The organism is Acinetobacter sp. P8-3-8 (assembly GCF_000214135.1).
In the GTDB taxonomy this organism is placed as follows: Bacteria; Pseudomonadota; Gammaproteobacteria; order Pseudomonadales; family Moraxellaceae; genus Acinetobacter.
Genome location: NZ_AFIE01000007.1, coordinates 1 through 57,671, shown reverse-complemented (window position 1 = coordinate 57,671; position 57,671 = coordinate 1). Strand labels below are relative to the sequence as shown.

The following is a 57,671-nucleotide window of genomic DNA, read 5'->3' as shown; positions in this document are numbered from 1 at the left end:
ATGTTGGTCAAGCAGGTCGCAACAATCCGGGAGCAGGGACAGTTAAGAGCCAGTGAATTAAACCGCGATATTCTGATTGAAGCATCCAAAATGGAGATTGAGCAGCTACGCTTCCTTGTACAACAAGGCATGGCACTGGAACAGCTTACAGTTAATATTTTTAATAACGTCACTAATCGTCTGTTTGAAATTGCGCGGTTTAACGCTGAAAGCCAAATCAATGTATTCAATGCACAGATTACTTTCTTTAATGCACAGAATGAAGCATTCAGCGTCTTGTCTGGCGTGTATAAGACCAAGCTCGATAGCGCATTGGCCAAACTGAGCGCGTATAAAACTGCAGTCGATGCACAGGTGGCGATTGGTCAGGTTAATGAGCAGTACGTCCAGGTCTACAAGGCCAAGATGGATGCGGTATTGTCCAACGTAGAAGTGTATAAGGCATTGGTACAAGGCGCATCGGTACGTGCTGACGTGATCAAAAATCAGTTTGATTCCTATCGTGCCGATGTTCAAGCCTATAGTGAACAGATCAATGCTGAAAAGGTCAAGGTCGAAGCCTATGAAGCACAGATTCGGGGAGAATCAACCAAGGCTACTTTATTTGATACCCAAGCACGTGCTTATGCGTCCACGATTCAGGGTGTACAGGCAAAAGCTGATGTGAAAGGCAAACAGATCCAGTTAAAAATGGAAGCGGCTCGGGTCTGGATTGGTAAGTATCAAGCTGATCTGGAAGCATATAAGGCCGAACTGCAAACCAACCTTTCCGAAGTACAGCAAAATACCGCAGCCTTTTCTGCAGAAGTCGAAGCATGGCGAGCATCAGCTGGCATGGAAGTCAGTCAGGCTGAAATGCAATCACGTTATGCTGACATGAATACTCGGACCAATATTGCTTATGCTGAAATGCAGCTTAAGGAATATGAAGCCAAAATGCAGAAGGCGATCCAGGAAGCCAATATTGCACTGGAATCTGCTAAAGCTATGGGGCAATACACGGCACAACTGGCAGCCGGTGCCATGAGTGCAGCGCATGTATCAGCCAGTATTAGTGGTAGTGGTTCAGCGAGTACATCCAGCTCACGTAGTAAAAGCGAGAGTTTCAGCGAAAGCCACAACTATAATTATTAACCCTGTAAGGCTAACGCCTATAGCTTAGATTGATTAACCATACATGATATTTATATTGGAATAAGTGTCATGTACGGCTTAAAAAAACGTTCAAAGCAAGATGAAAATGGACTAATTCAAGGTGCAGGTACTGGCACTTCTGATGATATTAAAAAAAATGTTCCAGCAGGTAGCTATATTATGCCTGCTGATTCTACTCAGCAGATTGGTACCAATAATTTAAAAAATATGGGGAGTCCCACGCCAGTTAATCTCAGTAACGGTGAGTTCCAACTCTCGCCTGACCAAGTTCATTCGGTTGGTGTGCAAACACTTGATGCCATGAAGGATCAGACGCATATGCCTGTTAATCAACCTCAATTGGGTTTTAAGCCTGATCAAAATAAACCTGAGTTATTTTTTGCAAATGGTGGACTGGTACCAAGTGCCTACCCAAGTGCAGATGATATTCGTCGCGCACAACAAAATAGAATTGGTGGGCCACAAATGCGTGATGTCACACCTGTGAACCGTCAACTTCCAGCAACATCAAATACACCTCCAACAACCAGTACGACATCAGCAAGTCCAGTTAATCCAGCACCAACACAAGGAGGTGGTTTTGGAGCAGGCGTAAGAAATTTCGTTAATAACAGTAAACTTGTAAAAGGCACTGGATATTTAGGAGCGGCATCGGCCTTATTTGCAAACGCTGCCACACCAAGTGAAGATTATCGAGAGCGTTTTGGTTTGGGTGATCAGTCACTAGAAGATTTAGGTACGGCAAAAGGTTTTGCTAAAGATTTTGGTGTTCGTGCATTGGGTTATGCTTCAGACTTAGGTAATGCTTTAACTTTTGGACAAGCTGGACGCTTTTATGCTGATAAACAACGTATTGCAAGTGAAGCAAAAGCAGCTCAACCTGAATTTAATGCTAAACAGAATAATCCAAATGCTGTTGTAAACAGTCCATTTGGTAATAATAAAACACCACCTACTGCACAAACACAGCCTGAAGCCCAGACTTCATCAAATCCTGTACAGAACTCTGATCCTTATGCTATTCAACAAAAAGGAAACAGCTTTAGCTATGCTAATCCTGGTGCAGCAGCCCAAGCACGAGCAGATGGAGTTCGAGAAGGTGAAGGGCTAGGATTCAAAGTAAGACCAGTGAATGACCCTCGTGGGGTAGCAAATTTATTCGCCAATACTCAAGAAATGGGACCTACTGAACAACAGATTCAAAATGCAATCGCTCAACGTGAAATGAATTTAGGCTTGGGTATGCGAGGTTATGGTAATAATCCTGTACAAGCACCTCAACGTAATGAAGCACAGGAAGCAGAACGTCAAGCTGTAATTCGTGCAGCAAGCACACCGATTGCAGGGGCAAGAGGATTAACTGCTAATCAAGTCCGTACTTTGTCTGATTTACAGCAAGGTGAGGATAATCGTGCCAATCAACGTTATACCACCGATGCGAACAACGTTGCTGCTTTACAGCGTGAAGTCATGGGACAAGCTGGACAGAACTATCGTACGGAACTAGGTGAGCAAGGTACCAATAACCGCTTTAATGCAAATTTAGGTTTTGATGCACAAAAATTCCAAGCGACCAATGATTTAGCGAATCGAGAATTTAATCTTAATGCCACTGAAAAAGGTTTTGGCATTCGTAACTCAGCACGATTAGAGAAATTGTATGAACAATATGATTCTGCGAAATCGGATGAAGATCGTAAATCCATTCAAGAAAAAATTAATCGTTATGCAGGTAATAAAGCAGATACTGGTAAAGACCGTTATATGACTGTGGGTGGTGGTCAGGAGTGGAATGACAAATCAGGTACTATGGTAAACAGACCTCAACAATTATTTGATACTCAGACACAGCAGTTCGTTAATACACCAGCTGCATCATCGACTAATCTACCAAATGGTATGACACGTCAAGTAGGTACAAGCAATGGTAAGCCTGTTTATGAGGATGCTCAAGGTAATCGATTTATAGGCGATTGATTGGGATGGCCACTTTAGGGTGGCTATTTTTATGCCGACGCATATTACCGATGCAAGATATTCTTTGGTGAAAAGTCTATCCCCCTCTAAGGTTAGACCTTTTTTAACCCTTTATACATGCTATGCACATACCAATAGGAGTGCATCATGTCAGAATCTACCCTAAAACCATTTACAGGTAAACTTGACGAAAATATTGATACAAATCAACAGCCAGCATTAAAACCATTTACTGGTGCACTTGATGGTGAAAAAAAAGGTGTAATGGGGCACTTAAAAGATACTGGCTTATCTGCTTTAAAAGGTGCGATTGCTGTGCCTGAATTGGCCGTTGGTATCATGGATATCATGTCTGATGGTGCTACTGGTAAAACACTTGAGAATAAAGATGGTACTGTTGGCTTTCGACCTAAAGAAGCTAAACAAGCTCTAGGTGATTTACATACAGATCAATATAAAGCCCAACAACAAGAATTTGCTGATGCTGGTAAAGATGGAAATTGGGTAGATAAAGTCGTTGATAAAACAAAAGTTGCCTTAACAAATCCCTCATTAATTGCGAATACTGTAGTTGAATCTGTTCCTTCAATGTTAGCTGGTGGCGTTTTAGGTCGTGCTTCAGGTATAGCCAACCCTGTTGTTGCTGGTGCTGTTGGTGAAGGTGCAGTTATGGCGGGTAGCCAAGCTGAACAAATTCGCCAAGAAACTGTAGATGGACGCTTAACAGCAGATCAATCTTTAGCAGGAGTAACAACAGGTGTACTTGGTGGTTTAATTGGTTTTGCTGGTGGTCGTCTTGCCCAGAAAATGGGTATTGGTGATGTTGATACCATGCTAGTTAATGGTCGGTTTGGTCCAGCAGATATTGCTGGCGAAATCGCTTCAATGCCTGCGAAGTCTTTACCTCGTCGTATAATTGAAGGTGCAATTTCAGAAGGCTTTTTAGAAGAATTACCTCAATCAGTTTCAGAACAAGTCATACAAAATTTAGCCCTAGATAAGCCTTGGCATGATGGCATTGAAGATGCAGCAGTCATGGGGACTTTGGCTGGTATGGCAATGGGTGGTGCTGCCAATATCTTATCTGGCCATAACACAGGTACAGAATCCCAAGATAACCAACAACAATCAGGCTCACCTAATCTACCATCGGCACCTCCACAATTAGGCTCAAGTCCAGATAATGCTTTAACTGGCGAATATATCCCACGTGAAGATGTGTCACATGGGGGTAACCAAGGTCGCACAGCTTTTGTTTATGATCAGCCATCAATGGATGCTGATAATTTATTAAACAATAATGGCTTTGATTATGGCAGTGCAGCAACTGGTAATCCAGTCAGCCCAGATACACCACCAGCACCGAATGGTAATTATTTTGATGGTGATTATGGCAGTGAAGCAGCCTTTGATGATTTGTTGAATTCTGTACCACCAGCCAGCCAAACACCTTCACAGCAAATGGGGATTAATCCCAATGATGGGCCTATGTCATCTGCAGCAGCTTTGGCAGTGGATAGTGGGGCATCACCTGTTACTCCACAATTAGGATATACGCCTGATCAAAGTAATACACAGGCTGACAATGCAGGCGAATCAATTTCTCAACAGTATGACCTCAATGCAGTGGATGCATTGGGTGGAGAAATTGAAACAGATACAGCGCAAACTGTTCAACCAATCTTAGGTCAAGACGGTAAAAACAAATGGTTTGGCACACAGGATAAAGCACAAGCATTCATTGATAAGAAAAAATTAGGCAATGATTATCAGGTGGTTCAGGATGGCAAGCGTTTTGAGATTCAGCCAAAATCTCAAGATAACCAAACTCAAAATGTAGATACTTTACCAAAAACAGAAAGTTCAAATCAGGATGATGTTCCAAATCCGTACAATGAAAATAAGTTGCGTGCTCAAGTGCGTGATTTGAGTTTACAGGCAAGTAAAGAAGCTCAAGCCAACAATGCAGAGGACAGCAAATACATTGCAAATTTAGGAAACACAGCATCGGCACGTTCAAATGAAAAGGTAAAGCAGCAATTACCTGATTTATATAAGCGAGCAAAAGAACTTGCAAAAACCGCTGAAATTACATCGGCAGGTCGTCGTGGTAATACGCATTTTTCAAGCCTAAGTTTCAAAGGTGATTCAAGTTTTGTTTCAGGCGATGCATGGCCAAAACGCCCAACTAAGGATGAAGTCCTACAGCAAGCAATTTGGCACTTGTCACAAGATGACAAGAACGGCACACCGAAGAATGTACAAAGTGCGTTGCAGCTTACTGAACTTGAAAAACAGTTTAAAAATGAAAAAAGTGTAGCGAAAAAGGCACAGATCCGTAAACAGATTACAGAGTTGCAAAACGGTTTGACAGAACAGGCGCAAAGCAGTGTAAGTTTGAATCAACCACAAAAGACTACTGTAGAAAACCTGAGTGGCGAATTTAAAAAAATAGAAGAATCTACTACCCGAATTAATGCAGTACGTCAACGTATACGTGAAGCAAATCCTGAAATTTTCACCGCTGAAAATGATCGTGTTCGTGAAACACATGGTTTAACCAATGCGCGTGTGACGATGATGGCTGACCAAATTGAAACATCAGGTAGTTATGAATTATCTGATCGTGAATACGAGAAGATCAAGAACAATCCGAATTACAAGATTGACTATGATGCGCGTAACTTCATGGGCAAGGTGACTGCGGTTAAGGACCCACATAGCGGTGAATGGGTAGGGAATAACGAACAGTCTGATTTAGATAATGCAGCACATGAAGCCGCAACAAGTGTTCATAATGATTTACCTGAACCGACTCAAGCCCAGATTGAAGCTGGTAATTATAAAAAAGGTCACATCAAGGTACATGGCCTTGATATTGCTGTTGAAAATCCACGCGGTTCAGAACGTCGCGGTACTGATCCAGATGGTAACGAATGGTCGCATAATATGAGCGACCATTACGGATACATCAAGCGTACTACTGGTGCTGATCAAGAGCATATTGATACCTATGTAGGTAAAAATCCTGAATCTGAAAATGTCTTCATTGTAGATCAGATTGATCAGGGCAGCGGTGGATTTGATGAGCATAAGGTGATGCTTGGTTTTGACAGCCAGGAGGAAGCCATTACTGCATATAAATCCAATTTTGACAAAGGTTGGAAGGTTGGTCCTGTTACTCAAATGTCTAAAGATCAATTTAAAGATTGGTTAAAAAATTCAGATACCTCTAAACCAGTGGCTGAAAGTGGACAAAAAACAGAACCACAACACCCTGTCAATAAATGGCAAGAGGAAATGAACAAGGCTTTGGCCAAGGCAGATCCAGAGCATCCAAGTTTTAAAAAATTACAGGCCAATGCTAAACATGGTCTGAAATCTGTTTCTGATCGTGCTAGTGCTTTACGCCAGGCGCGTGAGATTGAGAAAAAGTTAGAAGCACCTAAAGCTGAGCCTAAAAATCCTAAAGCATCTACAAACACTATTTTCACCGAAGATGCAGCAGAAAAAGCACGTGCATTATTGCGTAAAAAATTAGGTCAATTGAATGCTGGTATTGACCCTGAAATTTTACAAGCTGGTATCACTCTTGCCGGTTATCACATTGAAAAAGGTGCTCGTAGTTTTGCAGCATATGCCAAAGCAATGACCGAAGATATGGGTGATTTGGTTAAGCCGTATTTGAAGTCTTGGTATATGGGTGTAAAGTTTGACCCACGTGCAGCTGACTTTGATGGCATGAGCACATCGGCAGAGGTCGAAAATTTTGATCTGGATGCTACCTTCACAAATAAAGGTACCGTACAGGGAAAAATCGAAACTGTTGTTACACCTGCAGGTCGTGAATTTGAGGTGCAACACAAAGTTGTTGAAGCAGACGACTTGATTACATCGAACTTGGACAGCGGTGCAATTAATGCTAAATACCCACAAGCATTACAGCCACGTGATCGAACCACTCTGAAATCAGTTACCCAGATCAATGATATTGCCAACAAACTTAACCCTAAATTATTGGGTGATAGCGCAAGCTCTACTAATGGTGCGCCTATTGTTTCGCCTGGCAATGAAGTTGAAAGCGGTAATGGTCGTACCTTGGCCATTCGTAAAGCCTACCAAACAGGCAAAGCAGACGCATACAAAGCATGGTTAGCTGAACAGGGCTATGATGTGGACAACATGCAGCAGCCAGTATTGGTCCGTGAACGTATCACGCCAATGAACATGGCCGAGCGTGTAGCCTACACAACAGAATCCAATGAGCGTGACACACTGGATATGAGTCCAAGTGAACAAGCTATGTCGGATGCGCCAAAGGTGATGGATATTTTGCACCTGGTACAAGGGGGCAGCTTTAACAACACAGCCAATCGTGATTTTGTGAACGCCTTTTTAACCGGTGTAGCATCTAAGAATGAACGCGGCACCATGCTTGATAAAGATGGCGTATCACTGACCCAGGACGGTTATCGCCGTATTGAATCAGCCTTGCTTGCAGCTGCTTTTAATGATGCTCAAATCATTAGCCAGGTGATTGAATCCAAAGACAGCGATATTAAAGCAATTGGTAATGCTTTGATTGAAGCGGCACCACAATGGGCGCAAGTCCGTAAAGGTGTACAGGAAGGTATCCTGGTTGAAGGCGTAAACGTCGAAGCCAATTTGGTTGAAGCGGTCCATCTGGTACGCAAAGCACGTCAGCAAAATTTATCCTTATCTGAAATGCTAAACCAGGACGATATTTTCGATGGAAGTATTGACCAGGTAACAAAAGACTTCGTTAGTATCTTCTATCGTGGTGATAAACTGGAAAAAGCGCGTAGCAGCCAGAAAGTTGCAGAAGCATTAAAGTCGTATGCGCAATTGGCTATGACTGCAAAAGCGACACCTAATCTGTTTGGTGATGCACCTTTAAGCAATGAGCAAATTTTAGGACAAGTACATGACAGACTTAAACAAGGCGAAGCCGAAAAGCAACAAGACATCTTCTCTAGCCAAGGAAATGATGACACAGGTAATGGAAAACCTAGCGAAACAGGACAAGGACCTGCATCTAGCCAATCAAATGCAGCAACGTCGAAATCCAACACAGCAGTAACACGACCAACGGTTGAGCGGCCTAAGAATGACACAACACTTGTTCAAGATTGGGGTGTTCAATATGTAGATGGTTGGGCAACCAATTCAGAACATACGGGTAAAATCTATACTGATAATGGCGTAAAAGATGGTGTTAAAGCTGCATTCCTGAAAGATTCTAAAAAGTACCTTGAAGCGGTGCAAAAGAATTTGGAAGGCATTGGTTATGAGCTACATCTGAATAAAAAGGGTAAGCCTGAAAAAGTCAGCGTGAATGAATCAGGCGTAGCTGGTAGTGGTGAAGTATCGCTTTATATCCGTGAGCCGGTGACTGGTGTTAATGTTTGGATGAAAATTGGCGATGGATTCCCAGGTTCTCACCCACAACGTATCGGCATTTTGTATCGTGCCACCATGAAGGAAAGCGATAAGCAAGCCAGCGGCTTTGGTATCGAGAACTCTGGAAACCAGTATGCTGGTGCTAATACATCAGCGTTTGAACTGGCTCAAATGATTGATGATATGGTCACTGCGCTTGTGAAGCGTAACCAGAACAAGGAAAACAGCAATGAACAACCTGCAAGCAATACAAGCAATCCGCAAGGAACGTCAGCAGTACGAGGAGGACGAGGACGTACTTCACAATCGAATGCTCCACAAGCAAATAATCCAAATGTGGAAACAAGAGTATCCACAGGAAGTGGAACGTCTAACCAAAATCAATCTACTGGACGATCTCGCATACGTGACACAGGAACGGATGTGGAGAACGATGGACGAGTATCTGGACGCGGGATGGAATCCAGCAGACGCAAGGATGCAAGCGGAACTGGACAACTATCAGTTGATCAACCCACAAGATTAGAATCGCCAGCAGCAGTAGCCAATACTGCGACTGATTTCTACATGGCTGACCCAGATATTATTTTCGGTGGTAGCCAGAAACAGCGTTTTAATAAAAATAAAGCAGCTCTTGAACTCTTGGAAGATCTCACCAATGAAGGCCGTCAGGCGACACCAGAAGAACAGTTTATTCTTGCCAGTTATACCGGTTGGGGTTCGTTTGGCCAGGATCTATTCCAAGGCACCTGGAACACACCGATCTTTAAAGATGATTGGAAAGATCAAAACCTTTGGCTACGTGAAAAGCTAGGTAAGGAATCCTGGGAATCGGCAAAAGATTCTATTCTGAATGCCTTCTTTACCGATCCATACACCGTCCAAGCAATGTGGTCTATGGCTGAAAAGATGGGCTTTACTGGTGGGCGTGTTCTTGAACCGGCGGTAGGTACTGGTAACTTTATCAGTTTAATGCCGATGCACATTAAACAGCGTAGCCAGGTGACAGCGATTGACCTGGACATTACCACCGCTGCGATTGCAAAACAGTTATTCCCTGAAAGCAATGTGCAGAACATGCCATACCAGAAGTCTAAAACACCAGACAACTTTTATGACTTGGTGATTTCTAACGTGCCTTTCTCGAATGATGTGAAGATTGCAGACCGTCGTTATAACCAATTCAATCCAAACTTACACGATTACTACTTCCTAAAAATGCTAGACCAGGTGCGTCCAGGTGGTATCGTGATGGCGATTACTTCATCCGGTACGATGGACAAACAATCCGAAGTGATTCGTCGTGAGATGGGCAAGCAATCTGAACTAATTACATCGATCCGTTTACCTGCAGGTGCGTTTAAAGATTTTGCCGGCACTAATGTTGTAACCGATATTATTGTGCTGCGTAAACGTACTGAACCATTGACCATGACACCGGATGCAGATTGGATCGGATTATCCGAAGTTAAAACGTCAACTAAGCCAGTGAAGGTCAATAGCTTTTACGCCAATAACCTACGTAATGTTTTAGGGACCATTGATTATAAAGGCGGTGATCCACGTTTTGCCGGCATGACGGTACTTAGTAATGGTGAAGCCTGGCTGAAAAAGGAACTTAGCCAATTGTCTGATCTGGTTAGTGAAAACACATTATTGCCACGTCATAACGATGATTACCTGACTTACTATGCAAACAAGGCCGGTGAGCGCACCAACACATTAACCATGAGTAATGGTGAATTGATGTTTGTCTATGGCGACCAAATGGTTAAAGCTACCGATCTTTTTGAATACAAAATTAAGGATGCCAAGAAAACCGCACAACGTCAGAAATCAATTGAGGATCTGGTAGCGATTCGTAAAGCCTACACAGATTTGACCGATGCAGAACGTATCGAACAGGACAATGTAGAGCAGCTGCGCAAGACCTTAAATAAACTTTACCAGGCATATACCAAAGAACATGGTCCATTGGCTGATTCATTTGGTTTGCAATACTTCAAGAAAATGGAAGATGCGTATTACTACAGTCTTGCAGCACTTGAAAACAACGGTAAACCGGCTGAGATTTTAAAGCGAAGTGTGGTTCGTGGAGCTGCTGCACTTAAAAATCCAACAGTATCGGATGCCTTTGTGGTGGAACGGAATAAATCCGCTGCGCCTAGCCTGGCCAACATTGCAAAAATGGCCAATGTATCAGAGGACCAGGCACGTGCTGAACTACTGGCAAAGGGTGCGGTTTATGTGTTGCCGAATGGCGATATTATGCCAAGCGATATGTACCTATCTGGAAATGTTCGCCAAAAATTAGAAGAAGCACAAAACGCAGTTGCAGAAGGCAATACTGACCTGCAGCGTAATGTCGATGCACTCAAAGAGATCATTCCAGAGGACATTCCATACTTCAACATTGAAGCCAAAATGGGTGCAACCTGGGTGCCATTGTCGGATTATGAAAAATATATTGCACACATGCTTGGTATGACCGATAGCAACGGCATTACTGTGACATTCCCATCAGGTAAGTGGAAGGTCAAACTTGATCCTATTGCAGCACGTCGTACCGAAGCCACGACCAACTATGGCTCTAAATATAAGTCATTCCAAACGGTGGTATCTGCTGCACTGTCTAACCAGAACATTACTGTGAAGTATAAAAATGCTGATGGTTCTGAAAGTGTAGATGTGCAAGCCACGGAAGAAGTGAACGAGAAAATTTCCAAGATTAAGGAGGATTTTGCAACCTGGTTATGGTCCGATCCTGAACGCCGTGTGCAATTAGAGAAGGAATATAACCATGCATTCAATGCTTGGGCGACACCTAAATATGATGGTTCGTTCATGTCGATGCAGGGTATGGCGTTAAGCCTGGGTAATGGTCCGTTTAACTTGCGTCAGCACCAACAGAATGCAATCTGGCGAGCGATTGTCAATCGTCGTTCCATTAATGCGCATGAAGTGGGTACCGGTAAAACCTTTACCATGGGTGGTATTGCACTTGAATCACGCCGCTATGGTATTGCTAAAAAGCCATTGATCTTAGCCCACAATGCCAACAGCGCAGCCGTAGCCAAAGAAATTCAGATGATGTATCCATCGGCGCGTGTACTGTTTATCAGTGAATTAGGTAAAGCAGTCCGTCAGATCCGTATGCGTCAAATTGCCAATGATGATTGGGATGTGGTGGTGATGCCACACTCGATGATTGATAAGCTCACTTTGTCTGAAGAAACCTTGATGGCTATGGCTGCTGATGATATTGCAGCACTAGAAGCAGAGCTTGAAGAAGCACTGGCCGAAGAAGGTGGCGCAACTTTAGATGAAGTCTTGGCGATGGATAGCGAAACCGTCAATAAAAAAATGGGCTTTAAAAACCCGACTGCCAAGCAGCTTGCAAAACAACGTCTGAAACTTTTGGAGGACATTCAAAAGCAAGCCATGGATTCAAGTAAAGCCGATGCGGTGAACTTTGAAGAACTTGGTGTAGACATGATCATGGTGGATGAGGTGCATGAGTTTAAAAAACCAAGCATTGCCACACGTATGAACATGAAAGGCTTAAACACCAGTAGCAATAAACGCTCAGTGAATTTGCAGTTGCTCACTCGTTATGTGCGCCGTATGAATAATGGCGGTAACGTGCATACCTTTACCGGTACACCGATCACCAACACCCTGACTGAAATCTATCATCAGATGCGTTATGTGATGGAAGAAGAAATGCAGAAACTTAATGTCGCTGCCTGGGATGGCTGGTTTGGTAGTTTTGCGACCGACATTACTGATATTGAATTGTCTGCAACCGGTGAATATCAATTGGTCACTCGTTTGGCCGGATTTGTAAACGTGCCAGAATTGCGCAAGATGATTGGTCAGTTTATGGATATTGTTTTTGCCAACGACATGCCAGAAATGCAGCCACGTAAAACCAAAACCGGCAAAGTATTGTCAGATGAAGGTTTAACTGAAGCAGAAAAAGCCGAGTTGCTAAATGGCCGTACCGAGGGTGCCAAAGATCGTCCGTATAAAAAAGTGATTAACGTCACCACGGAAATGTCACCAAAACAGGAACAAACACTGGCTGAGATTCAGTCCCTGGCGAAAGAGTGGGAACGGGCAAGCGGCAAAGAAAAACGTAAGTGGATGCGTGATGGCGACCCACGTGCACCGCTATCGATTAGCACCGCCGCGAAAAAGGCCAGTTATGATGCGCGTATTGGCGATCCTGAGTATGTCGGCAAAGAAGGACAGACTGAAGATTTTGAAATGTCAAAAGCATCTCAAGTGGTTAAAAACGTGATGGAGGTATATCACTCACACCCACTTGCAAGCCAGGTCATTTTTGCAGATACCGGTTATAACACTACAACCGAACGTAGCACCGGCCAGAAAGATGACAAAGGTAAAATGATTCGTGAGCGAGTTAAAGTCTTTTCACCGATCAAGGATATTGTAGAACGCCTGGTTCAATCGGGTATCCCACGTGAACAAATTGCCATTGTCGATGGTTCAGTCAAAGCCGAAGCACGTAAAGCGATTGCCGACAAGGTGAATACTGGTGAGATCCGTGTGGTGATTGGCTTAACTCAAACGCTCGGAGTAGGTGTGAATATGCAGCGTAACTTACGCGCCATGCACCACCTGGACGCGCCATGGATGCCGGGTGAACTTGAACAGCGTAATGGTCGCGGTTTGCGCCAGGGCAACCAGTGGAACACGGTACTTGAGTATCGTTACATCACGGATAAGTTAGACGGTAAATCCTGGCAAGTGCTTGCGATTAAAGACCGCTTCATTAATGCCTTTATGAAAGCCGATGGTAACGTTCGTTCGATTGAAGGTGATGCTGCTGCGGATAACGGTGAAGATAATGCAGGGGATATTATGTCCTCATTCTCAGAAGCTTCTGGCGACCCACGTGTACTGCAACGGATCAAGATGAAAGAAAAACTTGAGAAGCTGCAACGAAAAGAGCGTTTGCATACACAGGGTATAGCGGATATGAAGCGTACCATTGGCAACACGCAACGTCGTATTGCTCGTTTTAATGAGCAAATTGCCGAGTATGAAAAAAATGCTGTTTTGGATCGTATTCAAAAACTAATGCAGTCACAGTCTGAAAACTTCTCCGCAGAGGTGGACGGCAAGAAATACGACAAGCACAAGGAAGCATCGGACGCGACTCAACAATTCATTGCCGACCATGTGCGTACTGGCTCATCACGAATCACATTAGGCAAGTACGGCAATGTCACTATGTCGGTTGAATGGGATAGCCTGCAACCACAAGCAACATTATCGATGAAGATTGGGCCGATTGAATTTAAGGGTAATACCTTACGTGGCATCGAGGGTAAGTTACGTGGAGCAGCTCAGGATGTTAAAGCCCTAGAAGATGCAAAAGTCAGCGCACAAGATACGATTAACAGTCTGTCTAAAGCAGTCGAGCAGCCGTTTGGACAATCTGATCAATTAGCGCGTACTCAAAAGCAGCTTGAAAATATTGAGCAAGACTTGGAAAGCAACCCGGTAGCACCGCCGATCTGGTTACGCCGTGGTACGCCAATTGATTCAGAAGTGTATTACAAAGGCAAACTGTTTGTCGTTTCTGGTCATCGTTATACGAATGACGGCTGGTTTGTGTCGGCAGAAGATGCCAAAGGCAGTCTTGATATTCCATACATGGAAGCAACAGACAGTGTAGGTATGCCGATTTACGAGGAACGTGAATTTGAAGCGCCAAATATTAATGACAAAACAAAGGCAGACAATGATGTAAAAAATGAAATTAATGACTATAGCCGTGACAAATTAAAACCTGATAACGAGCGTAGAGGTACTTCACCTTTATCAACTTCATTTTTGCCGCTTTCTAAAAATCGGGCGGATCGTCTTGTAGTGGATATACTCTCTAGGATTTCTAAAGGGGACACGCCAAATAAATCTAAAAGTGGAATCAGCGGGATAGTACAACCCAAATTTCCGTTTGTTGTAGTTGAATCGTTTGAGGCTTTGCCAAAAACGATACAGCAAGAAAATTACTATCAAGGTGAGCAAGGAGAAACCAAGCGGTATGATGTAATGGCTGTTTGGCATAAAGGCACACTTTATATTAATGCTGGAGATATCCGAGGAAATCATAATACACAACAAACTACTTATGAAGCATATGAGGAGGTTTTAATACATGAAGTAGTTGGACACTTTGGAGTTCAGCAATTATTTGGTCAAGAGTATAAGACAAAATTTCAGCAGCTTTTTAATGCACTTGGTGGAATAGAGGGTATTCGTAAAATAGCCAAAGATAATGGCGTTGATATGAATCAATTTGATAATGCCTATATTAAGCCATTTAAAAAAGGTGTTGAGGAAGGTTACTACGATCCACTGGATGCTCAGCAAGCAACCGTAAGTGAACTATTTGCTTTTGTTGCACAAAATGCTAAGTCACGTCCTTTTGTACGTCAAAAGATAAAAGAAGTTATTGGATATATTCGTCAGTGGTTCCGTGATCGTGGCTTTGATAAATTCCTTTCACGTTACAATGATGCCGATTTGATGATGTTTTTGTCAGAAGCTCGTAAGGCTGTAGTTGATCGAAGCTATTTTGGTAAATATAAAAATCAAGAATTTTCATCTAAGAACAATTCTGATACTCCACTTTATAGCCGTCTCACTAAAAGTAATTCAGGTTCTACAACTCAACAAGTACGAGACGTGTTGATTGATCGTTTTGGTAAAGAGACCATTGATGAGCTTGAACGACAAGGTAAGCTTGAGATTATTCAGGATTATCAGGTTGAAGGTGTTGAGGGCTTCTATTACAACGGTAAAGCGGTACTCGTTGCATCGAATCTGACTGCTGAAAGCACAGTGCCAACATTCTTACATGAGTTGGGTGGTCATGCTGGTTTTCAAAATATGATGAACCAGAAACAATATAATGAATTGATGAATCAATTTAATAAATTAGTTGAGCAGGGTAATCCTGTTGCTTTAGCTGCAAAGATGCTTGCAGAACGTGAACAAGGCTCTGAACGTCAGCAGCTTGAATATTTACCATATTTATTAACCCTTTCATCTACTATGCAACAACGTAATGTGATTCAACGGAATGCACTGCAAAAGTTGATTAACAATATTGTTTCGTATGTAAAAGCATGGGTATTTGATAATTTTGGTATCAATCTTAATTTGAATCCTGATGATATGCTTGCATTATCAGAGCGTATGATTGGGCAAATTAAACATCAATCATCATTGGATTTAATTCGTCAAAAATATCATGGTACAAATCAATGGATGACAGCACCAAACGGTGCAAAGACACATCTTTCAGAACAACAATGGTTACAAGTCCGCACACCAGAATTTAAGAAATGGTTTGGTGATTGGGAAAATGATGCAGCAAATGCTTCACAGGTATTAGATGAAAATGGGGAGCCTAAGGTTGTTTATCATGGTACTGCCACCGAGTTTAATGAATTTAAGCAGGGTCATGGCTTATTAGGGGATGGCATTTACTTAACTGATAGTTTTGATACAGCAGATGTATACGCCAATATCCGTGGGGAAAATGGCTTTGTACTTCCATTATTTGTAAACATTCGGAATGTGTTCAAAACTACAGGTAATGTTTCACGTGATGAATTTGTAGAAGCGACAACTTCTGGGAAATATCAGGGAATTGTTCATCAGTTTGAAAATCACGAATATATTGTTGCCTTAGAGCCTAATCAAGTAAAAATGGCTGAGGGGAATAAAGGCACATTTAATAGTGAAAGTTCAGATATTAGATTTAGCCGATCTTCAAATGATGTTGCTGATCGCCTAAGTGAAAATATTAAAAATTTGTACAGTGCCAACTTTAAACTACCAAGTATGGCTGATGCAATGAAATATGGTTTGATGTTTCTGAGTCGTATGCAGATCACAGATATTTATAAAAAAATTCTACCTCAGTTATCTGTATATAATGACTTGGTGCATCAGATGGATGCTGATAAAAATGATATAGCTGCTCATGCAGATAATATTGTGCGTGAGTGGGCTAAGTTAAATAAAAGAATCGATAAGAATGACCCTAACTCTAAAACAGAAGAAGAAGCATTGGCTGACTTAATGCATGAAGCTACTTTGGCTCAGATCGACCCAGCCAAGCCATACCAGTCAGGTGATGATAAAGTTAAGTATCAGCAATTATATAAAGCTTACAACGCTTTATCTCCTGAAGCTCGAACAATGTATAAAAAAGCACGTGATGCTTATAGTGGGCATTATGCCAAAGTACGTGAGGCGGTCAGGGAGCGTATTTTAAGGTCTGCTTTGAGTAGTGAGAGAAAAGCTGATTTATTGAAAAAAATCGAAGGTTCTTTTGGTCAAATTAAAGGTGTTTATTTTCCATTGGCTCGTTTTGGTCAATATGTCGTTGTGGCACGTAATCAGAATGGTGATGTGGAGAGCATTAGTCGTGCTGAAACTGAAAATGAGGCGAAGGCTTTACGTGAGCAATTGATAGAAAAATATCCTCAATTAAAAGTGGATTCTGTTATCCGTGATCAAGAGTATAACGCCTTACGTGATAAGGTTGGGCGTGGCTTCATGTCAGACCTGTTTGATGAGGTGGGTAATCTTGGCTTAGATGCAAAAAAACAAGCTGAATTTGAAGATACATTGGGGCAGCTATATTTATCTTCCATGCCTGATTTAAGTTGGGCAAAACATGGTATTCACCGTAAAGGAACTGCGGGATTTAGTAATAATGCTAGACGTGCTTTTGCGCAAAATATGTCAAGTGGGGCAAGTTATTTGGCTAAGTTGCGCTATGGTGATCAACTTACAGCACAGCTAGATGAAATGGAAGAATATGCTAAGGCTCAAATCAAAAAGGATCCTAGTTATAGGCAGCCTTTAGCATCCGCAGTCATTGATGAAATGAATAAGCGCCATAAAAATCTAATGAATGCAAAAGGGAATGCTGTATCTTCACTTTTAACCAGTATGGGATTTATCTATTTTCTTGGGTTGTCACCAGCAGCTGCAATGGTGAATATTCTGCAAACCCCACTTGTTGCATATCCTATTCTTGGAGCAAAATTTGGATTTGATAAAGCAGGTATAGCACTTTTAGGAGCGTCTAGCGATTATGCCAAAGGTGTTGGGTTTGAGATGCCTGATTTTACGGACTTGGAGAGTTTCAGAAATAGTCTTAGTGATTCAATTGATCCAGATATAGCAAAAGTATTAAAAGAACATGAAAAGCAGGCTTATGAAAAAGCTGTTTCTGCTGGTGTGATTGATGTAACACAGGCACATGATTTAGCAGGGATTGCTCAGGGTGAAGATAGTGGCGTGATGTGGAAGATGAGACCTATCATGCGCGCGGCATCTCTTATGTTTCATCATGCTGAACGTTTTAACCGTGAAGTGACTTTTATCGCTGCGTATCGATTATCTAAAGAAAGCGGTATGGCAGATCATGATGCATATAAACAAGCAGTAAAGATGACTTACGATGGGCATTTTGATTATTCAGCTTCTAACCGTGCCAGATTTATGCAGGGTAACGTAGCCAAAGTCATTTTTTTGTTCAAGCAATTTGGACAGAATATGATCTATACCATTGCACGTCAGTCTTACATCGCTCTAATTGGTAAAAACCACACTAAAGAGGAAAGAATAGAAGCTGCAAGGGCGATCAGTGCAATACTTGTAACTCACGCTTTGGCAGCAGGTGTTCTTGGTTTGCCAATGGTAACTACGTTATTGGCTGTAGCATCCATGTTTGGTGGTGGAGATGATGATCCATGGGATGCAGAGGTTGCTTTACGCAATGGTTTAGCTGATATGACGAGTCCGAATTTCTCAAATTTGGTGATGAAAGGATTATCACGTGGTACATCAGCAGATCTGTCTGGTCGAGTTGGTTTAGATAGTATGTTTTTAGCTAGAGCACCCGATGGTTTAGAGGGGCAAAAGCTTTATGAACAGTTAATATTAGGCAATATGGGTGCAACAGTCGGAATGGGGGCGAATATTGCAAAAGGTATACAAGAGCTTGGTCAAGGGAATTATGCACGCGCACTAGAAGAAATGTTACCTACTTTTGCTAAAAATCCTTTTAAGGCATATCGCTATGCGACTGAAGGTGTACAGGACAAAACAGGTGTGGATATTTTGGATGGTCATCCAGTATCAGGTGCAGGAATATTCAGCCAGACAATTGGTTTCTCACCAAGTCAGGTGCGTACAGCATATGAAGGTAAATCAGCGATCTATCAACAACAACAAGCTCTGCAAAAACGTAAATCCAAATTAACAGCAAATTGGGTCCGAGCTAAACGCAATGATGATCAAGAGGGCATGGACTCTGCATGGAAAGATATTCAGGAATTTAATGAGGTTAATCCTAAGTTACGGATTAACCGTATAAATTTAATGCAAAGTTATCATCAAAATGCCAAACGTATTCGTGATGCTGAAAATGGCGTTTATCTTTCTAAGAAGTATCGTGATATTGGTGATTATGGACGATTTGCTGAAACGGATTAGTAAAAACTACAAAGCGACTGACTAGGTCGCTTTGTTCATTTTCTATATTGAATAAAAATTTAAACTAGTGAAAAATTAAACTCACTTTATAAACAGATGAAATAATTATGATTAATTATGATTTAATTTTTGAAGAACTTCAGGCTATGCATCCAAAAGGTGTAAAATTTTTCAAAGATCATACATCCCAAGAGTTTGAAGAGTTGAATGACTTTTTAGAAGATAATAAATTTGAACTAGGTATTGAGATAAAGCCTCATCGGGAAAGTCAAACAGGGCATAGATCAATAGATGCAATTATGGTTAAAAAACTATAATGTTTTTGTCGACAAGTTTGTGAAAGAAGCCACCTTATGGTGGCTTCTTTATTGGATTTTATTTGAGTTTTTCCTTATTTACTAAACCTGTAATCCTAGTCAAGCCAAATGCTGTCACTCGCATGTGTAAAAATACACGCTCTTGACCATCATTTTGATTTTTGATTACTGGTGATGCTTTATTGGTAAAAACACCATTCAACACATACTGTGCATGTGGTTGTAATTTCTTTTCAGCATCTCGATAACACCATTTTTTTTGAAGTAAAAGATTAATGAGATCCTTTTCTTTTATTCCAATTGTTTTGGCACATTCACGGATACAGTAGGTATGTACTGTTTCAGCAATGGTATCGAGTGCTTGAGCTTTAGGTTCAAGTTTTTCAACTTTTTGGGTGAGTTCGATATTTTGTTTTGCCTGAGTTTCAATTGCTTGCAGTAGGTGATAAGGATTTGAAATATCAAATACTGGTTGAGCAACTTGAGCTTCAAGTTCTTGCCAACGATCTACCAAGCGAGCTGTAAATTCTGGGCATAATTGAGCAACTACAATAATAGAATCACGCTTACCTTGTTCACCTGTGAATACATAAACTTGAGTAGTACGAGTACGACCCATTTTATCAGTAGATTGTTCATCCTCAATTTGAGGTTGAACAATAACGCTAGTGTTTACAAGCGTTTCAATAGTACGCTTAACATTGTCATGGCGTTTTTCAACAAGTTCAGCAATTTCCAAACTTGTCATCATTTGAATTTGTACAGGAACAATTGCATTCATGCTGCCAACTCCTCTGCAAAAAACTTTACCAAGTCAGGTGAGCGTTCTTTGAAATTATCAAATTCTTCAACACAAATATCTTTAAAGTTATTTGCTATTGATGAAGCTAAATGTGCCAAAGTTTTGATTGTTGGAGATAGTTCTGACTTTTCGGCAATTACAGTTGTTAACGCTGAAATTTCATCAAAACGATTATTTGCGATACGTACAAATTCAAGCAAGCTTCGTAATTGCTGTTCACTGACCTGAACTTGCTTGTCTTGGGTGAATTGGGTTATATTGTTCATAGGTATTCATCCTTAGTGATGGCAACTGAACCTTGCGTTTGATTGGTAGTCGGGCAAGGTTTTTTTGTACCTGTTGATTTCATGCTTTCGCACTCTTTCTATTTTCAATTAATAATTTAACTGCCTCATTCAATAGAAATACCATTGAGCGTTTTTCTGAATTAGCAATAACCTTAAGTTCTTTGTGAAGTTCTTCTTCTAAGCGAACTTTCACATAAACAAATTCATTCTCCACTATCTTCTCCTAGTCCCCATTATGGGGTGTTGATTTATAGTACCCATTTTGGGGTTATTGGTCAAGACCCATTTTGGGGGTAATATTCGTTTTATTTGGGTTAATTTTTCATGAGTGAAGATCAAAACAGTGTTGTGACGCTCAAAGTTCGAGTATCACCTGAATTTAGAGAGAAAATTGTAAATACAGCAAAAGCAAATAATCGTTCTATGAATCAAGAAATTGTTGCACGTCTTGAAAAGAGCTTTGAGAACAATATTCCTTCAGCATTAGTTTCTGAATATATGCAGGCTGTTGAAGAAAAAAATGATATGATTAAAAAACAATTAGAAATCTCTAATCTTCTTGTGCTCAAACTAGCTGAAAAGCTACCTGATGACGATCCATCGAAAAGCAGAATGTTAGAATTAATTAATCAATTGAATTAAAAAAAGCCGACTTGATGTCGGCTTTAATTGTTTAATTACACTGCATTTGTCCGCCGACATTTTGGCATGAGCCACCAGTAGAAGGGAAATAAGTGTCACCTGCACCACGATTATAGCGTGTGCCATCTGAACCCCAACATCCTGCGCCATCACAGTTGGTTATTGTGGATGGTTGGCGTTGTGGCATTGTTGCAGAGTAGGAGTTGCTGGAAGTTGAGTAATCATCATAGTGTGTTCTTGGGCTAGAGTAGGTATCACTATTTTGATAATAATCGTTTGAAATTCGAGAACCAGTATCCTCGACAGGGCGTGTGCGATAAACATACTTGTTGCTATTGCTGTCATCATATGAAGGATTTTTTGTATAGGAATAGGTTGATGCAGTTGCTAAATTACTATTCGGTACTTCTTGTTGATATGGTGTGGGTATTCCATTATCCGAACCAGTTTGCTCTTGAGATTGATTTGCTGACTTAGCAGTACTCCAATCCATTTCCCAAGGTTTTTGCTGTGAACTATCTACTGATGTATTTGATTTATTTTCTGTAGTCTTTTCATCAAATTGATCAAAGTAATTGAGTTGAGTGGTTTGAGTAGTAGACTCTTGATAAGAATTATTTGTATTTTCTGGTATCAGCATAATTAAAAAAGTAACAATAAATAAAATAATAGTTGCGCTAACTAAAGGAATTAACCAAGATTTTTTCTGATAATTATCATTTAATTTTTGTTTCACATATTTTGGTTGTTTTCTTGCATAAGCGAAATACCAAATAATGATGTACCAGAACCCTAGACCTCTTGATAAGGTTGAAGACTGCTCAGGATCAGCATTTGCTATATATGGAAGAAAATTAATGAATAAAATAAATACAAGAGTAAAAATTAACCAGTTCTTTGCTGTATTTGCTTCTTTTATTTCACCAAGAGCCTGCCAATTTTTCATCTGTAAGTATGAGCCAAATATTGGCGTAAACAATAAACTCCAGTTTGCAGTAGCATTCGGATTCCAAAGCTCAAACTGTTTTCTTCTTAAAAGTGGTGTTTCTTTTTGAATTTGTGATGATGGGGGAGATTGAATATTTGTACTTTCTAATTTTTTCCCACAATTACTACAAAATTTCGCATCATTACTATTTACTTGCCCACACTGATTGCAAAACATATCCCCACCAAAAATTAATAATTATATGAAATCACGATAGATTAATTTTAGAGCAGTATCAACCCCCTGTAAGGTTCGCTAAATAACCGCCTTTAAATAAAACTCTACGAAATAAAGTAGAGTTTTATTTCGGGGCAAGTTATGCAAGAAAACACAATTCCATGGATCATCAAAGTTGTGCCTGCCGTAGTGGGGGCTATTCTTGCGCTGGTGTTGAGTGGGGACATTGATAAAAGCGGAAAGATTCAAGTTTCTTTGGGTGTTATAGGCAAGTTTTTATTCAGCGTTTCAGTCAGCCTTTATGGCGGTTCAGCATTTATTGAATATTACGAATTATCAAAATATTCTCACATGGCTCAAGGCTTTGTGATGCTTATGTTTGCAGTTTTTGGATTATTAGGGATTGGCATTCTTTATCAGTCCATTGCACTGATGCAGGGTAAGCCCTTATCTGAAGTTATTAGTGAGGTCAAAGCTGCCTTTATTTCAATACTTAGTAATGGTAAAGGTGATAAACAATGAGTGCAGATCAATCACAACAAGTTGCTCAGGTATATTCATGGCTTCGTGCTATGTCTGGTGGCAAATTAAGTCAATCTCAGGTTGTAGCTGGTGATCAGATTATTGAGAAAAATGGCTTAAATGTTTTTGCAAAACTTATTGGCTTTGAAATACCTACACCTTTAGTAAATGGACAGCGAGATATTTCTGAGAATGGTTATGCAATTATTAGAGATGCTGAGGGTTTTCGTTCAACAGCTTATTTAGATACAGGAGGTGTTTGGACTATTGGCTTTGGTACCATTAAATATCCAAATGGTACATCAGTTAAAAAAGGTGATACTTGCACGAGAAATGAAGCTGAACAATGGCTTAAAAACGATTGTGTATGGGTTGATGCTTGTCTTGATAAAAATGTCAAAGTCAATCTTAATCAAAACCAATTTGATGCATTGGCTTCTTTTGTCTACAACATAGGCGAAACAGCATTTGTAAAAAGCACAATGCTTACTCTTATTAATCAAAACAGTTTGACCTCAGCTGCAAGTCAATTTGATCGTTGGGTGTTTGATAATGGAAAGCGTATTCAAGGCTTAGTCAATCGTCGAGCAAAAGAAAAATTATTATTCCTAAAGGTGGCTTAAATGATTGATGCTGTGTTAGGTAAATTTTACAAATACATTATTTTAGGCTTGATGATATTTATCTTTGGATATGTTTTTTATGCCAATTCTCTTGCTGGAAAATTGGCAAATGCTGAAAAAGTTAAAACTAAAGCAGTAGCTGATGCTATTAAGCCTTATCAAGATGCAATTGATCAGGCTCAAGAGGAAAAAGCCGCCATTATGCAAACATGGTCAGCTAAAATTATAGAGGTAGAACAAAATGCGATTAAAAAAATACAAGATGCGAATGCTGCCGCTCGTAGTGCTGACTTGGCTGCTAGTGGGTTGTCAAAGCAACTCAGTGAAGCCAACAAACGTTTGTCCAGTGCTCCCAAGCAAACCATCATTAACTACACCATTGCCAACTCAGAATTACTCGAAAGTTGCACAGCAGAATATCGAAGCTTGGCAGAAAAAGCTGATGGACATTCACTGGACGCAATGAGGTTATACGATAGTTGGCCAGAACTAAATAAAACCCTCAATTGAGGGTTTATTTCTTGATAAGGTTTGAAATATCGGCATCAAAATATTTAGTAATATCGAACCATTTTTCTATTTCTTTTTCCCATTTATACACACGTTCATTTTCAATTTTTAATACGTCTAACCCTTTGATGCTAAAGTGAGTTGTATCATCTGGAAGCTGTTTCCAATCAATAGCCCCATTATCATTAAACCAATTTTCCCAAGCATTTTGTATGTATGGGACCACAAAAGATTGTTGCACATCATTCCATGCAAATATGTTCTGTATCTTTGATTTTTCTTTATACATATCTTTAACACTTTTAGTCGGGCGAAATGATTTCATAAATCTTTCCAACTGTTCTTTAATAAAAGAAAATTCAGTATTTATAACGTCAGGTGTTTGAACTTGAGAATAAGCTTCCTCTGCATCCGCAATATCAGCAGCTGATACATACCTTTGTTTTAAAGCAAATTTAGAATAATTATCGTCATATTGTTGTCGGGCAAATTGAATAGCTGTCTGATATTCTAAACGTTCACCACGTTTTCTTAGGTTTACATACCGTTTAAGACTATTCCATGATGAATGTAATGTAATTGTTTGAAGTTGCGGTATCGTAAAGCCATCCTCTGCATAGCGTGTTGCAGCTTCATGGCGTAAATCATGGAACCTTAAATCTTCAATTCCATTTAAACGACATGCTCTACGAAAATAATCACTGACCGTCTGTACATTGACAGGCAATAAAAGCTCATCACTATAACCCAGCTCCAGCATTCTTTTTCGAGTAGAAGGTTCGAGTAATTCTTCAATAATGAGGAGGGCATTAGGCTCTAAATGGGCAAACTTATGATTTCCTTTAGAACCATCTGGATTTTTAACGTCTCTGATCTTCCACTGACTATTTTTTTTATCAAAATCATCTAAACGCATTTCACATAGTTCACCTTCACGACGACCTGTATAGATCGCAAGCCACATGACCAGGTGCATGGGAATGGCATTGCGAACTCGTTTCCAGCCTTTATAAAAGTGATTGGTCAGAATATGAAGTTCTTCTGATGTGATTAAACGATCACGTTCCTTTGATTTAGTAACAATACGAGCTTTTTTTAGACCGATCAGCGAATGTGACAATTCATTTTTTGCATGTGCAACATCTTCACCCCATACAAGTTCAGCATGGTTTAGGACCGATGAAATATGGGATAAATCTTTTAATGCAGTTGCTGGGGCAACTCCATCTATCATTTCAATTGGATTGCCTTTTCGTCGCTCAATGGCAAATGATGAGAAATCTTGACGTGAAAGGGTATATGCATCTTTATGGGCAATATCATAATTACAGATATTTTTTAGTGCTGCAGTCTTGGTATCAGCAAATTCGTCACTAATTTCATCTAAATATTGAGTGATGAATTGTTCTAAAGTTTTTGACACAACCTTAGCTTCTGGATTTAGAATAGCAGGATTAACCAGAATCTCTGCTTCAAGTCGCTTAATCCATTCTTTGGCTAATGACTCTTTTGCAAAAGTTCTTGTTTTAATAAATGGTGGTAAGCCTTTACGAGTTATTCGTATTTGAGCTCTGTATCGAGTTTTACCATCTGCTGTAGTTCGTTCTGCAATTGTTCCCATATTTACGCCATAAAGTTGGATTTACGCCACAAGGGTGATTATGGCGCAAATAAGGCGTAAAGAATAGTTAAGAATGATTGAAAATGATGTAAAACCTTTGAGAATATGGGAAAGTGAAAATTGAGTAAAAACAACGTAATTGAAGAATTGTTTGATAAATCAAAGCATTCCCCTATTTTTGTCGCGCCGATGGCCGGTGTCACTGACCGTCCATTTAGGACACTTTGCAAGTACTTTGGTGCAGGGCATGCGGTGAGTGAAATGATGACGTCGGATCAAACTTTACGTATGACTAAAAAAAGTCTGTATCGTGCTAATTTTGATGGAGAATTAGCACCGATCTCTGCACAAATTGCAGGCTCTGAACCTGAGCAATTAGCGGAAGCAGCACGTTATCAAGTTGCCAATGGTGCGCAAATTGTTGATATTAATATGGGATGTCCTGCCAAAAAAGTCTGCAATAAACTTGCTGGTTCAGCATTACTTAAAGATGAAGATCTCGTTGCTAGAATTTTAGATACAGTGGTTGCGGCTGTTGATGTTCCGGTGACATTAAAAACCCGTTTAGGCTTTTTAAATGGTGATGAAAACATTCTACGTGTTGCTAAACGGGCAGAAGAAGCAGGGATTGCAGCGCTCGCATTGCATGGTCGAACACGTGAAGATATGTATTTAAATACAGCACGTTATCGTTTGATTAAAGAAGTCAAACAAATGCTGTCTATTCCTGTGATTGCTAATGGCGATATTGATAGCCCTGAAAAAGCTAAATATGTTTTGGACTATACAGGTGCAGATGCAGTGATGATAGGCCGAGCTGCGCAAGGTCGTCCGTGGATCTTTCGAGAAATCTCTCATTATTTAAAAACAGGTGAACATCTTGCTGCACCTTCCATTCAAGAAGTAAAAGAAGTTTTACTTGGACATTTGTCTGAGTTGTATCAGTTTTATGGTGAATATTCAGGTTGTCGAATAGCACGTAAACATATTGCTTGGTATACCAAAGGTTTACACTCAAGTAATGAGTTTCGTCAAAATATGTATAAGGTTGAAAGCACGCTTGAACAAGCAAAAGTAGTAGAGTCTTATTTCAATCATTTACTTGAACAAGGCAATATTATGAGTGATGTGCAAATTGAATCTGTGAATTTGTTGGAAACCAAATAATAGATTCAATTTGATTATTGATGATCATTCGATAACACAGTAGAAGTGTAATGAGTCCTTTTTAGAGGGATAAAAAGTTCATCTAAAAAAGGAGTGGTTAAAACTCGCCACTCTATGCGCTAAAGATTATTTAATGTTATAACAATCCAAAATGAAGCAGATGGCTTATGAATAAAAATAATCTTTTGATCTTGGCTGAATATAATATTTGGGCAACGAAACGACTAATACAAAGCCTTGAAAAAATTGATAATGATGATTTCAATAAAAATGTAGGATTGTATTTTAAAAGTATTGCTGGGACACTGAATCATTTACTGCTTGGTGAGCATTGTCTTTGGTATTCACGGTTTAACGAAGGTGTTTCACCCCAAATCACATTAGATATCATTATTCATACTGAAAAAGCTGTACTTCTGAGTGAGTTACAACAAAAGTCTGTAAATTGGATTTCATTTATAGATCAAATAGATGAAACAACGCTTGATGGTCATTTGACTTATAAAAGAGTCTCTGGTCAAGAATTAACTTTACCATTTGCTGCAACATTGATACACGTTTTCAACCATGGCACACATCATCGTGGTCAAATTACAGCAGCAATAACGGCTTTGGGCTATTCTTGTCCAGAATTAGATTTAGTCTACATGTTGGCAGAGCAAACTGTAACTGAATGATATTCAATTTTTTAATTTGATTTCCGTTGATAAATGCCAATCATGATGTGTAATGGTAACCATAAAATGCAGATTAGCCCGATCCAAATATGTGCCCATTTTACATTTTCATGCCATTCTTCAGGACTGTAATATAGGCCTGTTCCAGAAATAGCAAGAATACTCATTAAACTCAGCATGATTAAGCCTGTGATGAGATTACGTTTGATACGCAAAGCCAGCCGAATATGCACTGCAATTAAAGAACCCAAAATAACTAAAAAGATTGCTGCTGTAATACCATGTGTTTTTAAGATATTTACCGTTAAATCACTTGGATCTTGCATCTGCCAATCTTGAGAATAAGCAAAATAGACACCTGTTACTGCCAGTGTTAACCAGACCAGATAAAGAAAATATCGTTGTAAATGTGGAATTTTAATAGAAAATGACATGATGAATCCTGAAGTAACTAAAAAATACATGGCTTGAGCTGCAAATAATTTTAAACATGGATGCTGTGGATTTTGACTGATCGCTACCACTTTGGTTAATGCATCTGCAACATGGGCTGTAGGTGCAATCACACTAAAACTATGTTCTGAGTCTAAAGCTTGCCGATTGATAGGATTGACCAATGCATTCCCATGCTCTGTTTTGGAAAAATAGCTGGCCGATGTTGCAAGTGCACCATTTGCCAAAGCGCCCAATGCATGAAACTCTTGCAGATTTTGAGGGTCTCGGATGACAATTTCTTCTGCAATATGTCCCAAAATTCTCAGATCTCCTCCTGCATTTACAACTGCATTTTTAATACCAGACTTTTTTAAAGAGTAAATGGCTAAATCCACTGCAAATCCTTTCGCAATTCCGCCTAAATCTAAAAGTATGGGTTGGGTAAATCGGACAGAATTATCACCCAATAACTGTAGATGTGCCTGAGAGTGAATTGTCTGATCAGTATGATTTTGCTGTAAATGATCGGGTAATAATTCCCAATTCACCAAAGTATTGGCAATACTGCAATCAAATAATCCATAAGATGCATAAAAGATGCGCTGTGCGCGTTTAAGTACAGCATAAGTTAAAGGATGTACTTGAACGGTATGGTAAAAAGCATTTTGATTTAAATGCGACAATTCACTTTGAGAGTCATGAAAACTCATTAATTGCTGAACTGTTTCGATAGCAGTAAAAGCTTTATCCATACATGCATAAGCAAGTTCAGGAGATAAAGCATCATGTAGCTTTATCTCCACAAAAGTACCCAATAATGGTTTGGCTCTTAAGATGCTAATGACTTCAGTACCAGATCATGAAACTGCAAAATACGCTTTACACCATCAGTCACATGCCGTGAGGATAATGTCGCACCACTGATATTTTTAATATCTTTATTTAATGCAAGCGGAGAAGAGGAAGTCTTACCTACAAATTGCTGACGCCAAGATTCATCACGAACTTGTCCGCCATAAGATTCGTTATATTCCAAAATCTCAACTTGTTTAACGACACCTTTTGCAGTTAAAGCAACTGCATAGGTAATCATTTCATGTTTACCTAAAACTTGATCGATAACCAACCATCCGCCATCGCTACTTTTATAAACTTGATTCGCTTTAAAAGCATAAAAAATACCTGAGGATTTTTTTAAACTTTTCACTTGTTCATCGGTGAGGTGAACTGCAATTTTTTTCATGGTCGCACTTGGGAACATGAGCTTTTGCGCTTGTTCAGCAGTCAAATAAACTGCTGAATGGCCAATGATAGGGGTTACGCTCAGCAAAGCTGTTGCATAAGGCATCCATTTCATATTTAAAATCCTGATGCGATGAATTAAAAGTTATAACCAAATTTTAAACGGAACTCATTCTTGGTTTTTTCAATCAAATGCAGGTTTTTATCATCCTGTTCTTCAAAGGTTTCACGACCGCCACGCAGTTGCGGGAACCATGTTGCTGTAACCCAATAATCTTTAGCGCCATAATGTACTGAAGGTCCTAAGAACCATGACCAACGTTCCTGACCAACTTCTGTTTCAAACTCAGTCTCATATTGTGTTTCTATGCTGCCATACCAATTCGGTGCAAAACGGTAACTTAAACCTGTACCAATTTGTACTTCCAATTCCATCTCTGGTTTAGTTGGCCATTCAAAACCTTCAGGTAAGTTATTAATGTGGCTACGTTTTGCATAAGTGCCTTCAAACATTAAATTACCTACCCAGATTAAACTAGCATCCATAAAATATTTTTGAGCAATCAACATATTTTCAAAACTAAGTGTGTCTTTGTCTTGTCCTGAGTGTGGATCAATTGCGGAATAGCTCAGTTCAAATTGGTTAGACAAACCAATGGGTTCACTTGCAGGGCTTAAAAAGTTATATTTTCCACCAACTTCTAATCCTGAAATTTTAAAACCAAATTTACGATCTGCTGGCATATAACCATCAATAATGATGCCTGAGGTATCCAAAGACATCGATTTCAGCGCAACAGAAGCATTAAATTTATCGGTAATACCACGTTCATATTCAGTTTTATAATCAAAAGCAGAGTAGTGTCCTGCACCTTTATCACTACGATTGGTTACCCATTGATAAAGTTCTTGACCACCTTTAGGTAGTGTTTCTGCACCTTTTACATAGCCAAACAGGTTCTCATCAGCCCATGTCGTTTGGAAAAGTCCAAGTATTACAATCCCCAACCCGATTCGTTTCATATTCAATCCCTACTTTACGGCTCATTATTTTGATAGACGTAAAATTGTTAATAATCATTATCATTAGTAGTACGCGCGAATTCTATTTTTGTACTTATAAATGGTCAATGAGTGTGCATAGAGAAATTGATGAGACAAAGGGGATAATTCAACTTATTTATTATAAGTATTTGATATTAAGTATTTATATTTAGTATTGGAAATTATTGTTGTTAAGTTCATATTAAGATAAAAATTTTATGGTTAATTTTAAGTTAATTTTAAGAAATTAAGGGTTGATTGATAACCAACCCTAAAATTACTTAAAGCACTCAGGAAAATTATATTAAAACGATATGGAGGATTAGCTTATTTGATTCATTTCTACAATCAATTGATTAATCAAATCACGTGCTTCTAATTCACGAATTTGTGACACATTACTTCCTGCCCAAAAAGCACCATAGCCAACATCTCCATTTTTCACTGCCAAAGCATTTAACTGTTTTGCGAGGTCATAGGCATACGGGTAAGGCGCTACATTTGGACGATCTGCTTGATCGATACGTGCTTGCCAATGATTAATGATGCCACGAGCTGGGCGACCAGAAATACTTGCTGTAATTTGTGTTAATGGTTGGTTAAATAATGCTTCACGATAGGCAGCATTAGCATTTGAGGATTTACATTGTACAAATGCAGTGCCTAATTGCATAGCATCTGCACCCAATTTCAGCATGCGATTGGCTTGTTGACCATTCATAATTCCACCGGCGGCAATAACAGGGCATGAACAATGCTTTTTAATCAATTGCACTAAGTCCGCAGTTTTAATTGCACCGTCAATTTGTGCATTGAATATCCCACGATGTCCGCCTGCTTCGATGCCTTGCGCAATAATGATATCGATACCTGCTTGTTCGATTGCCAATGCTTCTGTCAAATTGGTGGCAGAAACCATGGTTAAAATGCCTGCTTGTTTAAGCTGTTCTATTTGATATTGATGTGGAATACCAAAATGAAAACTTACAGCTTGGGGAGCTGTCTCCAAAACCAGATTTAAAAAATCATCATTGTCTTTAAAACTTGGATAAATACATTTCAATTCAGTTGGCGCTGTTGCTCCAAATTTTTCAAACTCAGTATGTAAATGATCAATCCAGTGTTGATTAGCTTCGCTGTCCAAAGGTGTGGAATCATGGCAAAAGAAGTTCACCTGAAAAGCATGTTCGGTGAGTGCTTGCGTTGCCAAAATTTGTTGACGGGCTGTTTCAACACTATTTGCACCTAAACCCAATGCACCTAAGCCCCCTTGATTGGATACTTCAGCAGCAAGTTCGGGTGTAGATACACCTGCCATGGGTGCAATTAAAATCGGATGCTTAATGTTTAAACGTTCTAATAATGACATGATTGAGCCCCTATAGATTTATTTTTACTTTGCCGAAGTTAGGTGTGATTAGCAAATAATGTTCAATATTTTGTTTATAAATGTTTATGAAATACATCTTTAATTGAAGCGATAACAATTTAAGACTAAGACAAATAAGTTGAGACTAAGACAAATAAGGCAAAGAAGATATGCTTAAAATGAATCAATGCAGTAAAACTTTAATCAGCCCATCATTCAGTCTTTAAATGGGCGTGACATGAAATAATGACCCGATCCAGCTTGAGAATGCCATTGCGAGGATTCCCCAAATAGCAACTCGAAAACTGCCTTTGAGAATGGATGTTCCTGCGAAATAACTCGATAAAGCACCTAAAATAGATAACGAAAGAATACCTACAACTAAAACAACAGTTTCTAAATGCGCTTCTGGACTAATTAAAATCGAAAGCGTAGGGAATAATGCACCGATTGAAAATGATAAAGCTGAAGAACCTGCAGCTTGTAAAGGTTTTGCAGCTGTCATTTCGTTGATACCAATTTCATCACGGGCATGTGCTTCTAAAGCATCTTTTTCAGTGAGTTGAATGGCAACTTGATGAGCCAAGTCTGGATCTAAACCACGATGAATGTAAATTTGTGTCAGTTCTTTCAATTCCAAATGCGGGTTCGTTTCTAATTCTCGGGCTTCTATTCTTAGATCAGCTTCTTCAATATCTGATTGTGATTTGACGGAAATATATTCACCTGCGGCCATAGATGTTGCGCCTGAAATTAAGCCCGCAATACATGTAATTAATAGGGTATGGCTGGAAGCACCACTGGCTGCCATGCCCATCACTAAACTGGTGACTGAAATGATGCCATCATTTGCACCTAAAACCGATGCACGTAACCAACCTGTACGTTGAATAAAATGTTTTTCTAAATGATGAGAATGAGACATAAATCAGGCTCTAGGTGATTATCTATGTAAAAATATAAAGATTAAATTTGTTGGAAATTACAATGAAATGTTAGCATGATCACATCATGCCATAGCTTAAAATAGGTTGATAGTATTTCATATGGAACAGAGTTAAGAATTAACTCTATTATTACTTTTTCGGATATTTGATTTGGTATCAGCATATCCAAACTTAAATACACTTTATACGTCAATTTAGACCACCAATACCTTTCTTAGAATATCGTTTCCACTATTTTCGTAAGATTTGTCTAGAAATACCACATCTGTAACAAACTAAGTCAGCATCATTAGTCTCTTCAAATAGCTTACTTTATACGAGTCTTTGTTGACTCTACCTTTTATAGTAAGCTTACTTTGATATTCCAACTGACTGACATAAGTGATTAATATTTAAACGTTATTTGTTTTTAATCTCTGAAACATGTTTAATATATTATTTTGAAAAACAGTCCCATACTCTTCATTTAAATGATAAATAACATTTTTAACAAATTCAGTTTTGGGCTTCTCTTCAGTAAGTTTTTTTCTAACTGACAAATTTTTTGTTGTGGTATGAGTTAGCATCTAGATAATTTTGGGATAGTTTTAGAGGTCTAGTATTGTTGTCCCAACTTATTTCGGGGCTGGGCAACAAAATAAATAAAAAGCCCACTTCATCATGAGTGGGCTTTTTAGTATTTGGCTCTCCAACCTGGGCTCGAACCAGGGACCTGCGGATTAACAGTCCGTCGCTCTACCGACTGAGCTATTGGAGAATCTGAATGCGATTATAAAGATATATGCTTAGCGGTCAAGCCTTTCATGTCATGTTTTGTTCATTTTTAAGTTATCTGCTTTTTATTTGAACGAAAATACAAAAAATCAAAAAAATCCCGTGGAAAAGGTTGCAATACAGATTTTGCCTTGCTAGATTAAATTCATAAAGTGAGTTTAAGCAATGCTTAAACCGTGTGGATTTAACCAACTTGCCAGCACTAAAATGGCTAAATAGGAGACAGCGAATGAATACGCTTACGATTCCCGAAATTTTTTCAAATTTTTCTTATTATCAAGAAAATTATCTTTCTATCATTCAAAATCCTGAACAATATCATACTGAAGTAGCGCATGCAGAATTGCAGATTTGGCCTATTGGACATAAACAAGTTTGGCTAGGTGATTTGTTACAACTTTGGTTTAGTGGGAAATGGCAGATTGATTCTAAGTGTCAATTACATTTAGAAAATGCATCAAGAAATACAAAACAATCTATTCAACGTCAAGGTGATTTTTATTTATTCCAACTGACTGGTAATGTCTTTACTGGGGGAAATCAAGCAAAAGTGTGGTCTTTGTCTGAGCAAAAAGTCATCACATTATCAGTCGACAGTGTGTTTAAAAATCTTTGTTATTATGAATCGATTCGTCGAAATCAAAACCAATCTAGTTTTATTCATTCGACTGTTTAAGTTAAGCGCATTAAAATCTACAGAGCAACACAGTATTAACATCGACAATAATACTGTGTTGAAATCTGATGAGTCATAATTGCATCAATCATTTAACTTTATTTTTTGTGAAATTTAGCTTTAAAATCATTCCATTTTTCTTGGCGATTTGCTTTGTTTTCAGCTTTCTTTTGCTCTTTTAAAGCAGCATTGGCTTGGCGGTTTGCCTGTTCCCATGATTCAACCGAAGCTTCAATTTCTGCTTCAACTTCATCATAATCCCAACGTAAAAGCGTAGCTCCTGATTGTGCAAAGTAATCATTTGCAAGTTGTTCGTTGTCTTCCTGAATATTTAAAATAAGCCCAGTAGAACCAATCGGAAGGGCTTGGCTAATTTTTGATAATACAGCTTGGTCATCTGTTCCTTGATCCAGATCAGCCAATGATCCAATCAAAGCACCTGTGCTAAAACCAAGTAATAAGCCTAAAGGACCACCTAAAATACCAATGAGTGAGCCGATTAATCCACCGTCTAAAGTATTTTCTCCGGTCGTATTGTCCGATCCATCTTGAATTTTAAAAGAACCATCTACAGTTCGTTCAACAATCATTGCTTGATTTATATTGCCAATATCAGCTTTTTTGAGTTGAGAAAAACTCTCATATGCTTTAGCTGAATCGTTCCAAGTTGCAAGAAGTATATTATGTTTCATTGTATTTTTTTCCTATATTAATATTTAAAGCAAACTAATTATTATCCCTATTTTTTGAGCTGGATGTAACGAATAGTTGTTTAAATGTTCTTTTATATGTTTAATGAATTTATTCAAATAAAACAATATTATATGGTTTTAAAAGCTTCGATTGCTCGAATACGGCTTTGTTTTAAATCAACAATAGCTTTTGGATATTTCAAATCAAGATTTGGGTCTTTTGCGTAAGGCTCATGGATCATTTTGTCATCTAAATGAGCAAGTTCAGGCAACCATCGACGAATATAATCGCCTTGAGCATCGAATTTTTGTGATTGGCTGATTGGGTTAAAAATGCGGAAATAGGGGACAGAATCAGTGCCTGTTGAAGCACACCATTGCCAACCACCATTGTTGGCTGCTAAATCACCATCAATCAAATGTTGCATAAACCATTGTTCGCCTAAGCGCCAATCTATTAACAAATTTTTTGTTAGAAACATGGCAACAATCATTCTGACACGATTATGCATCCAGCCAGTTTGTAAGAGTTGTCGCATTCCTGCATCTACGATAGGAATCCCAGTTTGACCCATTTGCCATGCGGTTAAATCATCTGGTGCATCACGCCATTGAATTTTTTGTGTTGCGGCTTTAAAGGGTAGATGTTTTGAAACACGTGGAAAATCAAACAAGATATGTTGATAAAATTCACGCCATAGCAATTCATCTAACCATGTTTGTTGTCCGATATTGTCAATGTAAAAATGCCCTTGCTGTGCGCGGAAAACAGCATTAAAACATTGGCGAATAGAAAGGATGCCAATATTCAAATATGCAGAAAGTTGACTTGTTCCTTCTATGTTTGGAAAGTCTCGTTCTGTTTGATAATTAAAAATTTTATTTTCAATAAAGTCATCAAGTAATTCTAAAGCGCATTGTTCTCCAACTTGCCATTGTTGTTTTATATATTCCAGTTTGAATCCTAAGTTTTGTACAGAAGGAATTGAATCAGATATTTCTAGTTTTATCGTTTGCTGAGGCGTTGGAACAGGATAGGGTTGTGGTATGGAAATACTGAGTTGTTCATAACAATATTTTTTAAATGCGCCAAAAACTTGGTAGGGTTGATTGGATTTATTACGGATTGAGCCAATTGGAAAGATGCTACGATCATGGTAGAGAATTAAATCACGCGCAGATTGGTTTAATGTTTTTTGAACTTGAAAATCACGATCTAATTCATTTACACCAATTTCAATATTGGCATGAACATTTTCAATTTCCAATTCATGACACAATTGATTAATTTCTTTAGCAAAATCTTTCCATAAGGGAATGATGCGAATAATTAACGGAATATGGAGTGATACTAAGCTTTGTTTTAATTGCTGAATTTGGCGTAAATAGAAGTCAATTTTGATAGGTGCATCATCATGTATTCTCCATTGTTCAGGAGAAAGAATAATCAGAGCAATCGTCTGTCCAGACTGTGTCGCATGCCACAGCGCACTATGATCATGGATACGTAAGTCTTGTCTAAACCAAATCAGTTGTCTTTGCATAGCGTTTCGTAATTCACATTAAAATCATGTATTGATAATACATTTTTGATGGGCACAAAAAAGGCAAAGTATAAAACTTTGCCTTTTCGCACAGATCGTTAGATCTTAGTGGTGATGACCACCTGCACCGTGAACATGACCATGTTCTAATTCTTCAGCAGAAGCATCACGAATTTCAACGATTTCAACTTCAAAAGTAAGGTCTTGACCAGCAAGTGGGAAGTTAGCATCAACGATTACGTTGTCGCCTTCAATTGCTTTAACTGTAACGATTTGAACACCATCATCAGTTTGAGCTTGGAACTGCATGCCCGCTTCGATGTTTTCAACACCTTGGAACATTTGCGCAGGAACTTCTTGTACTAGGTCTGGGTTGTATTCGCCATAACCTTCAGCAGCAGGTACGTTTACTGTGAACTTATCGCCAACAGCTTTACCTTCTAAAGCTTTTTCTAAACCAGGAATGATATTACCTGCACCATGCAAATAGGCAAGTGGTTCACCTTGTGATTTATCGAGAGTTTCACCCTCAGCGTTAGTCAACGTGTAGTGGAAAGAAACTACGTGGTTATTTGCAATAGCAGTCATGTTATTGATCCATTCGATAATCGATAGTTTTAAGTGTACATCATAAAGTGAAAAGCAATTTTTGTAGACTAAAATTAGTAAAAAATTGCATTTTCATCATTTTTTTGACGATTTTTTCATTAATAAGGGCAAAAAATCAAATTTCAATGCAATTTAATTTTTGGTGCGATTTTTCGTGTAACAAAATCTTTAGCGGTTAGTAAGCCTGCATGTGCATAACCATAAATCGTGGCTTGATGCATACGGTACAATGATACGTACATTGATTTTGCAACAAAACCTTGAACATTGACCTGTCCCAGTAATTCGCCTACAGCTTTATTCTTGCTTAATGAGACAAGTGAGCCTTTGTCTGAGAATTGGAACATTGGTAATGGTCTACCTTTGATTCGTGCTTGCATTGCTTCAGCCAAAAAGGTGGCTTGTTGGCTTGCTACTTGTGCACGAGGCCCGAGCGGTGCTTCACGTGCATCTAATATACAGTGTGCACAATCGCCAAAGGCAAAGACATTTGGATCGGATTTGGTCTGTAATGTCGCATAGACATCTAAACGGCCCATACGGTCTTTTTCAAAGCCTTTTAAATGGGCAATCACGTCTGGTGTTTTAATTCCCGCAGCCCAAACTTTTAGTTGTGCATCAATCGAAGTGCCATCAGTAAAATAGACTTTCTCAGCATCTACTTTTTCAACACGTTTAGTCGTTAATACGTCGATTTTCATGCGCTCTAATTGATGAGTTGCATGTTCAGCAATTTTTTCTGAAAGGGCAGGCAAAATACGATCAGCACCTTCAACCAATGAAATTTTGACATTTTTCGGATTAATTTTATTTAAACCATATTTATAAAAATTCTGTTTAGCTTGTACGAGTTCTGCAGCAAGTTCTACACCTGTTGCACCTGCGCCAATGATTGCAATTTGTAGGTTGCGATCCACATCTTTATTTTGTGCATCCAAATATAAATGTAATAAGTCTTGTTGAAAAACTTCTGCTTGATGGCGACTATCCAAATAGTGACAAAACTCTTTAACACCTGGTGTATTGAAGTCGTTGGATACTGAGCCTAAAGCCAGAATTAAAGTGTCATAAGCTAAAGTAATTTGCTCATGGCTTGATTCATATTTTGAAGATTGGGTTTTGCTTAAAGTGATGGTTTTATTGTCACGATCCAGTTGCTCAAAACGACCCAATACAAACTCATAATGGTGTTTTGCTGCATGGGCATAATAATTCATTTCTTCTTCGCTTGGATTCATGGTTCCAGCAGCGATTTCGTGTAAAAGCGGTTTCCAAATATGGGTAAGCTTTTGATCTACAAGGGTGATTTTGGCTTTTTTACTTTTTCCGAGCGTATCACCAAGCTGAGTAACCAGCTCTAAACCACCAGCACCACCACCAACGATCACAATATGATGTAGATTTGACATACAAAAGACTCGATTTATTATAAAAAAGGATGGCTTAAATATGCCATCCTCTTTAAATATTTGAGTTTTTTTTGTATTACAATTTACATAAATACAATAAAACTGAGTAAAAAAGTCGGTTTTAGAAGTATTCGAATTAAAAGAGTGATTTGATCCATTCTAATAAACGTTCAAACCACGATGCTTGCTCAATATGCACTTCATCTTCAATATCAAAGGTCTGAATTAAAACATTATTTTGATAAACATTCACTTTTGCCAAATGCATAATTTTTTCAAGTGGCGCAGTTAAAGAGGTTTCATTTAATTCAACATTTAAATGTGTTTGCGTATCTTGCAAAGGCTCAACAGCAGTCAGTATGCCGTTTAAGTCAGGTTTCATTACTTTGCTGTTATTTACATCAAAGGTCATCAAATCAATTGGTGTTGGATCATTGTATAAAGATGTGGTGACCAGTTGCGGTTTTTTAGCTTCAACTTTAAACATTTTTAAAGTTGATTTGATCACAGGCAATTCAGCAATCAATTGTTTATCTTTAATTGCGACTTCATCGCGTGTGTATGCATAGCCGAGGTTCAATAGTTTATGCGCAACTTCAGCACGTTTTATGGCACTTTTAGCACCCATCACTACAACGATTAAACGACGATCTGGAGATTCTGCAATGCTAGAAGGGCGATGTGCCGTTAGTGCTAAATTATAACCTGCGGCTTTGGTAAAACCTGTTTTTAAACCATCCACACTTGGATCAGATTTTAAAACCAAATTGGTTGCATGGTGAAAGCGTTGGTTATAGCTGAAACTTGGCATCACTGAATAATGTAAGTATTCAGGTGTTTGCATGGTCACAGCTTGACCTAAAAGCGCCATATCATGTGCAGAAGAAAAGTGGTCAGGCATGGTGATACCCGGTGCATTGGCAAAATGCGTGTCTTTCATTCCCAAAGCTTGAGCTTCTTGATTCATTCGTGCGACAAAAGCGGGAACACTGCCTGAAATACGTTCTGCCAAAGTCACAGCCGCATCATTTGCTGACATGACAATCAGACCAGCAAGCAGTTGATCTACTGAAATCTGCTCGCCTTGTTTGAGATACATTTGTGATTCATCCCATTGCACCATCTGCACAACTGGGGTTGCTGTAATAATTTCTTCTTTGCGAATGTGACCTGCTTTTAGCTCTTTAAGCGCAATATATGCAACCATCATTTTGGTCATGGATGCAGGCGCACGTTGCGCATGGCTATTATATTCAGCAAGGGTTTGCCCTGTCTGCGTATCTAAAATAGTCCAAGCTTCAGCCTCAACCGTTTGAGGATTTATATTTAATAAAGCAGCATTGACCAGTGTGGAACAAATTAAGCTGAGTAATGCAATAAAATAAACGAGAATTTTCAACAGATTTACCTTTAGCCAATCCTATGGCGAGAACGCACAAACTGCGGGGAATGCTATGCCTTTTTTCAAAACAAGGCTAGTTAAAATTGCAGACAATTGCGACTAACAGCGGATGACTTTGTAAAAAAATGCTACTCTAATTGGTAATTTCTTTGTTTTGTATTTTAAATAGATGACTATGTTGCATTATCAAATTGAATTTGACGAATATCGTCAACATCTCGTTCATGTTACTTTACGTTTTCTTGCCAATCCAACACAGGTACTTTCATTACCCACGTGGATACCGGGTAGTTATTTAATTCGTGAATTTGCGAAGCATCTCGAATCGGTTAAAGCCTACGATGAAGATGGTCGTCAGCTGAAAATCAATAAATTTGAAAAAAATAAATGGCGTTTATATAACACAGACCATGAACTGATTACGGTTGAATATGATGTCTATGCCTATGATCTATCCGTGCGTGGCGCTTATGTCGATCAAACACGTTTATACGTCAATCCTGCATGCGTATGTTTAGGTTTAGAAGACCAAGAACAAGCACCGATTGAGTTGGAAATATTCTTACCTGATGGGCTCAAACATTTCCAAATAGCTACAGGTTTAGCGTCTAAAAGCTTAGTTAAAGGGCGTTACACTTTAAAAGCTGATAATTATGCTCAATTGATTGATGCACCTTTTGAATTGGCTGATCAAACTCGTTTTAGTTTTGAAGCCAATGGCATCCCGCATGAATTTGTGGTTTCAGGTCAGCATGCAATGAATGCTGAACGTATGAAACAAGACATTGAAAAAATTTGTAGCACTGAAATCTCAATGTTTGGTTCAGCACCATTTTCAGACTATACCTTTATGACCATGGCAACAGGCAATAGCTATGGTGGTTTGGAACACCCAAACAGTACCAGTTTGATTTCTCCACGTGATGATTTACCTAAAGCTGATGAACCGACTGAGCCTTCGGCGGATTATCAACGTTTCTTAGGCTTATGTAGCCATGAATATTTTCATTCTTGGTTAGTGAAATTTATTCGCCCTGAAAATTTTGCAAATTATGATTTAGATCAAGAAGGCTATACCAGCTTATTGTGGATTTTCGAAGGTTTTACTTCGTATTATGATGATTTGATTTTGTATCGTAGTGGTGTGATTTCTCAAGAGTCATATTTGAAATTATTGAAATCACAGATTGATCGTTATTTACAAAATCCGGGACGTTTTATTCAGTCTGTTTCTGAGTCGAGTTTTGATGCATGGATTAAATTCTACCGTCAAGATGAGAACTCGAATAATGCAGGAACCAGTTACTACAACAAAGGTTGCTTGGTTGCATTGTGTTTAGATTTAGGTTTGCGTTTACGTGGTTCTAACTTAGATGCTTTGATGCGCCGTTTGTACGAAAATTCTCAAAAAGGCATTCAGGTGAATGAACGTACTATTTTTGAATTGTGCAAAGAATTGACAGGTGATGATTGGACTGAGCAAATTAATCATTTGATTAACACCACCGATGAATTACCGTTAGATCAATTGTTCCCTGAATTTGGTTTAAGCTATAGTTTAAAAAATGACAAGACCTTGCCATTTGGTTTAAAAGTTGTAGAAAAGCCTGAAGGTCTACTGATTCAGCAAGCGCGTCGTGATGGTGCGGGCGTTCAAGCAGGCTTATCTGCAAATGATGTGATGGTTGCGATAGATGGCTTAAAAGCTTCTGAAAAGTTACTAAGCACATACGCAAAACAGCAAGGTACATTTACTGTTTATGCTTTCCGCCGTGATGAGTTTATACAATTTGAATTGCAGGGCGGGGAAATTGATTTAACTACTGTTGAGTTAAATGTTGTAGATCAAGCTCAAGCTGAGAAATGGTTGAAGGCTTAATCGATTTCATTTTAGATTAGCATTCATTAGATTTTTAATAACCGATGTTTAGGCATCGGTTTTTTATGCATAGAATAATTCTTAAATTTTAGACATAAAAAACCCTCAATATCTGAGGGCTTTTCAATTTAAAAATAGAATATTTTTATTTGTAGCAATTACGCTTCAATGGTTTGAACGGCAATTTTCTTCGCAGGATCCGCTTTACGACGAACTTGTGGAACAGGCTCACCGTAATATTGACGATCTGCAAAATAACTTGAACGTACCATCGGTGCAGCCCAAATATTTTTAAATCCAAGCTTGTGACCATGTGCTGTATAACGCTCAAATTCTTCAGGTGTTACAAAACGATCAATCGGTGCATGTTCTTTAGAAGGCTGTAAGTATTGACCAATCGTGACATAGTCTACGCCATGCGCATGTAAGTCATCCAAAAGTGCAATCACTTCTTCTTCAGTTTCACCAATACCGACCATCAAACCACATTTAGTTGGTACATCTGGACAATATTCTTTAAACATTTTCAATAAAGTTAAAGAGTGTTGATAGTCAGAACCCGGACGCATTGCTTTATAAAGACGAGGTACCGTTTCAATGTTGTGGTTAAACACATCAGGTGGGCATTCCGTCATGATGCGTAGTGCAACATCCATACGACCACGGAAATCTGGAACTAAGATTTCAAGTAATGTTTTTGGACTTAATGCACGTGCTTCTTTAATACAATCAACAAAATGTTGTGCACCACCATCCAATAAGTCATCACGGTCAACCGAAGTGATCACAGCATATTTCAAACCAAGATTGGCAATGGTTTCTGCCATGTGACGAGGTTCATCAGGATCAAGCGCATTTGGGCGACCATGTGCAACATCACAGAAAGGACAGCGACGAGTACAAATATCACCCATGATCATAAAGGTTGCTGTACCACCACCAAAACATTCAGGTAAATTTGGGCAGGCAGCTTCTTCACATACCGTATGTAATTTTTGCGCACGTAAAGTGGTTTTAATACGTTGAACCTCATCAGGCGCAGCCATCTTGACCCGAATCCAATCAGGCTTTCGAGGCGTTTCAACCGTTGGGATAACTTTTACAGGTATACGTGCAACTTTTTCTGCACCACGTAATTTGACGCCCTGTTCTGGTTTACGGTTCTCTGACATATTCAACTTTTCCACTGTTTTCTACGGGGGAGAGGAGATTTATTATAACGTAGAATGCGAAAAGATAGGGTAAAAACACTATTCATATACTAAATGTGGTTATCACAGAATATATGCATGTGAAATACAGAAAATTTTTTCACTTTAGTTCATAATATGCCCCTAGATATAGACTGAATTTAGTATAAGGAGCTTTAAATGCCACGTAAGAAAGAAGTCGTTAGTGGGAATTTTGTGAAATACGATGCAGTCGTACTTGGCTCTGGTCCTGCTGGTGAAGGCGCGGCAATGAAGCTTGCTAAATCGGGTAAGCGTGTTGCAATTGTTGATATACGTGAACAACTTGGTGGTAACTGTACCCATGTTGGAACAATTCCAAGTAAAGCTTTACGTCAAACAGTTTCAAGCATTATCCGTTATCAACGTGATCCGATGTTTAAGAAAGTAGGGGATTGGAAACAATTCACTATGAAACAGGTATTGCGTAATGCACATAAGGTGATTCAACAGCAAGTTGATACGCATTCACGTTTTTATGACCGCAATAATATTGATGTATTTCATGGGCGTGCTTACATTCAAGATAAGAACACTGTGATTATTTTCAGTGAAGATGGTGTAAAAGAAACTTTAGGTTTTAAACAACTTGTACTTGCAACAGGTAGCCGTCCTTATCATCCACAAGGTTTAGATTTCAATCATCCGCGCGTATTTGATTCAGACAAAATCTTAGATTTAGATTACCCGATTCATAAAATCATCATTTATGGCGCAGGTGTAATTGGTTGTGAATATGCTTCAATTTTCATCGGATTAGATCATAAAGTCGATTTGATCAATACTCAGCACCAATTGTTGAATTATTTGGATGATGAAATTGCTGATGCATTGTCTTACCATTTACGTGAACAAGGTGTGCTCATTCGTAATAATGAACAGATTGATCATTTAGAAACTTTTGATGATCATGTAGTAATGCACCTACAAAGTGGTAAGAAAATTAAAGCGGATGCTATCTTATGGTGTAACGGCCGTTCTGGAAATACCGATGGCTTAGGTCTTGAGAATGTGGGCATTACTCCAAACAGTCGTGGTCAATTGTCTGTGAATGAGCAGTACCAAACTGAAGTGGAAAATATCTACGCGGCTGGTGATGTGATTGGTTGGCCTTCTTTGGCTTCAGCGGCGTATGACCAAGGACGTTGTGCAGGCTCAAATATGAGCGGCGAAGAAAATATTAAACCTGTCACAGATATTCCTACAGGGATTTACACTATTCCTGAGATTTCATTCTTTGGTAAAACTGAAAGCCAGTTAACAGCTGAGAAAATTCCGTATGAGGTAGGACAGGCTTCTTTCCGTCATTTGGCTCGTGCGCAAATTACAGGCGATACAGTTGGTGAATTAAAAATCTTGTTCCATCGTGATACTTTGGAATTGTTAGGTGTACATTGTTTCGGAAATAATGCTGCGGAAATTATTCACATTGGTCAGGCAGTGATGCAAAGTGGAAACAATACCATTAAGTATTTTGTTGAAACGACATTCAATTATCCAACCATGGCTGAAGCGTATCGTGTCGCAACTTTAAATGGTATGAATCGTTTGTTTTAAAATGATTTATTTCCAATAATTTTATTTTTTATAATGAAAACCCGTAAGTGATCTTGCGGGTTTTTTGTGGTTATTAATTTGATTATTTAAAAGGTAAAGATTTAAGATTGATTTGAATTTGTCCAAGTGTTCACAGCATGATCAACCAGTAATTGCATATCGACGAAGATGCCATAACCTTCACCGACTTTTTTTCGTTCGCCATATTTTGAATCAACAAGTTCTTTTCCTATCGGAATAAATTTATCTACATCCATAAATTCAGGTAGATCGAATTCGACCCATTTTCGAGCGCCATTTTCAATGAATGGCGCACCTTCTTTTTCCAGTTTACGATTTGGAAAAGCTCTATTTTCTGCAAGATGTAGTGCTGTACAGCGATTAAAATCTACACCCAGTAATAATACTTTGGCTTTGAGTTGATAAAGTTTGGCTAAAGGGGATTGTTCACCAAAAGGATCATCTAAAAGGTGCTCTTTGGTAATTCCCTCAGCAGCAGGGCCTATTGCACAAAAAGATGCGAAGGGATGATAACTTCTGACTACTTTTGGCCATGTTCTAAATGATTCAGCGATTTGTCCCATTTCTCTTGTTGGAGTAGTTGTTGCTTCAAACACTGGCATGGTATCTCGAATAGTTTGAATCCAAGATTTTGGCACTGGAGGTTGGTTCCAATTGGCAGGATCTGAAATTTGTGATGAATGTGCAGGCATACATACATTTCCCTTACTTCCTACAGTTTCCAAAAGCGCTTTTATAACAGCTATAGCGCCACCATTTACCCAACCTAGCGCACTTAATGACGAATGAACAATGACAGTATCGCCGTGTTTAAGTCCAAGACTTTGCAAATCATCAATTAGGCGATCTATGGTAATTGGATGCGGTGTTCTTTCTATTTGATCTTGTTCTGACATAGACTTTTCCAAATGAATGTAATCATTAAAAACCATGTTTATTCAAAATGATTTGGCAAATTAAGTTTTAAAGTATTTTCAGTGCGTTTTAAAGCATGAGATGTATGAACTGCAATAGTTTTAATATCTGCAAAGCGTTATCATAGTGGCTTAAACAGGTTGGACAAAGCTATGAAAATTGTTGCAGATGAAAATCTAGCATTTACTGAATATTTCTTTTCAGAATTCGGAGAGATTCATCAAGCAGCAGGGCGTTCTTTAACGCATGATGATGTAGAAAAGGCTGAAGCTTTATTGGTTCGATCTGTGACGACGGTGGATGAAGCATTAATTGAAAATACTGCACTACAATTCGTGGGTAGTGCAACCATCGGAACCGATCATTTAGATATTTCTGCTTTAGAAAAACATCAAATTGCGTGGTCAAATGCAGCAGGTTGTAATGCACAAGCCGTTGCTGAGTATGTGATTACCGCATTATTGCATTTAAATCCTGAATATATTGATCAAAATAAAGCTTTTACCTTAGGTATCATTGGTTTAGGGAATGTAGGCTCACGTTTGGCTTATATGGCAAAACTGTTGGGTTGGAATGTGATTGGATTTGATCCATTTGTTGAGCATCGTGACATTCAACAAGTTGAACTTGAAACATTATTAAAAAATGCAGATGCAATTACAACACATGTGCCATTAACCAAAACAGGCGAACATGCGACTTATCATTTAATTGATGCGAACGCGCTAGCGATGATGAAACCTGAAGCGATTTTAATTAATTCAGCACGTGGCCCTGTGATTGAAGAAGCAGCATTAATGGCTGATATTCAAAATACACAGCGTAAAGTTGTTTTAGATGTATTTGAGCACGAGCCTGAGATTTCACAAAAACTACTCGATTTAATCACTATTGTTACACCACACATTGCAGGCTATAGCTTGGAAGGGAAAGCTCGTGGTACACAAATGATTTATGAGGCGTTTTGCAAAAATTTTGGCTATCTTGCAAATAAGAAGTTTGAATCACAGTTACCGACCTGTGAGCAGTATTTTTATGGCAATAATATTAAACAGATTCTAAAAAAATATTTATCTGAAATTTATGATATTCAGCGTGATGACGATAATTTAAGAGCGTGTTTAAAGGATGGTAAGGTTGATCAAAAAGCGTTTGATTACCTCAGAAAAACTTATCCTTTACGCCGTGAATGGGCTGCGCATGGAGGGCCTAAAGCATGACTCAACCAGTTCAGAACATGATTCAATATCAACCGACATGCGATATTCATGCACTTAAATCTCGTGCCAAAATGTATGCACAAATCCGTCAGTTTTTTGCAGAAAAAGATGTGTTAGAAGTTGAAACTCCTGTGCTTTCTCAAGCAGGTGTAACCGATGTGCATTTAGCTTCTGTACAAGCGCAGCGTCATGTGCAAGGGAAGAAGCAAACGCATTATTTACAGACTTCCCCTGAATTTGCCATGAAACGTTTATTGGCGAGTGGTAGTGGTGCTATTTATCAGATTTGCAAAGTGTTTAGAGATGATGAGCATGGTCGTAAACACAATAGCGAATTCACCATGTTGGAATGGTATCGTCCGCAATTCAGTCTGAAAGATTTGATGTTGGAAGTGACTGATTTATTAAATGTTGTACTTGCTCAGCGTTTTGGTGAAGTCCGTCCAACAGTGTTGAGTTATAAACATGCATTTATGGATCGTTTGGATTTAAACCCACTCAAAGCAACGTTGAAAGAGTTAAAAGATGCTGCGCATCGTGTCGGTTTAAATTTAGATTTAGGTGACGATCGTTTGGCTTATATCGACTTATTATTTTCACACATGGTTGAGCCAAGTTTGGGTTTTGATACACCCGTGTTTTTAACTGATTTTCCACCTGAAATGGCATCTTTAGCAAAGACTAAGCGTGATGAAGATGATGAGCTCGTTGCAGCCCGTTTTGAGCTTTATATTGAAGGTTTAGAGCTTGCTAATGCTTATGATGAGTTGATTGATGCAGATGTTTTACGCAGTCGTTTTCAAGCAGATAATGCAGAGCGTGAAAAGCTCGGTTTACATGTAATGCCGATTGATGAGTATTTATTGGCAGCATTACCAAATATGTCGGAATGTGCCGGTATTGCTTTAGGTATTGATCGTTTATTGATGATTGTGATGAATCAAATGAAGTTAGAAAAGGTGGTTACGTTTCCAGCGGGTGTGTCTTAAACTTTTATTATCACAGCAAGATCTTGTTTTATTTCAGGATAAATAAAGAGAAGTTTTATAATATTCATTGGAACTTTGTTTAAATGGTTTACATTGTCTATAAGATAGACTTGAGATTAGTAGAAATAAAATGTTTAATAATCAGAGCCTTCCTACGCAAGCTGAATTTGAAGAGTTATTTATCAATAACCATTCTTTGGATAAAATTCATGCATACCTGAATAGATTTAATCCAATCAATGTAATGAAAATGTCAGGGCAAGAGATTCGACATTCTAATATATTAGCTTGGTTGTTAGACCCTTCAGAAACCCATGGGCTTGGAGACCGTTTTCTTAAATCATTTCTTACCGAGGCCTTACGAGGTGAATATAGTAAAGGTGGTCTAACAGCTGTGGATATTATCCAAGCAGATCTTAGAAATGTCGAAATTTTAAGAGAATGGCAAAATATTGATATCTTTTTGCTTTCTAGACAAAATAATTTTGCAATTATAATTGAGAATAAATTTAGCTCAAAACAGCATAAAGGGCAATTGAAAAAATACATTGATAAAGTAAAAAACACATTTAAAGATAGTCAATCAGCTTTGCAAATTAAAGGAGTTTTTCTCACACTGCATCATGAAGAGGCTGAAGATCCGAGTTATGCATCTATTGGTTATGATGCTATTTGTGAAATTTTGCCCTGGGTTATGGCTGTTGAAGGTTCATCTTTATCCAAACAAGTTTCAGTATTTATTAAACACTATATAGAAACTATCAAAGAGGCTACAGGTATGAGTGAAGAGCTAAAAGAAATGGAGAAATTAGCTAAATCGCTTTATAGACAAAATCGGAAAATACTTGATTTTATTTGGGAACATGGAACTTCTACAGAATTTAATTTAGCTTTAGATGATTTATTTGGTGATGAATGGCAAGAAAATGAATATGTGATTTTAGAAAAGAATAAGCAAAAAATACTAAATCTTTGGAATAGTAGCGATAGGTTTAGTTTTTTACCCTATGAATGGAATAAGTCTCTTGGTGGATACAATCAGAAATGGGAAGGGTGTGAAAATTGGTGGTCAGGTTATCCCGTGATTTGTTGGATTCAACTGATTCGAAATGAAGATTCATCAGGAACTCTTCGCTTATTTGCCGAAGTAGGTCCTTTAGAAAATCACGCAGATAGACAAGAACTTATTCAATATATTAAAAATATTGCTTATAAAGAGAATTTAAAACAAGTTAGTTTTCAAAAAGGTGCTTCTGATATTGGCCGTAAATATTCAAAATTTTTTAAAAATAATTCTAGGAAAGTTGATGATGTACAAGATGTAGCTAAAATAGCTGAAGGTATAGAAGATTTATTGCATAGTTTTCAAGATTGTTTAAAAAAAATTTCTATCGCTTTAGATCAGTTTTACAAAAGCATTCACCATTAGAAATTATCTTAAGCAAGTAAAAGATAATTTTATTTGCTTAAAACTCTACTATTGGTAAAACTCCCCCCATCCCTGAGAGGAATTTTATTTAACGTCAGTTCGGGATAGATTTTGATGTAAGTTATTGAAAAGATAGATCAGGCACAGCGGAGTCTCACCGTTTAAAGTCAGATGCAAGGACTAACCTTCGGTTCGACCTACTTTTCTTTCGGGAAAAGTAGGCAAAACCATTTGTCAGTCGCCAACTCGACAGATACCATCAAGTATCTAATATCTTGCAAAAACAGTATATTGCAGATGTAGTCCTGCCTCGAACAATGCGACTGACGTTTCCGTGTATCATATAGCTGGGAACATATCTTATCCCGAACTCAGGTTATTTATTAAGCCGTATGGCTATGGTGACCTAACTCATGCTTTAAATGTGCAATGGCTTCAATACGTTTTTGAATCAGCATTTCACCAATATCAGAACCTTGAACTTCTGGCGGTAAATCTGCTGCTTTAATTGTTCGTACAATCTTTACAGCATCCAAAAGATAACGAGCTTGTGGATATTCACGGGTTTCCATACCCAAGCGACCTTTAGCATCGCACTCACAGGCTTGAATAAAGGCTTCAACACGCTCAGGACGACGCAATACGTCTAAACGTTGTAAAAGACGCCACACTGTACCCGCTTTCAAAGTAAATGCTTGATGACACTTTAAGTGTTCTTTACATACCGCCAAAGCAAGCTGCTTGGTTTGCGTTGGAACTTTTAAACGATCACAAATTTCTGTAACAGGCTGAATACCACGTTCTTCATGCATGATATGACGAGGTAATTCTTCCTTAGGCGTTAAAGCCTTTCCTAAATCATGCACCAATACCGCAAAACGTACATCTAAAGAATAATCAGCTTTACAGGCTTGTTGTAACGACATGAGCGTATGAATACCACAATCAATTTCAGGGTGGTATTCAGGGCGTTGTGGAACGCCAAACAAAGCATCAATTTCAGGAAATAGGATTTTTAAAGCACCACATTCACGTAATACTTCAAAATACACATCAGCATGCTGTTCCATTAAAGCACGCGAAGTTTCTTTCCATACACGTTCAGGCGTTAAAGCTTGTAATTCACCAGACTCAGCCAATTGACGCATTAAAGCGAGTGTTTCATCTGCAATACGAAAGCCATATTGCGTATAACGTGCAGCAAAACGAGCAACACGTAAAACGCGCAAAGGATCTTCAGCAAAAGCATCAGATACATGACGAAGAATTTTATTATTTAAATCATCTTGACCATGATAAGGATCAAACACTTGTCCCGAACCATCCATTGCCATTGCATTAATGGTTAAATCACGACGAATTAAATCTTCATCTAAGGTGACATTGGGATCAGTAAAAAATTCAAAACCATGATAGCCATGCCCAGATTTACGTTCAGTACGGGCAAGCGCATATTCTTCTTTTGTTTTGGGATGCAAAAAAACAGGGAAATCTTTGCCTACAGGTTGATAACCTTGGGCGAGAAGTTGCTCAGGTGTAGCACCGACAACAACGTAATCTTTTTCGTGATAGGGATGACCGAGTAAATGATCTCTGACGGCACCGCCTACTAAATAAACTTGCATGAAAAAACCTCTATTCTCAGTGTCATCATGCAACAGAATAGAGGTTTTCTCAAGTGCTGAAGTTCAGCGATTTGCTAAACTTCGGCCGTATTGATGTCAGTGTTGATGCCAAATTGACTTTAATATTAGCCTTGAGCTTGTTGAATCTCAGCAACAGTTAAAGCAGTCATATTCACTAAACGACGAGTCGTTGTTGTCGGTGTTAAAATATGAACTGGTTTTGCAGCACCAAGTAAGATCGGACCAATAGTCACATTATTACCTGATGTAGATTTTAACAAGTTGAATGAAATATTCGCAGCATCAAGATTCGGCATGATTAACAAGTTTGCAGAACCTTTGAAGCGTGAATTTGGGAATGCGAAATGACGAATATTTTCATCAAGTGCCGCATCCGCATGCATTTCACCTTCAACTTCTAACTCAGGTGCAATCTCAGTTAAGATTTCAAATACTTTACGCATTTTTTGTGCGCTAGGATCATTTTGATCTGAACCAAAGCTTGAATGAGAAAGCAATGCAACACGTGGTGTCATACCGAAACGACGTACTTCTTCAGCTGCCAAAATAGTCATTTCAGCAAGTTGTTCAGCAGTTGGGTTGGTATTGACATAAGTATCGGCAATAAATAGATTGCGATCTTCAAGCATTAAGGCATTCAAAGTAAAGAAGTTGTTACGACCTTCTTTCAGACCAATGACATGTCTTACGAAATCTAAGTGAATATCGTAGCTCGCATAAGTACCACATAGCATACCGTCTGCTAAACCATGACGAACCAACATTGCAGCGATTAGGGTAGAACGACGACGTGATTCACGTTGTGCATATTCAGGAGTTACACCTTTACGTTGCATGATGTTGTAATAATCATCTGCAAATTTTTCGTAATCAGGGTTTTTCTCTTGATCAACAATAGTGATATTTACGCCATGCTCTAAACGCAAACCTAATTTTTTGATATTCGCTTCGATTACTGAAGTACGACCAACAAGGATTGGCATAGCCAAACCTTCATCTACTGCAATTTGTACTGCACGTAATACACGTAAATCTTCACCTTCCGCATATGCAATACGCTTAGGCGCAGTTTTCGCTTGAGCAAAAATTGGTTTCATCATCAAAGCAGAGTTATAGACAAACTCAGATAAACGTTGACGATATGCAGAGAAATCTTCAATTGGACGACTAGCAACGCCAGAATCCATAGCTGCTTGTGCAACAGCAGGTGCAATTTCAAGAATTAAACGTTGATCAAGTGGGCGTGGAATTAAATAATCACGACCAAATGAAGCTGATTTTTCACCATAAGATGCAGCATCAGCTTCAACATGCGCCATACGAGCAATTGCGTGTACGCATGCAATCTTCATTTCTTCGTTGATTGTGGTTGCGCCTACATCTAAAGCACCACGGAAGATATAAGGGAAGCAAAGTGCATTGTTTACTTGGTTTGGATAGTCTGAACGACCAGTCGCCATAATGACATCATTACGAACTTCATGTGCATGTTCAGGTAAAATTTCAGGATCTGGATTCGCCAATGCAAAAATGATTGGATCAGTTGCCATCACTTTAACCATTTCTTTGGTTAAAATTCCCGCTGCTGAAAGACCAAGGAACATATCTGCACCTGCAATCACGTCTGCAAGTTGATTGCCTTCGATATCTTGTACATAGCGTTTCTTAGATTCATCCAAACCTTCACGACGTGTCGTTAACAAACCACGTGAGTCGGCAACAATGATGTTTTCTTTTTTTGCACCAATGGCACAAAGCAAATCTAAGCAAGATAGGGCAGCAGCACCTGCACCAGAAGCGACGATTTTAATTTCGTCAATTTTCTTACCGTTCAATTGCAAAGCATTGAGTAATGCAGAACCAACAATGATTGAAGTACCGTGTTGGTCATCATGGAACACAGGAATTTTCATGCGTTCACGAAGCTTTTGTTCAATGTAGAAACATTCAGGTGCTTTGATGTCTTCTAAATTGATACCACCGAAAGTTGGCTCTAAGGCAGCAACGATATCGACAATTTTGTCTGGATCATTTTCAGCAATTTCGATATCGAATACATCAACACCAGCGAATTTTTTAAATAAAACGCCTTTACCTTCCATTACAGGCTTTGAAGCCAATGGACCAATGTTTCCTAAGCCTAAAACAGCAGTACCATTACTGACCACAGCAACCAAATTTCCGCGAGCAGTATAAAGCGCTGCCTTAGATGGGTCTTTTTCAATTTCCAAACATGGCGCAGCAACACCTGGAGAATAGGCAAGTGCTAAGTCATGTTGATTGACCAGTTGTTTACTTGGCGTAACGCTAATTTTTCCTGGGGTAGGAAATTCATGGTAATAAAGAGCTTGCTGTTTTAATGATTGATCGTCCATTTGAATCTCGATTGTTACAATGTTCCAGCGAGGCTGGTCGTTTTGGCTAAATATGAATGAATATACCATTTGTTGAGCGCTATCGACAGTCAAAAAGTATATATTTCAATTCTAGTTATAGATAAAAAGTCTAAAAGAGGTATTAAATCGTGATCAGTTTATGTTGTTCTAAATACTGCGTGCTTTCTGTTGCAGTGAGCGGTTTAGAGAAATAAAAACCTTGAAGAATATGACAGCCGTGTTTTTCTAAGAAATCAATTTGTTCTTTTGTTTCAACACCTTCAGCGACCAATGTAATTCCTATTGCCGTACCCATAGCAATAATAGCATTTACAATAGCTTCATCTTTTTCCTGACCAATTTTAGAAATAAAGGCTTTATCAATCTTCAAAACATCAATCGGGTAGCTGGTGAGATAAGACAAAGATGAATAACCAGTACCAAAATCATCTAAGGAAATTGAAATCTGACGGTCTTTTAATTGTTGTAACAATTGATCGACTTGCTCTGACTTATCCAATAAAGAGGATTCAGTCAGTTCCAGCTCTAACATTTTCCCAGAAATGTTGTGTTTTTTAAGAGCATAATCTATATCGTCAACCAAATGCCCACGATGAATTTGCTGAGCGACGATATTGATTGAAACTCGGAAGTGATCAAATCCTAAGATTTGCCAATGATGAATTTGTTTACAGGTTTCATTGAGTACAATTAAACCGATATCTGAAATTAAATTGGTTTCCTCAGCCAAAGGAATAAATATATCAGGTGCTATATAGCCGAGTGTAGGATGATGCCAACGGACAAGCGCTTCAAAACCATAAAGCTGATTGGTTTGAATACAAATTTTAGGCTGATAATTAACAGATAATTTCTGTTCTTTGATTGCTTTTCTAAGTTCATTTTCAAGGTTAATGCCTTGATTTAAAGTTGGTATTTTTGCATTTGAATAGAATTTTACAGCATCACCACCCAAGCGTTTTGCTTCATCTAAGGCAAACTCTGCATGGCCATTTAAACTGTCTAATTGCAAACCATGTTCTGGGAATAATGCCACACCAATAGAAATAGTAATCGTTTGGTCTTGTCCATTGACATCAAACGGATGTTTGAACGCATGTAATATATTTTGTGCCTGCTGGTGAATGGAAAGATTTCCACAGGTCAAATTATAGATCACAGCAAAATCGTCATTGTTTAGATATGCGGTGATGGATGCATTTGCACAGCAGAGTCTTAATCGCTGAGCAACTTTTATCAATAATTCATCACCATGTTTCTGGCTTAGGGAATCATTGAATGCTTTAAAACGGTCAATATTGATACGCAAAACAGCAAAATGTTTAAATAAATTAGAATATTCTGTCAGATAATTATGCAGTTGTTGTTGGAAATAAAAACGATTCGGAAGATCCGTTAAAATATCATAATGTTTTAAATATGAGAGTTTGCGTTCTTGTTTTTTACGATCTGTTAAATCAGTAATAATACCCACATAGTTTACAACTTTGTCTTTTTCATCATGAATAACATTGATGTGAATCCAAAGCACTAACTTTTTACCAGAAGTAAATTCGATGTGTAACTCTGAATCAAACTCACCAGTTTCTATCAACTGCTGTGTCATCTTGATATACGTTTTTGAGGCATAAGAGCCCGTATTGACTGTAATATCAAATAAATGTCGGCCAATAATATCTTCCTGTTTATACCCCAGTAGTTTTTCAAAGAATTGATTCACTTCTACATAACATAGATTGCTATCTAAAACGAAAATACCTTCAGCAACATGAGTAAAAACATTCGCAGCAAGTTTTAGCTTTTCTTGATCAGATTTTTCTTTTTGGATATTACGATGAATACCGACCATTCGAAGTGGTTTATTACTGGCATTTCGTGCAATGACACGACCAATATCCTGAATCCAACACCATTGATTATTTCTCTTGATTCTATATACAGCTTCAAAACGGTCAGTTTTGCCTTTAATGTGCTCGATAAGTAAAAATTTATATTGTGTAATATCATCAGGATGAATATGTTCTGCGAGATTATGATTATGTTTTAAATTGATTTGTCTAAACTCAATTTCATTGTTGGCTTTGGCAATTTCAAAAGTTCGTTTTTCAATATCCCAAATCCATGAATTAATCCCCGCAGTTTCATGGGCAAAATCTAAATTGGCTTGATGATTTTCTAAACGATCATTGATCTGTTTCAGATCGTTGACCCTTTCTTTCACTTTCTGCTCGAGTAATTGATTGTGGAGTTGTAATTCATTTTTAACTTCTTCTGTTTTCGTAAACTCTTTTTGCAATTGTGTTTGTAGCTGTTTAGATTCATCTAAATGGCGTTGTGATTGTTCAACTAATTTTGTGTTGTTGAGATTCAATATTTTTAAGCGATTATGCATACGATTTGCGATTAGTGCGCTGATAAATATAGTAGAAAACCACAATGTGGTAATAACGCTATAAAAGATGAATTCTTCATGGAAGAACAATAATTGTGCACAAATAGCAGGTAAGGCTGAAGGTAAAAAAATACAAAGAAAATAACTAAAACGCTCAACCAAATAGGTGAGTGCCATCACATAAGTAATACTGAGTAATAAACCCGATAAAATAATAATTTGAGTGTGATCGAGTTCAGGATTCTCAATTTTTAAAAAATAATAAATAATGCATATACCAATGCCTAAGGTACTTCCAATCACTAGGCAGAAAAATTGAAACAAAGCATCAATTTTATCTGTATTATTTTTAATCTTATTTTTCTTTAGATATGAAATAGAAAATATCATTCCAAAAATAAGACTAATTAAAATAAAAAACCAATTATTTAAGTAGTTTGAATAATTATTGAAATATAAATAATAGATAAAAATGTCAAAGAAGCTTGCAAACAAAACCCATGCAAGAAAAATTTGCATATGATCTGCCATACTTTTGACTTGTAATGCATTCATGCTTTTCGAAAGAAGCTCATCCTGAACATCCATCATTTGCTGCTGCACCTTATTTCATTTGAATAATATCGAACTAAAAGTAATTAAAAAAAGCATGATTGTTTTGTATTTTAATCGAATTAAAAACGGATACTTTTAGTGTAAAATACTGTGTATTAATCACAATTGCAATAATTTTTTAGTAAATAGATCACTATTTTACAATTATATGATTCAAAATTGATAACGCAACGACAGGTGCTGTTTCAGTACGTAAAACTCTGTCGCCAATACACCAATTTTTAAAACCAAAATCATTTGCATCGGCTATTTCTTGCTCAGATAAGCCACCTTCAGGGCCAATTAAAAGCGCAAGATGATTGTGAATATCAGCAAGCGGATTTAGGTTTTCTTTATTCGGGGCCAAAACTAAGCGTGACTCAGGTAAATCAGTTTTCAACCAGTCTTGTAAAGATTGCGGTGCTCGTATTTGAGGCACTAGATTCATACCACATTGTTCACACGCCGCGATTGCAATACCTTGCCAATGATCAATCTTTTTTTGATCACGATCATATTTTAAACGCATTTCACAACGCTCAGAGGTCAGTAACTGAATTTCTGATACGCCTAACTCTACTGCTTTTTGAATCGCGTAATCCATACGATCCCCTTTGCTCATGACTTGACCTAATAAGGCCGTAAAAGCAGGAGTTCGATTGTCTGGATTAAATGCTGTAATTTTTACAGTCGCAGATTTCTTAGAAACGTCAATCAGTTCCGCATCATATTCACCACCTTGTCCATTGAACAAGGTGGCTTTTTCACCCACCTGTGCACGTAAAACTTTAACCCAATGATGAAATACTGTTTCTGTGAGTTGTACATTCACATCGACAGCTAAATCAGTTTCAATATAAAAACGGGGCATTCAATTTTACTCAAGTCGTGGGTTTAAAATTATGCTAAACCGAGGTCTAGTACAAGTTGACGGTTTGGTTCTGTATGGTTCATCGAGTAGAAGTGTAAACTCGGTGCACCACCTGCAATCAGGCGTTCACATAGTTTCACCACAACTTCATGTCCAAATGCTTTGATACTCGCTGTATCATCACCATAAGTCGCTAATTGTTTACGAATCCAACGTGGAATTTCTGCACCTGTACCATCAGCAAAGCGAATTAAGTTGCTTGCATTGGTAATAGGCATAATTCCTGGAGCAACTGGAATATCAATCCCTTGCTTTTGAATACGTTCTACAAAATAGAAATAGGCATCTGGATTAAAAAAGAATTGCGTAATTGCAGCATTTGCTCCCGCTTTTACTTTTTCAGCGAAATGTTTAACGTCCGCATCAAAGTTATCCGCTTGAGGATGCATTTCAGGGTAAGCTGCAACTTCAATTTTAAAATGATCACCTGAATGTTCACGAATAAAACGCACAAGATCAGTTGCATAAGGTAATTCACCTAATCCAACTTGTCCTGATGGTAAGTCACCACGAAGTGCGACAATACGGTCAATGCCTTGCGCTTTATACAAATCCAGTAATTCAGCAATACGAACTTTATCATCACCAATACATGAAAGGTGAGGGGCTACAGGAGTACCTTTGCCATTAAAGTCAGTAATTGCAGCAAGTGTGCGTTCACGTGTAGAACCACCTGCGCCATAAGTCACTGAAAAGAATTCAGGATTAAGCAGTTGTAATTCTTGATGAACAACCTTAAGTTTTTCCGCACCTGCGTCTGTTTTTGTTGGGAAAAACTCAAACGAAATTGGAACACGTTTAGTCATGGTTAAATCCTTTTTATAATACTATTTTAATTACTTTAACCTCTCCCTAACCCTCTCCTATAAGGAGAGGAAACCAAGTCCCTT

General features: G+C 38.5%; 38 protein-coding genes and 1 tRNA gene (1 of these 39 running past the window's edge). 16 read left to right on the top strand and 23 right to left on the bottom strand.

Going from position 1 to position 57,671, the window contains the following annotated elements; all coding sequences use genetic code 11:
* The 4 genes from GGG_RS0105105 to GGG_RS0105085 form a co-directional block, all read left to right on the top strand.
* Positions 1 to 1,134, top strand: partial view of a hypothetical protein gene (locus GGG_RS0105105; RefSeq protein ID WP_010112794.1) — the 3' portion only. It extends 777 nt beyond the left edge of the window; 1,134 of the gene's 1,911 nt are visible here — the last part of the coding sequence; the start codon falls outside the window, past its left edge; the stop codon is at positions 1,132 to 1,134.
* 69 nt (positions 1,135 to 1,203) lie between these two features.
* Positions 1,204 to 3,132, top strand: coding sequence for a hypothetical protein (locus tag GGG_RS0105100; RefSeq protein ID WP_010112793.1), 1,929 nt, complete (start codon positions 1,204 to 1,206; stop codon positions 3,130 to 3,132).
* Between the two features lie 147 nt (positions 3,133 to 3,279).
* A complete protein-coding gene (locus GGG_RS20995; RefSeq protein ID WP_010112792.1) occupies positions 3,280 to 19,107 on the top strand; it encodes a PLxRFG domain-containing protein in 15,828 nt (5,275 codons plus the stop codon).
* Positions 19,108 to 19,214: 107 nt separating this feature from the next.
* Positions 19,215 to 19,424 (top strand): hypothetical protein, encoded by a 210-nt coding sequence (locus tag GGG_RS0105085; protein WP_010112791.1) that lies wholly within the window; start codon positions 19,215 to 19,217, stop codon positions 19,422 to 19,424.
* A 58-nt stretch (positions 19,425 to 19,482) separates the two neighbouring features.
* Here the strand turns inward: GGG_RS0105085 and GGG_RS0105080 are convergent, their stop codons facing one another.
* The 3 genes from GGG_RS0105080 to GGG_RS21155 all read right to left on the bottom strand — a co-directional run bounded on the left by GGG_RS0105080 (position 19,483) and on the right by GGG_RS21155 (position 20,727).
* Entirely contained in the window at positions 19,483 to 20,205 is a 723-nt protein-coding gene (locus GGG_RS0105080; protein ID WP_010112790.1) for a phage antirepressor KilAC domain-containing protein, read from the bottom strand.
* Complete coding sequence (locus GGG_RS0105075) at positions 20,202 to 20,492, bottom strand: hypothetical protein (protein WP_010112789.1); 291 nt, start codon at positions 20,490 to 20,492, stop codon at positions 20,202 to 20,204. The genes GGG_RS0105080 and GGG_RS0105075 overlap by 4 nt, the downstream gene beginning before the upstream one ends.
* Before the next feature lie 79 nt (positions 20,493 to 20,571).
* Complete coding sequence (locus tag GGG_RS21155) at positions 20,572 to 20,727, bottom strand: hypothetical protein (RefSeq protein WP_171057658.1); 156 nt, start codon at positions 20,725 to 20,727, stop codon at positions 20,572 to 20,574.
* A 110-nt stretch (positions 20,728 to 20,837) separates the two neighbouring features.
* Here GGG_RS21155 and GGG_RS0105060 point away from each other — a divergent pair, with 110 nt between their 5' ends.
* Positions 20,838 to 21,155: an Arc family DNA-binding protein gene (locus tag GGG_RS0105060; protein ID WP_010112787.1), complete on the top strand. Its 318-nt coding sequence runs from the start codon at positions 20,838 to 20,840 to the stop codon at positions 21,153 to 21,155.
* Positions 21,156 to 21,186: 31 nt separating this feature from the next.
* On the opposite strand, the gene GGG_RS0105055 is transcribed toward GGG_RS0105060, so the two are convergent.
* Positions 21,187 to 22,320, bottom strand: coding sequence for a zinc ribbon domain-containing protein (locus tag GGG_RS0105055; RefSeq protein WP_010112786.1), 1,134 nt, complete (start codon positions 22,318 to 22,320; stop codon positions 21,187 to 21,189).
* Positions 22,321 to 22,461: 141 nt separating this feature from the next.
* Here GGG_RS0105055 and GGG_RS0105050 point away from each other — a divergent pair, with 141 nt between their 5' ends.
* Genes GGG_RS0105050 through GGG_RS0105040 form a run of 3 tightly spaced genes read left to right on the top strand, consistent with a single transcriptional unit; the run spans position 22,462 to position 23,975 of the window.
* The gene (locus tag GGG_RS0105050; protein WP_010112785.1) at positions 22,462 to 22,842 is read left to right on the top strand and encodes a hypothetical protein; all 381 of its coding nucleotides are present in this window, start codon (positions 22,462 to 22,464) and stop codon (positions 22,840 to 22,842) included.
* Complete coding sequence (locus GGG_RS0105045) at positions 22,839 to 23,465, top strand: lysozyme (protein WP_010112784.1); 627 nt, start codon at positions 22,839 to 22,841, stop codon at positions 23,463 to 23,465. The genes GGG_RS0105050 and GGG_RS0105045 overlap by 4 nt, the downstream gene beginning before the upstream one ends.
* Positions 23,466 to 23,975: a hypothetical protein gene (locus GGG_RS0105040; RefSeq protein WP_010112783.1), complete on the top strand. Its 510-nt coding sequence runs from the start codon at positions 23,466 to 23,468 to the stop codon at positions 23,973 to 23,975.
* A 4-nt stretch (positions 23,976 to 23,979) separates the two neighbouring features.
* On the opposite strand, the gene GGG_RS0105035 is transcribed toward GGG_RS0105040, so the two are convergent.
* Positions 23,980 to 25,596: a tyrosine-type recombinase/integrase gene (locus tag GGG_RS0105035; RefSeq protein ID WP_010112782.1), complete on the bottom strand. Its 1,617-nt coding sequence runs from the start codon at positions 25,594 to 25,596 to the stop codon at positions 23,980 to 23,982.
* A gap of 147 nt (positions 25,597 to 25,743) precedes the next feature.
* On the opposite strand from GGG_RS0105035, the gene dusB reads away from it, so the two are divergent.
* Both dusB and GGG_RS0105025 read left to right on the top strand, forming a co-directional pair.
* Positions 25,744 to 26,763 carry a tRNA dihydrouridine synthase DusB gene (dusB, locus tag GGG_RS0105030; protein WP_264650120.1) on the top strand — a complete coding sequence of 340 codons (1,020 nt, stop codon included), beginning with the start codon at positions 25,744 to 25,746 and terminating at the stop codon, positions 26,761 to 26,763.
* A 167-nt stretch (positions 26,764 to 26,930) separates the two neighbouring features.
* On the top strand, positions 26,931 to 27,440 hold the full coding sequence (locus tag GGG_RS0105025; protein ID WP_010112779.1) for a DinB family protein: 510 nt from the start codon (positions 26,931 to 26,933) through the stop codon (positions 27,438 to 27,440).
* A gap of 11 nt (positions 27,441 to 27,451) precedes the next feature.
* Here the strand turns inward: GGG_RS0105025 and GGG_RS20415 are convergent, their stop codons facing one another.
* From GGG_RS20415 to GGG_RS0104995, 6 genes are all read right to left on the bottom strand, one after another.
* Positions 27,452 to 28,678 carry an FAD:protein FMN transferase gene (locus GGG_RS20415; RefSeq protein WP_010112778.1) on the bottom strand — a complete coding sequence of 409 codons (1,227 nt, stop codon included), beginning with the start codon at positions 28,676 to 28,678 and terminating at the stop codon, positions 27,452 to 27,454.
* Between the two features lie 26 nt (positions 28,679 to 28,704).
* On the bottom strand, positions 28,705 to 29,232 hold the full coding sequence (locus GGG_RS0105015) for an FMN-binding protein (RefSeq protein WP_010112777.1): 528 nt from the start codon (positions 29,230 to 29,232) through the stop codon (positions 28,705 to 28,707).
* 23 nt (positions 29,233 to 29,255) lie between these two features.
* On the bottom strand, positions 29,256 to 30,140 hold the full coding sequence (locus GGG_RS0105010; RefSeq protein WP_010112776.1) for a DUF6662 family protein: 885 nt from the start codon (positions 30,138 to 30,140) through the stop codon (positions 29,256 to 29,258).
* A gap of 343 nt (positions 30,141 to 30,483) precedes the next feature.
* The gene (locus GGG_RS0105005) at positions 30,484 to 31,530 is read right to left on the bottom strand and encodes a nitronate monooxygenase family protein (RefSeq protein ID WP_010112774.1); all 1,047 of its coding nucleotides are present in this window, start codon (positions 31,528 to 31,530) and stop codon (positions 30,484 to 30,486) included.
* A gap of 223 nt (positions 31,531 to 31,753) precedes the next feature.
* A complete protein-coding gene (locus GGG_RS0105000; protein ID WP_010112772.1) occupies positions 31,754 to 32,455 on the bottom strand; it encodes a VIT family protein in 702 nt (233 codons plus the stop codon).
* A 703-nt stretch (positions 32,456 to 33,158) separates the two neighbouring features.
* A tRNA-Asn gene (locus GGG_RS0104995) sits at positions 33,159 to 33,234 on the bottom strand.
* A 246-nt stretch (positions 33,235 to 33,480) separates the two neighbouring features.
* Between GGG_RS0104995 and GGG_RS0104990 the strand changes: the two genes are divergently transcribed.
* Positions 33,481 to 33,927, top strand: coding sequence for a hypothetical protein (locus GGG_RS0104990; RefSeq protein WP_010112770.1), 447 nt, complete (start codon positions 33,481 to 33,483; stop codon positions 33,925 to 33,927).
* A gap of 98 nt (positions 33,928 to 34,025) precedes the next feature.
* Here GGG_RS0104990 and GGG_RS0104985 read toward each other — a convergent pair whose 3' ends face one another.
* The 5 genes from GGG_RS0104985 to GGG_RS0104965 all read right to left on the bottom strand — a co-directional run bounded on the left by GGG_RS0104985 (position 34,026) and on the right by GGG_RS0104965 (position 39,580).
* Positions 34,026 to 34,619 (bottom strand): DUF1269 domain-containing protein, encoded by a 594-nt coding sequence (locus GGG_RS0104985; protein ID WP_010112768.1) that lies wholly within the window; start codon positions 34,617 to 34,619, stop codon positions 34,026 to 34,028.
* A 128-nt stretch (positions 34,620 to 34,747) separates the two neighbouring features.
* Complete coding sequence (locus GGG_RS0104980; RefSeq protein ID WP_010112766.1) at positions 34,748 to 36,163, bottom strand: deoxyribodipyrimidine photo-lyase; 1,416 nt, start codon at positions 36,161 to 36,163, stop codon at positions 34,748 to 34,750.
* 105 nt (positions 36,164 to 36,268) lie between these two features.
* A complete protein-coding gene (locus GGG_RS0104975; protein ID WP_010112764.1) occupies positions 36,269 to 36,751 on the bottom strand; it encodes a peptidylprolyl isomerase in 483 nt (160 codons plus the stop codon).
* A gap of 143 nt (positions 36,752 to 36,894) precedes the next feature.
* Positions 36,895 to 38,181: an NAD(P)/FAD-dependent oxidoreductase gene (locus GGG_RS0104970; RefSeq protein ID WP_010112762.1), complete on the bottom strand. Its 1,287-nt coding sequence runs from the start codon at positions 38,179 to 38,181 to the stop codon at positions 36,895 to 36,897.
* Positions 38,182 to 38,317: 136 nt separating this feature from the next.
* Positions 38,318 to 39,580, bottom strand: a complete 1,263-nt coding sequence (locus GGG_RS0104965; protein ID WP_010112760.1) for a D-alanyl-D-alanine carboxypeptidase PBP6B — start codon at positions 39,578 to 39,580, stop codon at positions 38,318 to 38,320.
* Between the two features lie 178 nt (positions 39,581 to 39,758).
* Between GGG_RS0104965 and GGG_RS0104960 the strand changes: the two genes are divergently transcribed.
* Positions 39,759 to 41,462, top strand: a complete 1,704-nt coding sequence (locus GGG_RS0104960; RefSeq protein ID WP_010112758.1) for a M61 family metallopeptidase — start codon at positions 39,759 to 39,761, stop codon at positions 41,460 to 41,462.
* A gap of 158 nt (positions 41,463 to 41,620) precedes the next feature.
* Here GGG_RS0104960 and lipA read toward each other — a convergent pair whose 3' ends face one another.
* Positions 41,621 to 42,634, bottom strand: a complete 1,014-nt coding sequence (gene lipA, locus GGG_RS0104955) for a lipoyl synthase (protein WP_010112756.1) — start codon at positions 42,632 to 42,634, stop codon at positions 41,621 to 41,623.
* Between the two features lie 198 nt (positions 42,635 to 42,832).
* Here lipA and sthA point away from each other — a divergent pair, with 198 nt between their 5' ends.
* Entirely contained in the window at positions 42,833 to 44,248 is a 1,416-nt protein-coding gene (gene sthA / locus GGG_RS0104950; RefSeq protein WP_010112754.1) for a Si-specific NAD(P)(+) transhydrogenase, read from the top strand.
* A gap of 101 nt (positions 44,249 to 44,349) precedes the next feature.
* Here the strand turns inward: sthA and GGG_RS0104945 are convergent, their stop codons facing one another.
* Positions 44,350 to 45,165: an aminoglycoside N(3)-acetyltransferase gene (locus GGG_RS0104945; RefSeq protein ID WP_010112753.1), complete on the bottom strand. Its 816-nt coding sequence runs from the start codon at positions 45,163 to 45,165 to the stop codon at positions 44,350 to 44,352.
* A 171-nt stretch (positions 45,166 to 45,336) separates the two neighbouring features.
* Between GGG_RS0104945 and GGG_RS0104940 the strand changes: the two genes are divergently transcribed.
* The 3 genes from GGG_RS0104940 (at position 45,337) to GGG_RS0104930 (ending at position 48,822) form a co-directional block, all read left to right on the top strand.
* On the top strand, positions 45,337 to 46,404 hold the full coding sequence (locus GGG_RS0104940; protein ID WP_010112752.1) for a 4-phosphoerythronate dehydrogenase: 1,068 nt from the start codon (positions 45,337 to 45,339) through the stop codon (positions 46,402 to 46,404).
* A 17-nt stretch (positions 46,405 to 46,421) separates the two neighbouring features.
* Complete coding sequence (gene epmA / locus GGG_RS0104935) at positions 46,422 to 47,393, top strand: EF-P lysine aminoacylase EpmA (protein ID WP_171057660.1); 972 nt, start codon at positions 46,422 to 46,424, stop codon at positions 47,391 to 47,393.
* 130 nt (positions 47,394 to 47,523) lie between these two features.
* Positions 47,524 to 48,822 (top strand): PD-(D/E)XK nuclease family protein, encoded by a 1,299-nt coding sequence (locus tag GGG_RS0104930; protein WP_010112750.1) that lies wholly within the window; start codon positions 47,524 to 47,526, stop codon positions 48,820 to 48,822.
* 383 nt (positions 48,823 to 49,205) lie between these two features.
* On the opposite strand, the gene GGG_RS0104925 is transcribed toward GGG_RS0104930, so the two are convergent.
* The 5 genes from GGG_RS0104925 to metF form a co-directional block, all read right to left on the bottom strand.
* Entirely contained in the window at positions 49,206 to 50,447 is a 1,242-nt protein-coding gene (locus GGG_RS0104925; protein ID WP_010112749.1) for a multifunctional CCA addition/repair protein, read from the bottom strand.
* Between the two features lie 125 nt (positions 50,448 to 50,572).
* Positions 50,573 to 52,843, bottom strand: coding sequence for an NADP-dependent malic enzyme (locus GGG_RS0104920; protein WP_010112747.1), 2,271 nt, complete (start codon positions 52,841 to 52,843; stop codon positions 50,573 to 50,575).
* Positions 52,844 to 52,985: 142 nt separating this feature from the next.
* On the bottom strand, positions 52,986 to 55,859 hold the full coding sequence (locus GGG_RS0104915; protein WP_227500483.1) for an EAL domain-containing protein: 2,874 nt from the start codon (positions 55,857 to 55,859) through the stop codon (positions 52,986 to 52,988).
* A 145-nt stretch (positions 55,860 to 56,004) separates the two neighbouring features.
* Complete coding sequence (locus tag GGG_RS0104910) at positions 56,005 to 56,721, bottom strand: 16S rRNA (uracil(1498)-N(3))-methyltransferase (protein WP_010112743.1); 717 nt, start codon at positions 56,719 to 56,721, stop codon at positions 56,005 to 56,007.
* 29 nt (positions 56,722 to 56,750) lie between these two features.
* Entirely contained in the window at positions 56,751 to 57,587 is an 837-nt protein-coding gene (gene metF, locus GGG_RS0104905) for a methylenetetrahydrofolate reductase [NAD(P)H] (protein WP_010112741.1), read from the bottom strand.
* Positions 57,588 to 57,671 lie beyond the last annotated feature (84 nt).

Coding starts and splice junctions, on each gene's coding strand:
- GGG_RS0104980 (WP_010112766.1), bottom strand. CDS start 36,163: ATGCAAAGACAACTGATTTGGTTTAGACAAGACTTACGTATCCATGAT.
- GGG_RS0104930 (WP_010112750.1), top strand. CDS start 47,524: ATGTTTAATAATCAGAGCCTTCCTACGCAAGCTGAATTTGAAGAGTTA.
- sthA (WP_010112754.1), top strand. CDS start 42,833: ATGCCACGTAAGAAAGAAGTCGTTAGTGGGAATTTTGTGAAATACGAT.
- GGG_RS0105035 (WP_010112782.1), bottom strand. CDS start 25,596: ATGGGAACAATTGCAGAACGAACTACAGCAGATGGTAAAACTCGATAC.
- GGG_RS0105080 (WP_010112790.1), bottom strand. CDS start 20,205: ATGAATGCAATTGTTCCTGTACAAATTCAAATGATGACAAGTTTGGAA.
- epmA (WP_171057660.1), top strand. CDS start 46,422: ATGATTCAATATCAACCGACATGCGATATTCATGCACTTAAATCTCGT.
- GGG_RS0105010 (WP_010112776.1), bottom strand. CDS start 30,140: ATGAAACGAATCGGGTTGGGGATTGTAATACTTGGACTTTTCCAAACG.
- GGG_RS0105015 (WP_010112777.1), bottom strand. CDS start 29,232: ATGAAATGGATGCCTTATGCAACAGCTTTGCTGAGCGTAACCCCTATC.
- GGG_RS0105000 (WP_010112772.1), bottom strand. CDS start 32,455: ATGTCTCATTCTCATCATTTAGAAAAACATTTTATTCAACGTACAGGT.
- GGG_RS0104975 (WP_010112764.1), bottom strand. CDS start 36,751: ATGACTGCTATTGCAAATAACCACGTAGTTTCTTTCCACTACACGTTG.
- metF (WP_010112741.1), bottom strand. CDS start 57,587: ATGACTAAACGTGTTCCAATTTCGTTTGAGTTTTTCCCAACAAAAACA.
- lipA (WP_010112756.1), bottom strand. CDS start 42,634: ATGTCAGAGAACCGTAAACCAGAACAGGGCGTCAAATTACGTGGTGCA.
- GGG_RS0104940 (WP_010112752.1), top strand. CDS start 45,337: ATGAAAATTGTTGCAGATGAAAATCTAGCATTTACTGAATATTTCTTT.
- GGG_RS0104945 (WP_010112753.1), bottom strand. CDS start 45,165: ATGTCAGAACAAGATCAAATAGAAAGAACACCGCATCCAATTACCATA.
- GGG_RS0104925 (WP_010112749.1), bottom strand. CDS start 50,447: ATGCAAGTTTATTTAGTAGGCGGTGCCGTCAGAGATCATTTACTCGGT.
- GGG_RS0105025 (WP_010112779.1), top strand. CDS start 26,931: ATGAATAAAAATAATCTTTTGATCTTGGCTGAATATAATATTTGGGCA.
- GGG_RS0105075 (WP_010112789.1), bottom strand. CDS start 20,492: ATGAACAATATAACCCAATTCACCCAAGACAAGCAAGTTCAGGTCAGT.
- GGG_RS0104985 (WP_010112768.1), bottom strand. CDS start 34,619: ATGAAACATAATATACTTCTTGCAACTTGGAACGATTCAGCTAAAGCA.
- GGG_RS0105100 (WP_010112793.1), top strand. CDS start 1,204: ATGTACGGCTTAAAAAAACGTTCAAAGCAAGATGAAAATGGACTAATT.
- GGG_RS0104990 (WP_010112770.1), top strand. CDS start 33,481: ATGAATACGCTTACGATTCCCGAAATTTTTTCAAATTTTTCTTATTAT.
- GGG_RS0105060 (WP_010112787.1), top strand. CDS start 20,838: ATGAGTGAAGATCAAAACAGTGTTGTGACGCTCAAAGTTCGAGTATCA.
- GGG_RS0105045 (WP_010112784.1), top strand. CDS start 22,839: ATGAGTGCAGATCAATCACAACAAGTTGCTCAGGTATATTCATGGCTT.
- GGG_RS0105050 (WP_010112785.1), top strand. CDS start 22,462: ATGCAAGAAAACACAATTCCATGGATCATCAAAGTTGTGCCTGCCGTA.
- GGG_RS0105085 (WP_010112791.1), top strand. CDS start 19,215: ATGATTAATTATGATTTAATTTTTGAAGAACTTCAGGCTATGCATCCA.
- GGG_RS0105040 (WP_010112783.1), top strand. CDS start 23,466: ATGATTGATGCTGTGTTAGGTAAATTTTACAAATACATTATTTTAGGC.
- GGG_RS0104970 (WP_010112762.1), bottom strand. CDS start 38,181: ATGTCAAATCTACATCATATTGTGATCGTTGGTGGTGGTGCTGGTGGT.
- GGG_RS0104910 (WP_010112743.1), bottom strand. CDS start 56,721: ATGCCCCGTTTTTATATTGAAACTGATTTAGCTGTCGATGTGAATGTA.
- GGG_RS20995 (WP_010112792.1), top strand. CDS start 3,280: ATGTCAGAATCTACCCTAAAACCATTTACAGGTAAACTTGACGAAAAT.
- GGG_RS0105055 (WP_010112786.1), bottom strand. CDS start 22,320: ATGTTTTGCAATCAGTGTGGGCAAGTAAATAGTAATGATGCGAAATTT.
- GGG_RS0104920 (WP_010112747.1), bottom strand. CDS start 52,843: ATGGACGATCAATCATTAAAACAGCAAGCTCTTTATTACCATGAATTT.
- GGG_RS0104960 (WP_010112758.1), top strand. CDS start 39,759: ATGTTGCATTATCAAATTGAATTTGACGAATATCGTCAACATCTCGTT.
- GGG_RS0105005 (WP_010112774.1), bottom strand. CDS start 31,530: ATGTCATTATTAGAACGTTTAAACATTAAGCATCCGATTTTAATTGCA.